At 67.6% G+C, this 57,671-nt stretch carries 43 protein-coding genes (1 of these 43 running past the window's edge); 25 read left to right on the top strand and 18 right to left on the bottom strand.

Annotated features, from left to right (window positions below; genetic code table 11):
• Window positions 1-1,353, bottom strand: the 5' end (the start) of a protein-coding gene (locus ACTJJK_RS13910; protein WP_440730505.1) for a TonB-dependent receptor. 1,650 nt of this gene lie to the left of the window's left edge; only the first 1,353 of its 3,003 coding nucleotides appear in the window; its start codon is at window positions 1,351-1,353; the stop codon falls past the left edge of the window.
• 436 nt (window positions 1,354-1,789) lie between these two features.
• Between ACTJJK_RS13910 and ACTJJK_RS13905 the strand changes: the two genes are divergently transcribed.
• A complete protein-coding gene (locus tag ACTJJK_RS13905; RefSeq protein ID WP_440730504.1) occupies window positions 1,790-2,488 on the top strand; it encodes a FadR/GntR family transcriptional regulator in 699 nt (232 codons plus the stop codon).
• 81 nt (window positions 2,489-2,569) lie between these two features.
• Here the strand turns inward: ACTJJK_RS13905 and ACTJJK_RS13900 are convergent, their stop codons facing one another.
• Window positions 2,570-3,322, bottom strand: a complete 753-nt coding sequence (locus ACTJJK_RS13900) for an SDR family NAD(P)-dependent oxidoreductase (RefSeq protein ID WP_440730503.1) — start codon at window positions 3,320-3,322, stop codon at window positions 2,570-2,572.
• On the bottom strand, window positions 3,316-4,461 hold the full coding sequence (gene dgoD / locus ACTJJK_RS13895; RefSeq protein WP_031371944.1) for a galactonate dehydratase: 1,146 nt from the start codon (window positions 4,459-4,461) through the stop codon (window positions 3,316-3,318). Before dgoD ends, ACTJJK_RS13900 begins: the two co-directional genes overlap by 7 nt.
• 171 nt (window positions 4,462-4,632) lie before the next feature.
• Here dgoD and ACTJJK_RS13890 point away from each other — a divergent pair, with 171 nt between their 5' ends.
• From ACTJJK_RS13890 to ACTJJK_RS13880, 3 genes are all read left to right on the top strand, one after another.
• Window positions 4,633-5,277, top strand: coding sequence for a 2-dehydro-3-deoxy-6-phosphogalactonate aldolase (locus ACTJJK_RS13890; protein ID WP_223620738.1), 645 nt, complete (start codon window positions 4,633-4,635; stop codon window positions 5,275-5,277).
• Entirely contained in the window at window positions 5,274-6,869 is a 1,596-nt protein-coding gene (locus ACTJJK_RS13885; protein ID WP_440730502.1) for a sodium:solute symporter family transporter, read from the top strand. The genes ACTJJK_RS13890 and ACTJJK_RS13885 overlap by 4 nt, the downstream gene beginning before the upstream one ends.
• Window positions 6,870-7,137: 268 nt before the next feature.
• The gene (locus ACTJJK_RS13880; protein WP_031371941.1) at window positions 7,138-7,857 is read left to right on the top strand and encodes a FadR/GntR family transcriptional regulator; all 720 of its coding nucleotides are present in this window, start codon (window positions 7,138-7,140) and stop codon (window positions 7,855-7,857) included.
• Between the two features lie 138 nt (window positions 7,858-7,995).
• On the opposite strand, the gene ACTJJK_RS13875 is transcribed toward ACTJJK_RS13880, so the two are convergent.
• The 7 genes from ACTJJK_RS13875 to ACTJJK_RS13845 all read right to left on the bottom strand — a co-directional run bounded on the left by ACTJJK_RS13875 (window position 7,996) and on the right by ACTJJK_RS13845 (window position 14,297).
• Window positions 7,996-8,673 carry a 2-dehydro-3-deoxy-6-phosphogalactonate aldolase gene (locus ACTJJK_RS13875; protein WP_036148546.1) on the bottom strand — a complete coding sequence of 226 codons (678 nt, stop codon included), beginning with the start codon at window positions 8,671-8,673 and terminating at the stop codon, window positions 7,996-7,998.
• A complete protein-coding gene (locus ACTJJK_RS13870) occupies window positions 8,670-9,605 on the bottom strand; it encodes a 2-dehydro-3-deoxygalactonokinase (protein ID WP_051884916.1) in 936 nt (311 codons plus the stop codon). The genes ACTJJK_RS13875 and ACTJJK_RS13870 overlap by 4 nt, the downstream gene beginning before the upstream one ends.
• Window positions 9,595-11,073 carry an N-acyl-D-amino-acid deacylase family protein gene (locus ACTJJK_RS13865; RefSeq protein WP_440730501.1) on the bottom strand — a complete coding sequence of 493 codons (1,479 nt, stop codon included), beginning with the start codon at window positions 11,071-11,073 and terminating at the stop codon, window positions 9,595-9,597. Before ACTJJK_RS13865 ends, ACTJJK_RS13870 begins: the two co-directional genes overlap by 11 nt.
• On the bottom strand, window positions 11,070-11,927 hold the full coding sequence (locus ACTJJK_RS13860) for a MurR/RpiR family transcriptional regulator (RefSeq protein ID WP_200875822.1): 858 nt from the start codon (window positions 11,925-11,927) through the stop codon (window positions 11,070-11,072). The genes ACTJJK_RS13865 and ACTJJK_RS13860 overlap by 4 nt, the downstream gene beginning before the upstream one ends.
• Window positions 11,928-12,038: 111 nt before the next feature.
• The gene (locus tag ACTJJK_RS13855) at window positions 12,039-13,328 is read right to left on the bottom strand and encodes an amino acid deaminase (RefSeq protein WP_440730500.1); all 1,290 of its coding nucleotides are present in this window, start codon (window positions 13,326-13,328) and stop codon (window positions 12,039-12,041) included.
• Window positions 13,329-13,345: 17 nt separating this feature from the next.
• Window positions 13,346-14,122, bottom strand: a complete 777-nt coding sequence (locus tag ACTJJK_RS13850) for an SDR family oxidoreductase (protein ID WP_031371935.1) — start codon at window positions 14,120-14,122, stop codon at window positions 13,346-13,348.
• Window positions 14,123-14,129: 7 nt separating this feature from the next.
• Window positions 14,130-14,297 carry a hypothetical protein gene (locus ACTJJK_RS13845; protein WP_161786109.1) on the bottom strand — a complete coding sequence of 56 codons (168 nt, stop codon included), beginning with the start codon at window positions 14,295-14,297 and terminating at the stop codon, window positions 14,130-14,132.
• A gap of 462 nt (window positions 14,298-14,759) precedes the next feature.
• On the opposite strand from ACTJJK_RS13845, the gene ACTJJK_RS13840 reads away from it, so the two are divergent.
• The 4 genes from ACTJJK_RS13840 (at window position 14,760) to ACTJJK_RS13825 (ending at window position 18,610) form a co-directional block, all read left to right on the top strand.
• The gene (locus tag ACTJJK_RS13840) at window positions 14,760-15,167 is read left to right on the top strand and encodes a RidA family protein (protein ID WP_031371933.1); all 408 of its coding nucleotides are present in this window, start codon (window positions 14,760-14,762) and stop codon (window positions 15,165-15,167) included.
• Window positions 15,168-15,388: 221 nt separating this feature from the next.
• Entirely contained in the window at window positions 15,389-16,744 is a 1,356-nt protein-coding gene (locus ACTJJK_RS13835; RefSeq protein ID WP_440730499.1) for a Gfo/Idh/MocA family protein, read from the top strand.
• 300 nt (window positions 16,745-17,044) lie between these two features.
• On the top strand, window positions 17,045-18,121 hold the full coding sequence (locus ACTJJK_RS13830; protein ID WP_440730498.1) for an arginase family protein: 1,077 nt from the start codon (window positions 17,045-17,047) through the stop codon (window positions 18,119-18,121).
• A 9-nt stretch (window positions 18,122-18,130) separates the two neighbouring features.
• Window positions 18,131-18,610 carry a RidA family protein gene (locus ACTJJK_RS13825; RefSeq protein WP_440730497.1) on the top strand — a complete coding sequence of 160 codons (480 nt, stop codon included), beginning with the start codon at window positions 18,131-18,133 and terminating at the stop codon, window positions 18,608-18,610.
• Between the two features lie 18 nt (window positions 18,611-18,628).
• Here the strand turns inward: ACTJJK_RS13825 and ACTJJK_RS13820 are convergent, their stop codons facing one another.
• Entirely contained in the window at window positions 18,629-19,363 is a 735-nt protein-coding gene (locus tag ACTJJK_RS13820) for a helix-turn-helix domain-containing protein (RefSeq protein WP_440730496.1), read from the bottom strand.
• Between the two features lie 110 nt (window positions 19,364-19,473).
• Between ACTJJK_RS13820 and ACTJJK_RS13815 the strand changes: the two genes are divergently transcribed.
• The 8 genes from ACTJJK_RS13815 (at window position 19,474) to ACTJJK_RS13780 (ending at window position 28,862) form a co-directional block, all read left to right on the top strand.
• Window positions 19,474-20,412, top strand: coding sequence for a 4-hydroxyproline epimerase (locus ACTJJK_RS13815; RefSeq protein ID WP_223620730.1), 939 nt, complete (start codon window positions 19,474-19,476; stop codon window positions 20,410-20,412).
• Window positions 20,413-20,417: 5 nt separating this feature from the next.
• Entirely contained in the window at window positions 20,418-21,533 is a 1,116-nt protein-coding gene (locus ACTJJK_RS13810; RefSeq protein ID WP_440730495.1) for an NAD(P)/FAD-dependent oxidoreductase, read from the top strand.
• A complete protein-coding gene (locus ACTJJK_RS13805; protein ID WP_223620728.1) occupies window positions 21,530-21,778 on the top strand; it encodes a 2Fe-2S iron-sulfur cluster-binding protein in 249 nt (82 codons plus the stop codon). Before ACTJJK_RS13810 ends, ACTJJK_RS13805 begins: the two co-directional genes overlap by 4 nt.
• Window positions 21,771-23,090, top strand: coding sequence for an FAD-dependent oxidoreductase (locus tag ACTJJK_RS13800; RefSeq protein WP_440730494.1), 1,320 nt, complete (start codon window positions 21,771-21,773; stop codon window positions 23,088-23,090). Before ACTJJK_RS13805 ends, ACTJJK_RS13800 begins: the two co-directional genes overlap by 8 nt.
• A complete protein-coding gene (locus ACTJJK_RS13795) occupies window positions 23,090-23,995 on the top strand; it encodes a dihydrodipicolinate synthase family protein (RefSeq protein ID WP_440730493.1) in 906 nt (301 codons plus the stop codon). The genes ACTJJK_RS13800 and ACTJJK_RS13795 overlap by 1 nt, the downstream gene beginning before the upstream one ends.
• Window position 23,996: 1 nt before the next feature.
• Window positions 23,997-25,583 carry an aldehyde dehydrogenase (NADP(+)) gene (locus tag ACTJJK_RS13790; protein WP_440730492.1) on the top strand — a complete coding sequence of 529 codons (1,587 nt, stop codon included), beginning with the start codon at window positions 23,997-23,999 and terminating at the stop codon, window positions 25,581-25,583.
• Window positions 25,580-26,782: a M24 family metallopeptidase gene (locus ACTJJK_RS13785; RefSeq protein ID WP_031371922.1), complete on the top strand. Its 1,203-nt coding sequence runs from the start codon at window positions 25,580-25,582 to the stop codon at window positions 26,780-26,782. The genes ACTJJK_RS13790 and ACTJJK_RS13785 overlap by 4 nt, the downstream gene beginning before the upstream one ends.
• Window positions 26,783-26,993: 211 nt before the next feature.
• Window positions 26,994-28,862 (top strand): DUF885 domain-containing protein, encoded by a 1,869-nt coding sequence (locus tag ACTJJK_RS13780; RefSeq protein WP_440730491.1) that lies wholly within the window; start codon window positions 26,994-26,996, stop codon window positions 28,860-28,862.
• A gap of 1,140 nt (window positions 28,863-30,002) precedes the next feature.
• On the opposite strand, the gene ACTJJK_RS13775 is transcribed toward ACTJJK_RS13780, so the two are convergent.
• From ACTJJK_RS13775 to ACTJJK_RS13760, 4 genes are all read right to left on the bottom strand, one after another.
• On the bottom strand, window positions 30,003-30,731 hold the full coding sequence (locus tag ACTJJK_RS13775; protein ID WP_440730520.1) for a L,D-transpeptidase family protein: 729 nt from the start codon (window positions 30,729-30,731) through the stop codon (window positions 30,003-30,005).
• 158 nt (window positions 30,732-30,889) lie between these two features.
• Window positions 30,890-31,738: a MurR/RpiR family transcriptional regulator gene (locus tag ACTJJK_RS13770; RefSeq protein ID WP_031373018.1), complete on the bottom strand. Its 849-nt coding sequence runs from the start codon at window positions 31,736-31,738 to the stop codon at window positions 30,890-30,892.
• A gap of 52 nt (window positions 31,739-31,790) precedes the next feature.
• Window positions 31,791-32,888, bottom strand: coding sequence for a dipeptide epimerase (locus tag ACTJJK_RS13765; RefSeq protein ID WP_031373019.1), 1,098 nt, complete (start codon window positions 32,886-32,888; stop codon window positions 31,791-31,793).
• Window positions 32,889-33,038: 150 nt separating this feature from the next.
• Entirely contained in the window at window positions 33,039-34,472 is a 1,434-nt protein-coding gene (locus tag ACTJJK_RS13760; RefSeq protein WP_051885187.1) for a C40 family peptidase, read from the bottom strand.
• A gap of 369 nt (window positions 34,473-34,841) precedes the next feature.
• Here ACTJJK_RS13760 and ACTJJK_RS13755 point away from each other — a divergent pair, with 369 nt between their 5' ends.
• The 4 genes from ACTJJK_RS13755 (at window position 34,842) to ACTJJK_RS13740 (ending at window position 41,662) form a co-directional block, all read left to right on the top strand.
• Entirely contained in the window at window positions 34,842-36,200 is a 1,359-nt protein-coding gene (locus ACTJJK_RS13755) for a transglutaminase-like domain-containing protein (RefSeq protein ID WP_440730519.1), read from the top strand.
• 42 nt (window positions 36,201-36,242) lie between these two features.
• Window positions 36,243-39,215 carry a TonB-dependent receptor gene (locus ACTJJK_RS13750; RefSeq protein ID WP_440730490.1) on the top strand — a complete coding sequence of 991 codons (2,973 nt, stop codon included), beginning with the start codon at window positions 36,243-36,245 and terminating at the stop codon, window positions 39,213-39,215.
• A gap of 106 nt (window positions 39,216-39,321) precedes the next feature.
• Entirely contained in the window at window positions 39,322-40,944 is a 1,623-nt protein-coding gene (locus tag ACTJJK_RS13745; protein WP_200875858.1) for a serine hydrolase, read from the top strand.
• 1 nt (window position 40,945) lies between these two features.
• A complete protein-coding gene (locus ACTJJK_RS13740; protein ID WP_235186324.1) occupies window positions 40,946-41,662 on the top strand; it encodes a M15 family metallopeptidase in 717 nt (238 codons plus the stop codon).
• A gap of 235 nt (window positions 41,663-41,897) precedes the next feature.
• On the opposite strand, the gene ACTJJK_RS13735 is transcribed toward ACTJJK_RS13740, so the two are convergent.
• Complete coding sequence (locus ACTJJK_RS13735) at window positions 41,898-43,007, bottom strand: serine hydrolase domain-containing protein (protein ID WP_031373025.1); 1,110 nt, start codon at window positions 43,005-43,007, stop codon at window positions 41,898-41,900.
• 413 nt (window positions 43,008-43,420) lie between these two features.
• Between ACTJJK_RS13735 and ACTJJK_RS13730 the strand changes: the two genes are divergently transcribed.
• The 3 genes from ACTJJK_RS13730 to ACTJJK_RS13720 all read left to right on the top strand — a co-directional run bounded on the left by ACTJJK_RS13730 (window position 43,421) and on the right by ACTJJK_RS13720 (window position 51,251).
• Window positions 43,421-43,888, top strand: a complete 468-nt coding sequence (locus ACTJJK_RS13730) for a MarR family winged helix-turn-helix transcriptional regulator (RefSeq protein WP_031373026.1) — start codon at window positions 43,421-43,423, stop codon at window positions 43,886-43,888.
• A 124-nt stretch (window positions 43,889-44,012) separates the two neighbouring features.
• Window positions 44,013-44,438, top strand: a complete 426-nt coding sequence (locus tag ACTJJK_RS13725) for an organic hydroperoxide resistance protein (RefSeq protein ID WP_031373027.1) — start codon at window positions 44,013-44,015, stop codon at window positions 44,436-44,438.
• A gap of 489 nt (window positions 44,439-44,927) precedes the next feature.
• On the top strand, window positions 44,928-51,251 hold the full coding sequence (locus tag ACTJJK_RS13720) for an autotransporter domain-containing protein (RefSeq protein WP_440730489.1): 6,324 nt from the start codon (window positions 44,928-44,930) through the stop codon (window positions 51,249-51,251).
• Between the two features lie 105 nt (window positions 51,252-51,356).
• Here ACTJJK_RS13720 and ACTJJK_RS13715 read toward each other — a convergent pair whose 3' ends face one another.
• Both ACTJJK_RS13715 and ACTJJK_RS13710 read right to left on the bottom strand, forming a co-directional pair.
• A complete protein-coding gene (locus ACTJJK_RS13715) occupies window positions 51,357-52,730 on the bottom strand; it encodes a PepSY-associated TM helix domain-containing protein (protein WP_440730488.1) in 1,374 nt (457 codons plus the stop codon).
• A gap of 1 nt (window position 52,731) precedes the next feature.
• Complete coding sequence (locus tag ACTJJK_RS13710; RefSeq protein WP_440730487.1) at window positions 52,732-54,900, bottom strand: TonB-dependent receptor; 2,169 nt, start codon at window positions 54,898-54,900, stop codon at window positions 52,732-52,734.
• Window positions 54,901-55,189: 289 nt separating this feature from the next.
• Here ACTJJK_RS13710 and ACTJJK_RS13705 point away from each other — a divergent pair, with 289 nt between their 5' ends.
• Both ACTJJK_RS13705 and ACTJJK_RS13700 read left to right on the top strand, forming a co-directional pair.
• On the top strand, window positions 55,190-55,594 hold the full coding sequence (locus ACTJJK_RS13705) for a DUF3224 domain-containing protein (protein WP_440730486.1): 405 nt from the start codon (window positions 55,190-55,192) through the stop codon (window positions 55,592-55,594).
• A gap of 303 nt (window positions 55,595-55,897) precedes the next feature.
• Entirely contained in the window at window positions 55,898-56,944 is a 1,047-nt protein-coding gene (locus ACTJJK_RS13700; RefSeq protein WP_031373032.1) for a lipid A deacylase LpxR family protein, read from the top strand.
• Window positions 56,945-57,671: the final 727 nt, after the last annotated feature.

Below are 57,671 nucleotides of genomic sequence, written 5' to 3'. Positions count from 1 at the left end.
GTTGACCGTCTTCTGGGTGGCGCTGTTGTACTCGTCGACATAGGGAATGTCCTCGGAGCCGTGGGCGCGATCGTTGATCTGGCCCAGGTAGCCGCCCATCAGCCGCAGTTGCAGGTCGTCGGTGATGTTCCAGTGGTAGTTGCCGATCAGCATCCGCTGGCGGGCCGGGGAATGCGAACTCTGCGAAAACGCGCCCCGTTCGGTGGTGTAGTTGCCTTTTAGCAAGTACGTGTCCGTATCCGACTCGTTCCAGTCGCGCGAACCGATCAGGTTGAAGGTCTGATCGTCGTTGATGTTCCAGGTCAGGTTCACCAACGCGTTCTTGTTGCTGCTGGTCGTGGTCGTTGCGCGGTTGATGGTGTAGCGGTAGCTCTTCCAGGGCGAGGTCTTGCCCAGCAGGACGAACGCGAAAAACTTGTCCTTGATCAGCGCGCCCGAGCCCCAGGCATACTGCGTCGCGCTCGAATCGCGGTGATTGTTGGACACGTACTTGTAGTAGGAGTCGTCGCCGCCGTAGATGTCCTTCTCGCGCGGGTTCAGCAGGCGCGACGTCGGCGGCGTCAGGTACAGCGAATAGCCCGCGCGAAAGCTGTTGCTGCCCTGGCGCACCGTCTGCGCCATGATGCCGCCGGTGGCGTTGGTCCATGAGGCGCCGAAGCTGCCCGCTAGCACTTCGGTGTCCTGGATGGCTTCCCGCGGCAGGCGGTTGGAGCCGAGCGAGGTTCGGTCGTTGGTCGTATCGAACTCGTTCAAGTAATAACGATTCTCGGCCGGCGAGGCGCCGCCGAGCTGCACCAGACCGGTGGTGTTGGAGTCGTGGCGTGCGTTCGAGCGCAACAGCGCGATGCGTTCGGGAGTCGCCGACGGAGGCAGGGGTAGGCCGTTGATGAGTTCGCGGCTGTAATGATTGGTCAGTTCCGGGGTCGACACATCGATCGGCGTGACTTCGGTCGCCATCGAGGTACCGGTCACGACGACGGTATCGAGCTCGGTGGCCGCGTTCTGCGCACTCGCCGCGGCGACGGCGGTGTCGCTGTTCGGCCGCACGCTGATCCGGTTCTCGGAAAGCAACTGCCCATCGCGGCTGATTTTTACCGTGTAGCCGCCGGGGTTGAGGCCGGAGGCGGTGTAGCGGCCGTTCGCATCGACTTTGAGTTCTCTGCGGAAGCCCGTTTCCGGGTTTTCGACCAACACGCTCACCTGGCCCTGCGTCGGCGCGTATCCGTACAGGCCGCCGGTGATCGATTGGGCCTGCGCGGTACCGGCGCAGGCCATCACGGCCATCAGGCTCCACGCGAGCCGGGACCGCTCGATCTGCACGCGCCGCTTGTTCGCTTGCTGCTGCAACTTCATTACGCCCTCCCCCTTGCTGACTGCTGATCGGATCTGGTTCTATTTATCATATATAAGTACTTATTATTTTTTGAGTCAAGTACCGCTTATCGATCCTTCGATCCGTCTGTCATTGAGTGAGTGTCGTGGCGCATTACGGCAGCACTGGAACGATTCGATGTTGCGCGGCAACATCCATGTCGTGCGTTCAAGGGACGGCACGAAGTACTGTTCGAGCGAGAATCGTCGGCGCTGTGGCGAGTGCAGATGCGATGCGTCGGTCGCCGAAAACGCGCGCTCGTTCGCATGATGCCGAGCGTTTCAGGTGTTCGATGCCATGGGGCGATGCCCGACGGATGCGCTGCCTTGCGTCGTCGACTAGTGTGTTAGATGTAACAATAGAAACTCATACGCGCGACGCCGCTGTTGCGCGACCGAATGCAAGGGATGTTCTCCGTTGAAGCCTGTTTCCATTCGCAACTTGCACAGCCAGGTGGTCCAGGAATTGGGCAGGCAGATCGTCGGCGGCACGCTGAAACCGGGCGAACTGCTGCCGCGCGAGGAAACCCTTGCAGAGCGCATGGCCATCAGTCGGACCGCGTTGCGCGAGTCCTTGAAGGTGCTTACCTCGAAAGGCCTGATCGAGACGCGGCAGAAGACCGGCACCCGCGTGCGCGAAAAGCAGTATTGGAACCAACTCGATGCCGATGTGCTGGCGTGGCGATGCGAGACGATGCCTGCCGACGACTTCGTCGAGAAGCTGTCGGAGATGCGCGAGATCATCGAGCCGGCCGCCGCTGCCGCCGCGGCGAAGCGGCGCGACCGGAAGCAACTGGCGCGAATCAAGAGTGCGTACGGCGCCATGGATGCGGCGCAGGATCTGAAAGCCTGGACCCAGGCCGATCTCGAGTTCCATCAAAGCGTGCTGGAAGCGACCAACAACGAGTTGATGGTGTCGCTGTTCTCGGTCGTCGAGACCGCGTTGGCGACCTACTTTTCCCTGTCGGCGAGCAAGGTGGTCGACTTCAAGTACTCGCTGCCGCGGCATTTCGCCGTGCTCGAAGCGATCCGGCTGCAACGGCCGGTCGCGGCGCGCGAGGCGATGCTCGGTATCGTCGTGGATTCGCGCGCGAACATCGGCCGCATCAAGCGCTGAGCGCTTTGCCGGCAAGATAGGGGCACTGCGCTGGAGTGCGCGAAATCGCGCTCGTATCGGCGATGAAGGGAGCGCGTCGCGTTACAGTCTCGCCAGACGCCCGCCGCTGACTTCCAGGCTCGCGCCGGTCACGAACCGCGCTTCGTCGCAGGCCAAAAACAGGACCGCCCCGGCGACGTCGTCCGGCGTGCCGATGTCTTCGGCGGAGATGACTTCGGCGCCCGATTGCAGATTCGGGTTGGACCATAACATCGGGGTGTCGATCGCGCCGGGCACCACCGCGTTCGCGCGCAGGCCCTTCGCGGCGCCCTCGATCGCGGCGCTGCGGGTCAGCGACAGCAGGGCGGCCTTGGCCGCGGCATACGGCGCCACCATCGGTGTCGTCATCGAGGCGTGCACGCTGGCGATATTGACCATCGCGCCGCCGGGCGCGGCATGACGCAGCCATTCGCGGGTGAAATGCACCGGCCCGAGCAGGTTGACGCCGAGCAGTCGCCGCCACTCGTCGCTGCTGAAGTCTTCCAGCGGCTTGAACAGCATCAGCCCGGCGGTGTTGACGACGATGTCGTGGCCGCCGAGGCGCTCGCGCACGGCGCCACAAGCGGCATCGACCTGGCCTTCATCGGATACGTCGCAGGACAGCACGACGACATGCGCCGCTCCGGCGGCGCGGCAGGCCTCGGTCGCTTCGCTGTGACGATCCTGGCGAAAGTCGATCAGGGCGAGGCTCGCGCCTTCCGCGGCGAAGCGCTTCGCGCACGCCAGGCCGATGCCCCCGAGGCCGCCGGTGATCAGCACGGTGCGGCCTTCGAAACGTCGTGCGGAACTCACCATTCGCGAATGCTCCCATCGGCGCCACGCCAGACCGGGTTGCGCCAAGTGTGCGGTATGCGCGCGGCCTCGCGCACCCTGGCCTCGTCGATCTCGATGCCCAGGCCCGGGCCGGAGGGCACATCGACATAGCCCGCACGGATGTCGAACACCTGCGGATTGCTCAGGTAGGTCAGCAAGTCGTACTCGGCGCTGTTGTAGTGAATGCCCAGCGACATTTCCTGAATCACGAAGTTGGGCGTGGCGGCGGCCAACTGCAGGCAGGCGGCGAGGGCCAGGGGGCCGAGCGGGCAGTGCGGTGCGATGGCGACATCGTAGGCTTCGGCCATGGCGGCGATGCGCCGGCATTCGGAAATTCCGCCGGCATGACTCAAGTCCGGTTGCAGGATATCGACCGCCGCCGCCTGCAGGAACGGCTTGAAGTCCCATCGGCTGTACAGCCGCTCGCCTATCGCGATCGGCAACTTGGTGAATTGCGCCAGTTGCGCGAGGGCCTCGGGATGCTCCGACAGGACGGGTTCTTCGATGAAGAGCGGGCTCAGCGGTTCCAATGCGCTGATCAGCGAGCGCACCATCGGCCTGTGCACGCGGCCGTGGAAATCCAGGCCGACGTCCAGCCCGAGCGCCCGCACCGCCGCAACGCGTTCGAGCACCGGGTCCAGGTCGCGCGGACGGGCCAGCCAGTCCAGGTCCTCGGTGGCATTCATCTTGACGGCGGTGAAGCCCTGTTGCTGGCGGACTCGGCTGGCCTGTTCGACCTCGCCGGGGCGATCGCCGCCGACCCAGGCATAGACGGCGATGCGGTCGCGCACCTTGCCTCCCAGCAGTTGCCACACGGGAAGCCCCAGACGCCTGGCCAACAAGTCCCACAGAGCGTGATCCAGGCCGGCCAGCGCCGACATCAGCACCGGCCCGCCGCGGTAGAAACCCAGGCGATAGGCGACCTGCCATATGTCTTCGATCCGATCCGCGTCGGCGCCGACGAAGCGATCGCGCAGCGCTTCATAAGCGCCATCGACGGCCTCGACATGCCCCTCCAGACTGGCTTCTCCCCAACCTACCGCGCCATCGGTCGTTTCGACACGCACGAACAGCCAGCGCGGCGGCACGCGGAAGGTTTCTATCCGGGCAATGAGGCTCATAGGCAGTCGGCGAAATGATGGCGATGGACAGGCTGCACTTTTATCATATATAAGTACTTTAAACCATCGTTCGGCAGGCGACAGAGGCGCCATGACACCGCCGGATGAGCCGGGGATGAGTATTCCCAGGCGCAGTACCCGCTCGACCATGCAGGCTGGAGCAGCGATCAGATGCCGTCCCAAAGTCACGCAACGCCGTTCGTCATAGCGATCCTGCGCGGAATTACCCCGGGCGAAGTGCTTCGCATCGCCGAGGCGCTCGTCGAGCGCGGCGTGGGCGGAATCGAGATTCCGCTCAACTCGCCCGATCCCTTCGTCAGCATCGGGCTGCTGCAGCGGGCTTTCGGTCGCGATTGCCTGTGCGGCGCCGGCACCGTGCTCGACCTGCGCCAGGTCGAGCAGTTGCACGAGACCGGAGGGCGCCTGCTGGTGGCGCCCAACACCGACGCCGCGGTCATACGGCGCGCCCTGGAACTGGGCATGGTGCCGATGCCGGGCGTGGGCACCGCCAGCGAGGCTTTCGACGCGATCGCTGCGGGAGCGACCCGGCTCAAACTGTTCCCGGCTTCGACCTATGGCCCCGCCCATTTGCGCGCGCTGCGAGCCGTGCTCCCGGCCGGGGTGAGCGTCTGCGCCGTCGGCGGCGTGGACGAGCACAACGCGGCGCATTGGCTTCGTGCCGGGGTCGATGGTTATGGCCTCGGAAACAGCCTGTATCGGCCCGGGATGACCGCGGCCGAGGTCGCCGCCCGTGCCGATGCCTTCATGGCGGTCATCGCGGCATACCGCAAAGACGCAAGCGCGGTGGATGCATGACATTGTCGACGCTCGATCTGGTCATCATCGGCGTCTACGCCGTCGCGATCTTCGGCCTGGCGCATTGGGTCGCGCGGGAGAAACACGGACGCAAGAAAAACAGCAACGACTACTTTCTCGCCTCGCGATCGCTACCGTGGTGGGCGATCGGGGCCTCTCTGATCGCCGCGAACATCTCCGCCGAGCAAATCATCGGCATGTCCGGTTCCGGGTATGCGCTGGGGCTCGCCATCGCATCCTACGAATGGATGGCGGCCGCGACCTTGCTGATCGTGGGCAAGTGGATACTGCCGATCTTTCTGCACAACCGCATCGTCACGATGCCGCAGTTCCTGGAGCAATGCTACGGGTCCGGCATCCGCAACCTCATGACGGTGTTCTGGCTCGCGTTGTACGTGTTCGTGAACCTGACCTCGATCGCCTGGCTCGGCTCGATCGCCGTGAACCAGATCGCCGGTATCGACCAGGGCACGGCGCTGTATCTGCTTGCCGCCTTCGCGCTGTTGTATCAGTTGTACGGCGGCTTGAAAGCGGTGGCGCTGACCGACATCGTGCAAGTGGCGCTGCTGGTGCTGGGGGGGCTGCTGGTGTCCGGACTGACCCTCGACAAGATCGGCGACGGGGCCGGCATCGGCGCCGGTTTCCGGGTGCTGGTCGAGCGCGCTCCCGATCATTTCCACATGATCCTGAAGCCGGACAATCCCTTCTATCGGGACCTGCCGGGGTTGTCGGTGCTGATAGGCGGGATGTGGCTGGCCAACTTGAGTTACTGGGGCTTCAATCAGTACATCATTCAACGCGCGCTGGCCGCGCGCGATCTGGATCAGGCGCAGAAAGGGGTGATATTCGCCGCGTTCCTGAAGCTGCTGATGCCCATCATCATCGTGCTGCCGGGCATCGCCGCGGTCGTGCTGGCCCCGGATCTGTCCAAGCCGGACGAGGCCTACCCGACGATGATGCGCCTGCTGCCGCCCGGAGTGCTCGGCCTGGTGTTCTCGGCATTGATCGCCGCCGTCATCTCCAGCATGGCCTCCAAGATCAATTCGATAGCGACCATCTTCACCCTCGACCTGTTCGACAAGTATGCGACGGGCGCTCGCCGCGGCTCCGATTCGGACGATGACCCCGTCCGCCAACGCCGCCTCGTCAGGGTCGGAAGAATCGTCGCGACGGTGGCGGTCGTCATCGCTGCGATGACCGCCCGCCCTCTGTTGGGCAAGTCGGATCAAGCGTTCCAGTTCATTCAGGAGTTCACCGGATTCTTCACGCCGGGCATCACCGTGATCTTCCTGCTGGGCTTGTTCTGGAAGCGCGCGAACGAAGCCGGCGCGATCGCCGCGGCGACAGGCTCGGTCGCGTTCTCTTATCTGTTCAAGATGGTATGGCCGTCGCTGCCGTTCCTGGATCGCATGAGCCTGGTGTTTCTGGTCACCGGACTGCTGGCGATGGCGGTGTCGCTGCTCGTCCCGTCGCGGGCCGGGGTGAACCTCATCGAGGTCGAGGGCGTCAGCTTCCGCACCAGCGCGGGCTTCAACATCGCGGCCCTGGCGGTGGTCGCGGTACTCGTGGCGCTCTATGCCACGTGGTGGTGAGTCGCGGTCGGTTCCTGCGGCGCCGCGCCGATTGCAGCGGATCGGCCGCGCTTGGGGCGCTTGCCCGGCCCTGTTTTGATCCCGCGCAGCGATGCCCGCTTGCCGGCTTGCGTGGCTATTGCCGCAGGCCTCCGCGATAATGCTCCGGCATGGCGGAAGGCTCCGAGTTTGCAGGCATGACAGGCCGCGGCCTTATCGGGTTGGCCGGGCCTCGCCTCTTCGATGGCACGCAGGCCCTGTCGCCAGAGCCATTACCGGAGCTGACCGTATGAATCGATTGCCTCGTTCCGCAAGCCTGACCAGGCGAATCGTCGAATCTCTGGGCGAGGCGATCGTGACCGGTCACTACGGTCCGGAGCAGGCATTCCCGACCGAGGCCGAACTGTGCGTGCAGCTTCGCGCCAGCCGCAGCATCGTGCGCGAGGCAGTCAAGATGCTCACGGCCAAGGGTTTGCTCAGTGCGCGGCCGAAGCGCGGCACCATCATCGAGCCCGAGACGAACTGGAACCTGCTCGATCCGGACGTCTTGCGCTGGTTGCTGGAGCGCAAGTTCTCCATCGGCCTGTTGCTCGAGTTCACTCAGGTGCGGCTTGCGGTCGAGCCGATGGCGGCGATGCTGGCGGCGCAACGCGGCGATGCCGAAGCCATCGCCCGGATCGAGGCCGCGATCGAGCGCATGCGCGCCGCCGAGCTGGGCGAAGGGGATGCGCTCGAATCGGACATCGCCTTCCATGTCGCGGTGCTGGAAGCCAGCGGCAACCGCTTCTATTCGCGCCTGCGCGACCTGGTCGATACCGCGTTGCGGATTTCGATCGGGGTCACCAATCGTTCCAAGGGCGTCGATCTGGCCAGCGTGGAGGACCACGCGCGCGTATACGAAGCGATCGCATCGGGCGATGGCGAGCGAGCCAAGTCGGCCATGCGGGGATTGCTCGACGAGGTGACGGCGTTGATCGAGTCGACGGCCGGCGGGTCGCAGCCCGACTGAACCTGCAGGGCGTTCGCCAAGGCGGTTGGCCCCCGGGCCATCGAGTCGGCCGCAGCCGGACTGTCGAGAAAACCCGGGTTGCCCATTTCTAGCCCGTCGTCAGCGGCCGGATGCTTGGGGGCGTGACCGGGCGATCGCTTACGAACGCAAGCCGCGCGGTGTCGGTACCGATTCCAGCCACGCTTCGTTGAAGGCCTGCGCGGTCGAGGCGACCTGCGGCGCGGTCGTGCCGGGCTTGTACAAGGTGCCGCCGATGCCGAAGCCGATCGCGCCGGCCTTGCGCCAGATCGCGAGCAGGTCGGTGTGGATGCCGCCGACCGGCAGCACCGCGGTGCCTGCGGGCAGCACCGCGCGCAGGGCGCTCAGCATCGCCGGGCCGAGTGCATCGGCCGGAAACAGCTTGAGCCCGTCGGCGCCGGCGTCGAGGGCGGCCAGGCATTCGCTCGGGGTCGCCGCGCCCGGCAGGGCGAACAAGCCGCAGGCCTTGGCGTAGCCGATCAGCGCCGGATCGGTGTGCGGGCAGACCATCAGGCGCGCGCCGATGCGGACCAGGGTGTCGACTTCGTCGGCGCGGCGCACGGTGCCGGCGCCGAGCAGGATCGCATCGCCGAAACGCCGTTGCAGGCGGGCGATGCTCTCGAACGCATCGGGCGAATTCAGCGGCACTTCGATGATGCGCCAGCCCGCATCCCACAGCGCTTCGCCGACCGGCAGGGCCTCGTCGGGGGTGATGCCGCGCAGGATCGCGACGAACGGCGACTGGACGAGCCAGGCCGGCAGCGTGCTCGGCAGGGGCAGGGACGTGGCGAGGGTCATACGAATCGGGCTGCCTTTGCGATGCGCCACAAGCCGCGGCAAAACGCGGTGTCGCCTTCGATGATGTAGTGGGGGATGCCGTAGCGGCGCAGCGCCAGGGCGTAGGTCGCGGCGAGCTTGGCGCCGCCGATCACCGCGACTTCGCCGCCGTCGCCGGGTTCGTTGTTGGCGGCCAGGCACTCGTAGCCGATCAACAGGCCGGACAGGAACGCCGGCAATTCCTCGACCGGCGCGGCGTCGCGGACGTTGCGTGCGCGCACGCCGAACAACTGGTGCAACCAGTCGGGACGTTCGCGCGCGGTGTCCAGGCCCTTGATGAAGCCGCGTTCCGACCAGGCCTCGGCCGGCAGGCCGCGCCCGAGCAGGCTGTGATGCAGCAACAGGGAATAAATCTCGCCGGTCGGATAGGTCGAAAACCCGACCACGCCGCCGCCGTCCAGGGTCAGCCATTTGCTGTGCGTGCCCGGTGCGGCTACGCGTCGCGTTCCGGGCGGCACGCCGAGCGCCTGGGTCTCTTCGCCGCGCATGACGTCGTCGAAGCCATCGCTGGCGCCGCTGACGCCGGGCACGATCGCGGCGCGGCGCTGCTTGAACGTCAGCGGCTGCAACGCCGAGGCGAGCGCATCGGCATGGGCGGGCAACGGCGCGTACGGCGCTTCCTGCCAACCGTTGCGCGCGCCGACCATGCCGGCCAGCAAGATCGGCGCGTCGCCGTCGTCGAGGTCGACGCTGAGCAGGTCGTCGAGCGCGGCGGCGAAGGCCTCGGGCGAATGCAGCGAGGCCATGCCGCGCGCGCTCTGGCGCGTGGCGATGATGCCGCCGAGCGCGTCGAAGGCGTGCACGCGCAGATGGGTGGAGCCCCAGTCGACGCCGATCAGGGCGATCGCGGTGCCGGTGTTGGGGGCGTTGCGGTGGAGCGATTCATCGAGCATGGCGTTCCTCCTCGCGGCGCAGGACGCGGCCGCGGCGTTCGCCGGTGGCGTGGGCATCGCGCAAGGCGCAGGCGCCGCCGACCCAGACCGCGCGGATGCCCGCGGCCGCTTGCTTGGGTTCGGCGAAAGTGGCGCGGTCGGCGATGGTGTCGGGATCGAACAGAACCAAATCGGCGGCGAGTCCGGGGGCGATGCGTCCGCGCCGTTTCAGGCCGAAGCTGTCGGCCGACAGCGAGGTCATGCGGCGCACCGCTTCGGGCAGATGGAACAGGCCCTGGTCGCGGCAGTAATGGCCGAGCACGCGCGGAAACGCGCCCCACAGGCGCGGATGCGGGTGGGCGTCGTGCGGCAGGCCGTCGGAACCGATCATGGTGCGGTCGTGGCTGAGCACGCGGCGGACGTCGTCCTCGCGCATCTGGAAATACACCGCGCCGGCCGGGTGCAGGCGGCGCGCGGCTTCTTTCTGGTCGACCCGCCAATCGGCGGCGATGTCGCCCAGGTCGCGACCGGCCTGTTCGGGGTGCGGCGTCGACCAGCTCACCAGGATCCGGATCAGCCCGTCGACGTAGTCCGGATCGAGCACGGTCGAGCCGGCGGTGTAGGGATAGGCGTCGAGGCCGACCCAATGGCGGCGGCGGCGTTCGTCGATGCGCGCCAGGGTCTCGACGGTGCGGCCCCAGTTCGCGGGGCCGGCGCATTTGTGATGCGACAGCACGACCGGGGTGTGCGCGGCTTCGCCGGCGTCGACGGCTTCGTCGATCGCTTCGAGCACACCGTCGTATTCGTCGCGCAGGTGCGAGGCGTAGACGCCGCCGTGGGCGCCGCTCTCGCGGACGAGTTCGATCACTTCGCTGTTCGGCGCGGCCCGGCTCGGCTGGTAGAACAGGCCGCTGGAGAAACCGATCGCGCCGGCCTGCATCGCCTCGCGCAAGCGCACGCGCATGCGTTCGATCTCGGCATCGTCGGCGGCGCGGCCGAGGTCGGCGACCTCGGCGATGCGCAGGGTCGAATGACCGACCATCGCCGCGACGTTGACCGCCGGGCGCGCCGCATCGACCGCTTCGAGGTAGTCGCGGAAGCGTTCGAAACGGAAATCGGCCTGGCCTCCGATCAACGACAGCGGCGCCGGCGGTTCGCGGTCGGCGCGCCATGGCGCCAGGCTGATCCCGCAATTGCCGGCGATCACCGTGGTCACGCCCTGGCTGAGCTTGTTGAACACGCCGGGGTCGTCGAGCACCGCGCGGTCGTCGTGGGTGTGGACGTCGATGAAGCCCGGTGCCAGTGCGAGCCCGTGTGCGTCCTCGCGCTTGCGTCCGTGCAGGCTGTGGGGCGCGCCGATCGCGGCGATGCGCTCGCCGTCGACGGCGACATCGGCGCGGTAGCCGGGGCCGCCGCTGCCGTCGAGCACCCAGGCGTCGGCGATGACCAGATCGAAGGTGGCTGCCGCCGGTGCGAATTTCGCGCTCATGAGCGGCCGGGAACCTGGGTGCGTTCGACTTCGGCCTTGGCCCGGCGCGCCTTCTCCAGCACGCCCGGTTCCTGGCGCAGCGCGACTGCGATCGCCAGCATGTCGATCACGGCCAACTGCATCAGCCGCGACACGCCGGGCGAGTATGGGGTCGCCGCGCTCGACGGCGGCAACAGCAGCGGCACGTCGGCGTCCCAACCCAGCGGCGCGCCGGCCTGGGTCAGGGCGATGATGCGCGCGCCGCGCTGCTTGGCGATGCGCACGCTGTCGTTGACCTCGGGGCTGCGGCCCGACAGAGAGATCGCGAACAGCACGTCGTTGGCGTCGAGCATGCCCGAGGCGAGCCGCTGCAGATGGCCGTCGCTGTGGGCGGTGGCGGCGATGTCCAGGCGCAGGAAGCGCAGGAAGGCGTCCTGCGCGACCACGCCCGAGCCCGAGCCGACGCCGATGCAGCACACGCGGCGAGCGCCGGCGATCAAGCCGGCGGCGGCGTCGAGCGCGGCCGGGTCGGTGCGCTCGCGTACATCGTGCAGGGCCGCGGAGATGCTGTCGCAGACCTTGTGCACCAGGGTCGCGGCGTCGTCGTCCTTGTCGATGGTGACGGTCTGGTAGGGCACGCCGACGGCCAGGCTGTGGGCGAGCTGGACCTTGAACTGGCGCAGGCCTTCGCAGCCGATCGCGCGGCAGAAGCGGGTCACGCTGGGCTCGGAAACATTGGCGCGTATCGCCAGCGCGCCGATGCTGGCGTGGATCGCGAAGTCCAGGTCGGCCAGCACGGTCTCGGCGACCTTGCGTTCGGCCGGACGCAAGGTGTCGAGCGCTCCGCGGATCTTGGGGATGAGGTTGTCGGACACGATGGGGTCGTTCCTCGGAAGATTGTCGATCGCGCCGATCATGCGGCGATTAGGGGGTATCGATCGCGTCGGTGGCGCGGCGAGCGGGTATCGATCGCGCCGATGGCGCGTTCAGAAGAAAGTATTGATGGCGCCGGTGACGCGATAACCGTCGTCGACCGTCAGCAGCACCTGCCATTTGTCGAACGTGGTGCAAGGGTGCGAAATGCCGGTGGCGACGAGATCGCCGACCTGCAGCGGATGATCGTGCGGCAGTTCGAGATAGGCATGCTGGTCGTTCATCTTGGCGATGCGCGCATCGCGCATGGGCGACGGCGCCGGCTCGCCGGGGCGGTGCCAGCACAGGGGCTTGGGCAGGTCGATGTCGTAGGACGCATCGCGCTTGCCGAGGGTGAGCAGGGCCAGACCCGGCTCCGGGCGCGACTGCACCGCCGCCCAGACTTCCAGCGCCGGCTGCAGGCCGTGGCGGAAGCTGGCGTCGTGGCGGGTGCGCATTTCCTGTTGCAGGCCGTGATAGAAGCCGTGGTCGGAGGTGAGGTAACACCCCGAGCGCAGCACGCGTCGCAGGGGGCGCGTGGTCGCGCCGACCGTGGCGAAGGCGTCGGCGACGAAATCGAAATACGCCGAGCCGCCGGCGCTGATCAAAATCTCCTCGCCGTCGAACAGGCCCTCGCCATCGCAGCGGCGGGTCAGCTCGACCAGCTCGGCGAGCAGGCCGCGCACGCGTGCCAGGTCGCTGTCGCGATCGGCGCCGACCCACAGGCCTTCGTAGCCTTCGATGCCGGCCAGGCGCAGCGCGGGGCTCGCGGCGACTTCGCGCGCGAGCGCCAGCGCGGCGTCGAGGCCGCGCACGCCGGTGCGGCCGCCTTCGGCGCCGAGCTCTACCAATACCGGCAATCGACGTTGAGGGGCGAGCCGCTGCATCACCTCGGCGAGGCGTCGGGCGCCGGCCGAGGAATCGACCAGGACCCAGGCCTCGAAACCGGGGTCGTCGCGCAGCAGCGCGGCCAGGCTTTCGATGTCGGCGATCGCGACCGGCTGATTGGCCAGCAGCACCCGGCGCACGCCGAACCGATGAGCGATGCGCAACTGCGGGATCGTCGCCAGGGTGATCGCCCAGGCGCCGGCATCGAGCTGGGCCTGGAACAACTGCGGGCTCATCGTGGTCTTGCCGTGCGGCGCGAGCAGGGCGCCGGCGCGTTCGACGAAATCGCGCATCCAGGCGATGTTGTGGGCGAGGGTGGACTCGCGCAGCACCGCGACCGGATACGACAGGCTGCCGTCGAGAACATGCAGGCCGAGCCCGCCGATCGCGTCCTGGCGCGTGGCCTGTTGCAACGGCAATCCCTTGACGCCGGGCAGCAACAGGTTCTGTCCGAGCTCGCGCAGTGCCGCGTTCATAGGTACGGCCCCAGTCATCAGTACGGCTCCAGGGTGAGTTCCGAAGCCATCACCCGGTTGCCGGCCATCAGGCCGCCGTCGACCGGCAGCACCGCGCCGCTGATCATGCGCGCCTGCGGCGAGGCGAGGAACCAGGCGGCTTCGGCGATGTCCTCGGGCGTGGCGAAGTCGCCGAGCGGGTACCACTTCTTCAAGTCCTCGAACACTTGCGGATGCTTGTCGGCGCGCGCCTGCCAGGCCTGGGTCTTGACCGTGCCCGGGCAGATCACGTTGGCGCGCAGGCCGAGCCGGCCGTATTCGATCGCGATCGATTTGGCGTAGCTGATCAAGCCGGCCTTGGCCGCGCTGTAGGCCGGATGGCCGAGTGCGGCGAGGCCGTTGACCGAGCCGATGAAGACGATGTTGCCGCGGGTACGTTTGAGCCCGTCGAGCGCCGCTTCCACCGTGCAGTAGCCGGCGTTCAAGTTCACATCGACGTCGCGCTGCCACGCGCCCGGCGCGGTGCCGGCCAGGCTCAGTCCTTCGGCGCTGCCGGCGTTGGCGATGACCGCGCCGATCGGGCCGTGCGCCTGGGTGACCGGCGCGAGTGCGGCGCGCAAGGCGTCGAGATCGGACAACTCGGACGCCGCGGTCAGCACCTGCCCGGGCGCGAAACTCGCGGCCAGCGCGGCCAGCGCATCGGCATCGCGATCGTGGGCGAGCACACGATCGCCGCCGACGACGAAACGGGTGAGCAATCCTCGGCCGATGCCGCCCGCGGCTCCGGTGATCAAGGTCAAACGGCTTTGGCTCATGGACGGATCATTCCTTCAATGGGGGCGCCCGCAGCGTCGGACCGAGCGCAACGAGGCGATCGGGAACCAGCGGGTGATGACGGTAGACCGGAATATCGCCGATAGCGGAGGTTTTGGGTGTGCCGAGCGAGGCGTCGGCACACTCTCTGCGCGAGGCGGGATCGTGCGAATCCATGTGTCCCCGTCGTGGCGGCCGCGCGGCGAAGGCGTGATCGTTGCGCAGGATTTCGGTCGCAGTTCGACGGTGAAACGGCGCAGGCACGGGCCCGATTGCGTGCCGGTCGCGTGCCGGTCGCGTAGCTCCGGCGCACGGCCGGACTCCCAGGAGCGGGGTGCGGCGAATGGATCACAGCGCGGTTCCCCTGGTCATCCGATCATTCCTGTAAATTTCAAACACAGATGGCTTGATGGGCAATGGAAATGTAGCAGAGGCCCTGATAAACCGCCATGGTGCAGTGCAAAATGCATCGTGAAAGTTTGTAAGATACTTTCACGTCGGCAACGGGAAGGCCTTGAATGTGCCATCCGACTCCGAGCGCCGCCGCCATGCTGCCCGCGATCTGCGAGTGGCGCGGCGGAGCACGCCGGTCGTCGTAGCTTCGCTCTTCCCGTTCCTCCCTATGCAGAGAGTCCATCCATGAGCGATTCCAATTCCATCGTCCGTTACGGCCTGGAGCCCAGCGGCGCCGGCGGCCAACAACTGCCGTTCTCGCCGGCGGTGCGTGCCGGCGACTTCGTCTACATCTCCGGCCAGGTCGCGATGAACGAGCGCGGCGAGATCGAACAGGGCGGCATCGAGGCGCAGACGCGCCGGACCATGGAGAACGTCAAGAAAGTGCTTGGCCTGGCCGGCTGCGACTTGAGCCACGTGGTCAAGATCACCGTCTGGCTCGACGACACCCGCGACTTCTGGAGCTTCAACCGCGTCTACCGCGAGTACTTCGGCGAGCAGCCGCCGGCGCGTTCGTGCGTGCGCTCGCAAATGATGGTCGATTGCAAGATCGAGATCGAAGCCATCGCGTATCACCCGCTGAGGGGCGCGTAGGGGCGAGGGGCGAGGGGCGAGGAGCGAGGAGCGAGGAGCGAGTAATAGCGAGGAGTGAGTAAAGAGGGCGAGCGGCGGATGCTGCCGCAGTTCGCGTGGTCTCGACTCGTTCCCAGTGCCTCACCTTTCACTTCTCACTCCTCGTTCCTCACTCCTCGTTCCTCACTCCTCACTCCTCACTCCTCACTCCTCACCCGCCCCCTACCCACCGAGGCACCTGCATGAACCGACGCGACTTCCTCGCTACTTCCGCGACCGCGGGCACCGTATTGGCCAGCACCGCGTTCACGCCGGCCTTCGCCCGCAAACGCTCGAAGTTGCGCCTGGGCCTGATCGGCACCGGCATGCGCGGCCAGGTGCTGCTCAAGGAACTGGTGCGTCGCGACGACGTCGAAGTCGTCGCGCTGTGCGACGTCGAGCCGATCATGCTCGGCCGCGCGCTGAAGATGATCGAGAAGGCCGGCCGGCCCAAGCCGACGACCTACGGCGAAGGCGGCGACAACGACGCCTACCGCAAGATGCTCGACAAGGGCGGCCTCGACGGCGTGATCATCGCCACGCCCTGGGAGTTCCATGCGCCGATGGCGATCGCGGCGATGCAGGCGCGCATCGCGGTCGCCTGCGAAGTGGTCGCCGGCATCACCCTCGACGACCATTGGCAGGTGTTGCGCACCCAGCAGAAGACCGGCACGCCCTACATGCTGCTGGAGAACGTGTGCTATCGCCGCGACGTGCTGGCGGTGCTGAACATGGTGCGGCAGGGCCTGTTCGGCGAGATCGTGCATCTGCAGGGCGGCTACCAGCACGACCTGCGCGCGGTGAAACTCAACAGCGGCAACCCCGAGCGCGCCACCGGCGGCGGTGTCGAGTTCGGTGCCAAGGGCTGGTCGGAGGCGCGTTGGCGCACCGAACATTCGGTCCAGCGCGACGGCGAGCTGTACCCGAGCCACGGCATCGGCCCCTGCGCGATGGTCGCCAACATCCATCGCGGCAATTGCTTCACCTACCTTAGCTCGTTCTCGAGCAAGGCGCGCGGCCTGCACGACTACATCGTCAAGCAGGCCGGCCCGGACCATCCGAACGCCAAGGTCAAGTTCAAGCTCGGCGACCTGGTCACTACCCAGATCGCCTGCGAGAACGGCGAGACCATCCTGCTGCAGCACGACACCTCGCTGCCGCGTCCGTACTCGCTCGGCTTCCGCGTGCAGGGCACCGATGGCCTGTGGATGGACATCAACGATTCGATCCACATCGAAGGCAAGACCACGCCGCACGAGTGGGACAAGGCCGAGGCCTGGCTGGAGAAGTACGACCATCCGCTGTGGCAGCGGTTCGCCGAGACCGCGGCCGGCGCCGGCCATGGCGGCATGGACTACTTCGTCGTGCATGCCTTCATCGAGGCGCTCAAGGCCGATGCGCCGATGCCGATCGACATCTACGACGCGGTCGCCTGGAGCGCGATCACCCCCTTGTCGGAGCAGTCCATCGCCGAGCACAAGACCGTGGAGTTCCCGGACTTCACCGAAGGCAAGTGGAAGAACCGCAAGCCGATCTTCGCCTTGAACGACCGCTACTGAGATCCTGCCTGGCCACGCAATACGCCGCTCGCCGTTGCTCCGGCGGGCGGTCGTCAAGCGAGGCATGGCATCGTCGCGTAACGCTCTCTCCGTTTCCGACCTCCACCCGGCGCAAGCCGGGTTTTTTTGCTGCGTTCCCGGTCGCAGCGCAGCAAGAGCAGGGGCGGCGGATCGGAAAGCTAAGACCACGGCCATGAATGGGCGGGCAGGCGACGCCGTATGTCTGTAACCTTTAAAACGGTGTTGACAGGTTCGATAGGGTGCGCATAACCTCTAAAAACACATTCAGAGGTTATTCGCATGCGCCTCGCGATCGGACCTGCCGTGCTCGGCGCGGCCTTGTCTTCGCTGCTGCCGGCCTGCGCGCAGCCTCCCGCCGCGACGCCTGCAGCCTTCAAGTCGGACCCAGCCGCCATCGTCGTCATCGATGCGCCCAGCAACCTGGGCTTGCGCCCGCCGGCGCCGGGTGTCGAGCCGGGCGTGCGTAAATTGCCCGAGGCCCTGCGCGCGACCGGCCTGTTGCAGCGCCTGCGTGCCCACGATGGCGGCCGCGTCGATGCGCCGCCTTATTCGCCCGCTGCCGATCCCGCGATCGGCTTTCGCAACGGCGCCGCCCTGCGCGACTACAGTCAGACCCTGGCCGACCGCCTGATCCCGCTGCTGGCCCAGGACCGGTTCGTGCTGGTGCTCGGCGGCGATTGCAGCGTGCTGATCGGCAGCGGTTTGGCCCTCAAGCAGCGCGGCCGCTACGGCCTGGCCTTCATCGATGCTCACGACGATTTTTCCTTCATCCGCGACCGCCGCCGTTACCACGGCTTGTTGACCGCGGCCGGTCTCGATCTCGGCCTGGCGACCGGGCATGGCCCGGCGGCGCTGTCCGACCTGCGCGGTCGCTCGCCTTATTTCCGCACCGGCGATGTCGTCCACCTCGGTCTGGTGGTGGCCGACCAGGACCGTATCGACTACGAGGTCGAGAGTTTCGAGCATTCCGGCATTCACGCCATCGACGCCGAGGCGATCCGCCGTCTCGGCGCCGAACGCGCCGGCCGCGAGGCGCGCGCGCGGCTGGAGGCGATGCCGACCGACGGTTACTGGATTCACCTCGATGCCGATGTGCTGGCCGAACGGGTGATGCCGGCGGTCGACTCGCCGAACCCCGGCGGCCTCGACTTCGATCAGTTGCGCGCCGTGCTCGCCCGATTGCTCGCCAGCCCGAAAGCGGTCGGTATGGAGCTGACGATCTTCGATCCCGACCTCGACCCCGACGGGCGCCTCGCGCGGCGCCTGGCCGACACCGTCGCGAGCGCGTTCGAAGACAGCGGCCGTTGGCCGCGGCAAGGCGCTGCAGCCACCGCATCGTCCGCGCCGGCACGCTGAGGCGTCACCGTGCAGCGACGCAGCTTCCTGCTGACCAGTGCCGCCGCGATGACCTGGCTGTCGGGCCCTGCCGCAGCACCGATGCCGGGACGCAAAGTCGTCGATGAAACCGCGGCGGGTTCGCCGACCGCGGCCGACGGCGAATCGATCCACGCCGCGCAACCGCACCCCATCACTGCCGCGACCCGGCTGCTGTTCGTCAGCGGCCAGATCCCGGTCGACGCGCACGGCGAGGCGCCGCAGGATTTTTCCGGACAATGCGTTCTCGCTTGGGTCAACCTGGAGACGCAGCTGCGCGCGGCCGACATGGACCTGCAGCACCTGGCGAAGCTGACCGTCTTCCTCGCCCGCGCCAGCGACCGCAAGCGAGAACGCGAGATTCGCCGCCGCCTGTTGGCCGGCCGTGCCGATCCCGCGATCAGCGTGGTAGTGACCGGTATCTACGACGAAGCCTGGCGCATCGAGATCGAGGCGACCGCGCTCGCCTGAACACGCCAGCGGCGTCGATCAGGCGTCTTCGCCGCCCGCGCTCCAACGACCGCTGCGCTGCAAGGCGCGGTACTCGCGCGGCGCCATGCCCACGGTGGCCTTGAACTGGCGCGCGAACGCGCTCTGGTCGGAGAAGCCGCAGGACTGGCCGACCTCGGCGATGCTCGCCTCTTCCTGCAGCAACCTCATTGCCGCTTCGATGCGGATCTTGGTCAGGGCCTGTTGCGGGGTCAGCTGGAACACGCGCTGGAAATGGCGTTCCAACTGCGCGACCGACAGCTTGGCCAGTTCGGCCAGCGCGGTCACGCGCAGCGCGCCGGCGAAATGCGCCTGCATGTGTTCGGTGACCCGGCGCAGGCGTTCGTAGGTCGGGTGATGGCCGTCGGGCGCGCCGAGGTCGCGCGACAGGCCGACCAGGCCTGTGCGGCCGTCGGCCAGAGGCAACGGGCGCTTGCCGGTCAGGCACCAGCCCGGTTGCCGGTTCGGGAACAAATGCACTTCGAGCTGGTTCTCGATGGTCTCGCCGTCGAGCACGCGCCGGTCCTGGATCGCATAGCGGCCGCCGAGGCGGGCCGGAAACAGCTCGGTGACGTCGCGGCCGATCACGTCCCCGCGCCGCTTCAGGCCGAGCCGGCGCACCAGGGTCAGGTTGGCGTGGCTGTAGCGGCCGGACGCGTCCTTGGCGAAGAACACCACGTCGGGCAGTGCGTCGCACAGGGTCTGCATGAGGTCGGCGGGAATCTGTAGGGACATGGGACCTGCTCCGGGCGGTTCCTCAACGATAGCCCGATTATGCCGAATTCCGCATCCATGACCGGCAAGGATTCCTAGACGCGCGAGGCCGACGACGCGAGCATGGCGGCATGCACAGCCTAGACATCATCGACTCCCACACCGGCGGCGAACCGACCCGGGTCGTGGTTGCCGGCTTCCCCGATCTGGGCGCCGGCAGCCTGGCCGACAAGCGCGAGCGCTTCCGTGCCGAATTCGACCACTGGCGCCAGGCCATCGCCTGCGAGCCGCGCGGTTCCGACACGGTGGTCGGCGCCTTGCTGCTGCCGCCGAGCGAGCCCGAAGCCGCCGCCGGAGTAATTTTCTTCAACAACGTCGGTTACCTGGGCATGTGCGGCCACGGCACCATCGGTCTGGTGCGCACCCTGCAGCATCTCGGCCGGATTCAGCCGGGCCGGCATCGCATCGAGACGCCGGTCGGCACCGTCGGTGCGGAGTTGCACGAGGACGGCCGGGTCTCGGTCGACAACGTCGAAAGCTGGCGCCATCTGGCCGGCGTGCGCGTGCAGGTGCCTGGCTACGGCGAGGTGGTCGGCGATGTCGCCTGGGGCGGCAACTGGTTCTTCATCGCCCGCGTCGCGCGGGTGATCTCGCTGCTGCACCAGCGCGAGCTCAGCGATTATTCCGAAGCGATCCGGCATGCGCTGGAAGCGGCCGGCGTGACCGGCGCCGACGGCGCGCCGATCGACCACATCGAACTGGAAACGCCGTCGACCACGCCCGGTGTCGACGCGCGCAACTTCGTCCTGTGCCCGGGGCTGGCCTACGACCGTTCGCCGTGCGGCACCGGCACCAGCGCCAAGCTGGCCTGCCTCGCCGCCGACGGCAAGCTCGCGGCGGATGCGGTGTGGCGCCAGGAGAGCGTGCTCGGCAGCGTGTTCGAAGGGCGCTATCGCCCGGGCCCGCGCGGCGTCCTGCCGACCATCACCGGCAGCGCCCACATCACCGCACACGCGCAGTTGTTGATCGACGAAGCCGACCCCTTCGCCTGGGGCATCGCGGCGAAGTGACCGGCATGAGCGCAGCGCCTTCCAACAGCTACGACCTGATCGTGGTCGGTGCCGGCATCGTCGGCAGCGCCTGCGCCGAGCGTGCCGTGCAAGAGGGGCTGCGGGTCGCCGTGGTCGAGCCCGGCCCGGTCGGCGGCGGTGCAACCGCGGCGGCGATGGGGCATCTGGTGGCGATGGACGACGACCCGGCCGAGTTGGCTTTGTCGCGGTATTCGCTGGCGCTGTGGGAACGCTTCGCCGATCTGCCCGAAGCCGAATTCAGCCGTTGCGGCACCTTGTGGGTCGCGCGCGAGGCGCGCGAGTTCGACGGCGTCGCCGCGAAGATCGCGCGCCTGGCCGTGTCCGGCGTTCGCGCGCAGCGAATCGGCGCCGACGAGTTATACCGACTCGAGCCCGGCCTCACCCCGGGGCTGTGCGGCGGCATGTTGGTCGCCGACGAGGCGGTGGTGTATCCGCCGCGCGTCGCCCAGCATCTGTTCGAGCGCGCCCTGCAGGCCGGCGCTACGGCGTTCCTGGGGCGTCGGGTCGTCGAGCTGAGCGCCAACGGTGCGCGCCTCGACGACGGCAGCGAATTGGTCGGTCCGGTCCTGGTCGCGACCGGTTGCGGCGTGCCCGAGCTATTGCCGCAGTTGCCGATGCGCGCACGCAAAGGGCATCTGGTCATCACCGAACGCTACCCCGGGCGGGTGCGCCATCAACTGCTCGAACTCGGCTATGCCGACAGCGCCCACGGCGATGCCGACAGCAGCGTCGCCTTCAACGTGCAGCCGCGTCCGACCGGGCAGATCCTGATCGGCTCCTCGCGCGAGTTCGGTGTCGAGGATCGCGCGGTGTCGCTGCCGATGCTGCGGCGCATGCTCGACCGCGCCTTCGCGTTCCTGCCGATGTTGCGCGAGTTGCAGGCGCTGCGGGTGTGGACCGGTTTCCGGCCGACCACGCCCGACGGCCGGCCCTACATCGGCGCGGTCGCCGACCGGCCGCGCACTTGGGTCGCGGCCGGCCACGAAGGGCTCGGCGTGACCACCGCGCTGGGCACGGCGCAGTTGTTGCTCGATCAGATGCTCGGCCGCGCGCCGGCGATCGATCCCGCGCCCTTCTTGCCGGAGCGCGCGTTGCGATGAAACGTCCGAGCGTGCAGTTGTCGATCGACGGCATCGCCGTCGAAGTGCCGGCCGGGGCCAACGTCGCCGCGGCCGTGGCCCAACTCGGTCTGCGTTTTCGCCGCTCGCGCAGCGGCGAGGCGCGTGCGCCGCTGTGCGGCATGGGCCTGTGTTTCGAATGCCGGGTCAGCATCGACGGCGTCGCCCATCAACGCGCCTGCGTAGTGGTGGCGCGCGACGGCATGCAGGTGCAGCGCGATGACTGAGCCCTGCGACGTGCTGGTGATAGGCGCCGGCCCGGCCGGGCTGGCAGCGGCCCGCGCCGCGGCGAGCCACGGCGTCAACGTCGTGCTGGTCGATCTGCAGGCGAACCCGGGCGGGCAGGTCTGGCGCCACGATGTGCGCAAATCGGCACCGACCGCCGCGCGCCTCGCAGTGGCGGAGATGCGCGCGCGCAGCAATCTGCACTGGCTGCCGCAGGCGCAGGTCGTCGCGACCGCGCCGGGCCGGGTGCTGATCGAAGAAGCCGGCCTGGTGCGCGAAATCGAATACGGCGCCCTGGTGCTGGCCACCGGCGCGCGCGAGTTGTTGCTGCCGTTCCCGGGCTGGACCTTGCCCGGCGTCACCGGCGCCGGCGCTTTGCAGGCACTGGTCAAGCAAGGCTGGCCGATCGCCGGCAAGCGCGTGCTCCTCGCCGGCAGCGGCCCGCTGCTGTTGGCCTCGGCCGCGACCTTGCGCCGACACGGCGCGCAGGTGCTGGCGATCTGCGAACAGGCGCCGGACGCGGCGCTGATGGCGTTCGCCTCGCAGTTGTGGCGCTGGCCGGGCAAGTTGCTGCAGGCCGCGGCGTTGCGCACGCGCCTGGCCGGCGTGGCCTATCGGCGCGCGAGCTGGGTGCGCGCCGTGCACGGCGACGAGCGGGTGCGCGAAGTCGAGATCGCAAGCGCGCGCGGAGTCGAACGCATCGCCTGCGACCAGGTCGCGGTCGGCTACGGCCTGGTGCCGAACACCGAACTCGCCGCGCAGCTGGGCTGCGCGCTCGAACTCGACGGTCGCCATCCGCGCGTGCGCGTCGACGAGCGGCTGATGACCAGCGTCGACGGCGTGTACGCAGCCGGCGAAGCCTGCGGCATCGGCGGCGTCGATGTCGCGCGTGTCGAAGGCGCGATGGCCGGTCACGCCGCCGCCGGCGCAGACGATGCCGCGCGTGCGCTGCGTCCGCGCCGTCGCCACGCACGCGCCTTCGCCGCTCTGTTGCCGCGTTACTTCGACCTGCGCGACGACGTGCGCAAGCTCGCCGAGCCGGCCACGCTGGTATGCCGCTGCGAGGACGTGGCGTTGGCGCAGTTGCAAGGATATTCCGACGCGCGCGCGGCCAAGCTGGCCACGCGTTGCGGCATGGGCAGTTGCCAGGGCCGCATCTGCGGCACGGCGCTGACCGAGTTGGGTCTGCTGGTGCCGGCGACGCGTGCGCATGCCGCGCGGCCGCCGGTTTTTCCCACCCGGCTGGCCAGTTTGGCCGCAGCCGGCTCTTGTTCCGATCGTACTTTCCTTACCGAATCCAAAGGGTCTGTCTAATGAGCAATGCTTCGTTCTGGCGTGGCGTCATCCCCGCGATCACCACCCCGTTCCGCGCCGACGGTGCGATCGATCACGCCTTCCTCGCCGAACACGCGCGCACCTTGATCGATGCCGGCTGCGTCGGCATCGTGCCGCTGGGTTCGCTCGGCGAAGCGGCGACGCTGAGCTTCGAGGACAAGCTGGCGATCCTGCGCACCCTGGTGCAGGCGCTCGACGGCCGCGCGCCGGTGATCCCCGGCATCGCCGCGCTGTCGACCGACGAAGCCGTGCGCCTGGCGCGCGAGGCCGCGGCGATCGGCTGCGCCGGCCTGATGGTGCTGCCGCCGTACGTGTATTCGAGCGACTGGCGCGAAATGAAGGCGCATGTGCGCGCGGTCATCGAAGCGACCCCGCTGCCGTGCATGCTCTATAACAATCCGATCGCCTACAAGACCGATTTCGTGCCCGAGCAGATCGCCGAACTCGCCGCCGAACTGCCGAACCTGCAGGCGGTTAAGGAATCCTCGACCGACGTGCGCCGCTTCGCCGCGATCCGTTCGCTGCTGGGCGAGCGTCTCGACCTGCTGGTCGGCATGGACGATGCGGTGGTCGAGGGCGTGGCGATGGGCGCGACCGGCTGGATCGCTGGCCTGGTCAACGCCTATCCGAAGGAATCGGTGCAGTTGTTCGAACTCGCCCGCGACGGCGGTGCGCGCGCCGCGGCCGATCTCTACGCCTGGTTCTTGCCGCTGTTGCGCCTGGACACCGTGCCTAAGTTCGTCCAACTGATCAAGCTGGTGCAGGAGCGCGTCGGCCTGGGCAGCGAACACGTGCGCGCGCCGCGCATGGCCCTGGTCGGCGCCGAGCGCGACGCCGCGCTCGCCGTGATCGAGCGCGCCATCGCCGCGCATCCGGGCCGCTGAGATGGGCGCGCGCGAACCGGTACTGATCGAAGGGCGCTGGCAGGCCTCGCGCGATGCCGGCGGCGATTTCCGCGCCTTCGATCCGACCCGCGGCACGCCGTTCGGACCGGCGTTCCCGGTGTCCGGCGCGGCCGACGCCGAGGCCGCGCTGGCCTCGGCCTGCGCCGTCGCCGACGAACTGGCCGCGGCCGATCCCGAACGCATCGCCGATTTCCTCGAGGCGTATGCGCTCGGCATCGAACACGACGGGCCGGACCTGGTCGCGCTCGCGCATCTGGAAACGGCGCTGCCGATCGAACCGCGTCTGGCCAAGGTCGAATTGCCGCGCACCACCGGGCAGTTGCGCCAGGCCGCGCGGGCGGTACGCGAGCGCTCGTGGACGCAGCCGACCATCGACACCGCGGCCGGTCTGCGCAGTCATCTCGCGCCGCTGCACAAACCGGTGCTGATCTTCGGGCCGAACAATTTCCCGTTCGCCTTCAACGCGGTGGCCGGCAGCGATTTCGCTTCGGCCATCGCCGCCCGCAACCCGGTCATCGCCAAAGTGCATCCCTCGCACCCGGCGACCAGCCAGCGTCTGGCCGAACTCGCCCACCGCGCCCTGGTCGAGGCCGGCTTGCCGGCCGCGGCCTTGCAAGTGCTGTATCACCTCGACCCCGCGCACGGGCTGGCCCTGGCCGGCGATGCGCGGCTCGGTGCGCTCGCCTTCACCGGCAGCCGCAACGCCGGCCTGGCGCTGAAGGCGCGGGCCGACGCGGCGGGCGTGCCGGCCTATCTGGAACTGTCCAGCGTCAATCCGGTGTTCTTGCTCGAAGGCGCGCTGCGCGAGCGCGGCGACGCGTTGGCGCAGGAGTTCTTCGCGTCCTGCACCATGGGCACCGGTCAGTTCTGCACCCATCCCGGCATCGTGGTGCTGCCGCGCGGCGCCGACGGCGATGGCTTCGTCGCCGCAGCCGCGGCTTCGTTCGCGCAGGCCCCGTCCGGGGTGATGTTCTCGCGCGGCGTGCTCGATCATCTGCAGCAAGGGCTCAGCGATTGGCGCGAGGCCGGCGCGGAACTCGTCGCCGGCGGCGCCGCGGCCGAAGGCGAGGGATATCGCGTGCAACCGGCGTTGCTCAGCGTCGATGCGGCGACCTTCCTGGCCGATCGGCGCTTGCAGAGCGAGGCCTTCGGGCCGGTGAGCCTGGTCGTGCGCGTCGACGGTATCGAACAGGCCGTGGCGATCTCGCAGGGGCTCGAAGGCAATCTGACCGGCACCATCTATGCCGGCGAACCCGACGCCGCCGACGAGGCCCGCCTGGCGGCGAGCCTGCGCCCGCGCGTCGGCCGCCTGATCGCCAGCCGCATGCCGACCGGCGTCGCAGTGAGTCCGGCCATGCACCATGGCGGGCCCTACCCGAGCACCGGCCATCCCGGCTTCACTGCGGTCGGGTTGCCGGCGGCGATTCGCCGCTTCGCCGCCTTGCATTGCTACGACCACGTGCGCGACGAATTGCTGCCGCTGGAGTTGCGCGACCGCAATCCAGGCGGCATCGCGCGTCAGGTCGACGGCCGCTGGACCTACGACGACCTTGGAGCTGCGCCTTGAATCAGATCGGTGGTTTGACCCTCGAGCAGGCGCGTGCCGGCCTGCAACCGTGGAGTGAGCGCGCACCGGCGATCGGCGCCCACGAGTACGCGCAACGCATCGAGCGTGCGCGCGAGCTGATGCGGCGCGAGGGCTGCGAGGCCTTGCTGATCACCGCCGGCACCTCGCTGCGTTATTTCACCGGGGTGCCCTGGGGCGCCAGCGAGCGCCTGGTGGCGATGCTGCTGACCCTCGACGGCGACCCGGCGGTGATCTGCCCGGGCTTCGAATCCGGCTCGCTTTCGCACGTGCTCAAGATCCCGGGCCAATTGCGCCTGTGGGAAGAACACGAAGACCCCTGCGCACTCGTCCTCGACACGATGCGCGCGCGCGGCGCCGCCCGGCTGGCGCTCGACCCGGGCGCGCCGTATGCGGTGTTCACCGCCTTGCGCGCGCTGGCGCCGACGCTCGACATCGTCGATGCGAGCGCCATCGTCGACGGTTGCAGGGCACGCAAGACCGAGGCCGAACTGGCGTTGATGAAGCAGGCCACGGCGATGACCCTGCAGGTGCACCGGCTCGCCGCCGGCCTGGCCGACGAGGGCGTGAGCACGGCGACCTTGCGCCGTTTCATCGACGAGGCGCATCGCGCGTTCGGTGCCGACAATGGTTCGACCTTCTGCATCGTCCAGTTCGGCGAAGCGACCGCGTACCCGCACGGCATTCCCGGCGAGCAGACCCTGCGCGAAGGCGAACTGGTGTTGATCGACACCGGCTGCGCGGTGCAGGGCTATCAGTCCGACATCACCCGCACCTACATCTGCGGCCGTGCCGGCGCCGAGCAAAAGCGGATCTGGGACCTCGAACTCGCCGCGCAACGGGCCGCGTTCGATGCGGTGCGCCCCGGCGTCAGCGGCGAAGCGGTCGATCAGGCCGCGCGCACGGTGCTCGAACGCGGTGGCCTGGGCCCGGACTATCGTCTGCCCGGCTTGCCGCACCGCACCGGGCACGGCTGCGGCATGAGCGTGCACGAGACGCCGTATCTGGTCCGCGGCAACCGGGTCGGGCTGGAGCCCGGCAACTGCTGCTCGAACGAGCCGATGATCGTGGTGCCCGGCCAGTTCGGGGTGCGGTTGGAGGATCACTTCTACGTGACCGAGAACGGCGCGGCCTGGTTCACCCCGCCGTCGCTGGCGATCGACCGGCCGTTCGCCGATTGAGTCGCCGGCGGCGTTGAGTCCGCTGGCGACCACCGGGCTTCCTCTGCACGGGCCGCCTGCCGCGCCGGTATCGGCGGTCCCCCCGGGCGGCCCGTTCAGAGGGGGAAGCCATGGCGCGGATCGGCATCGGCAGACACTTCAGGCACATCCGCGTTCGCGCGGATTGCCGCATGATGGCCCGCATCCGTCCGAATCCCGAACGAGTCCCGCGATGATTTCGATCCGAACTGCTCCGCCGCGCGCGCCCCTGGCCGCTCTGACTGCCGCCTTGTTGCTCGGCCTGAGCCTGGCGCCGGCTTTCGCCGCCGAACCGCCCGCCACCGCGGCGCCGTCCGCGTCCGCGGCCGATGAGGCGAGTGCGCGCGACAGCGAAGCCGGCGTGCGTTTCAAGGCGCTGTACACGCGCGAATGGAAATGGCGGCAGGCGCAGTTCGCCGGCGGCGACGACGAAGACGTGCAGGGCCAGGCCTCGAGCCGTCTGCCCAAGGTCGACCTCGCCACTCAGGCCGAGCGCGAGCGTTATTGGGCGCAGGTGCTGAAGGAACTCGACGCGATCGACAAGGCGCAGCTGCGCGGCGAAGACCCGGTCAACTACGAGGTGTTCCGCCAGCAGATCCAGAGCCTGCTCGCCAACCAGCGCCTGCGCGGTTGGGAGATGCCGTTCAACAGCGACAGCGCGTTCTGGACCAACCTGGGTTTCACCGCGCGCCGTCCGATCCGCGACGCCGAAGGCTATCGCCGTTACCTCGGCCAGCTGCGCGACATCCCGCGTTATTTCGACGAACAGATCGACAACATGCGCGCCGGTCTGGTGCGCGGCTACAGCGTGCCGCGCGTGACCCTGACCGGGCGCGACGCCTCGATCAAGGAAGTAGTCGACGCCAAGCTCGACGACAACCTGCTCTACACCCCGTTCAAGCAGATGCCGGCGAACATGCCCGCGGCCGAACAGGCCCGCTTGCGCGCCGAGGCGGCCAAGGCGATCGACGAGCAGGTGCTGCCGGCGTATCGCAAGCTGTTGGCCTTCATGCAGGACGAGTACATGAAGCAGGCCCGCACCACGCTGGCGGCCGAGGCCATGCCCGACGGCGAGGCGCTGTACCGGGCCAAGATCCGCGAATACACCACGCTCGATTTGCCGCCGGCGCAGATCCACAAGATCGGCCTGGAGGAAGTGGCGAAGATCCGCGCGCAGATGGACCAGACCATCGCCAAGACCGATTTCAAGGGCACGTTCCCGGAATTTCTGCATTACCTGCGCACCGATCCGAAGTTCTACCCGAAGACCGGCGACGAACTGCTGATGCGCGCCTCGTGGCTGGCCAAGCGCGTCGACGGCCAGATCGGCAACTACATCGGCCTGCTGCCCCGCCAGCGTTTCGCGATCCGGCCGGTGCCGTCGGACCTGGCGCCGTTCTACACCGCCGGCCGCGGCGGGCGCGACGTGTACCTGCTCAACACCTACGACCTGCCGTCGCGGCCGCTGTTCAACCTGGCCGCGCTGACCCTGCACGAATCCGCGCCGGGGCATTCGCTGCAGACCTCGCTCGCCGCCGAGCACGAAGGCCTGCCGGACTTCCGCCGCTACACCTACATCTCCGCCTACGGCGAAGGTTGGGCTTTGTACTCGGAGAAGCTCGGCATCGAGATGGGCCTGTACGACACGCCCTACGACTACTTCGGCTATCTGACCTACCAGATGTGGCGCGCGAGTCGGCTCGTGGTCGACACCGGCATCCACCACCTCGGCTGGAGCCGCGAACGCGCCCAGGCCTTCCTGCGCGACAACACCGCGCTCAGCGAACATGAAATCCAGACCGAGGTCGACCGCTACATCGGTTGGCCGGGCCAGGCGCTGTCGTACTACCTCGGCCAGATGAGCATCGAGCGCGCGCGTGCGAAGGCCGAACAGGCGCTCGGCCAGGACTTCGACATCCGTGCCTTCCACGATGCGATTCTCGCCCTGGGTTCGGTGCCGTTGCCGGTATTGGAGCAGCGTGCCGATCGTTTCATCGAGGAGAGTCGCGCGAAGGCGGCGCAGCGGACGAAGACCGCCGCCGCGGCGGCTGCGAAGCCTTGATCGGTCGTTGTATCGATTAGCGGCATGGGCACGTCGCTTCTCCTGTAGGAGCGGCGTGAGCCGCGATAGGAACGCGCAGAACCCGCACTGCCGTTGCCGCTGATCGAAATCTCGAAACTATCGCAGGGTAGGAGCGACGCGAGTCGCGACCGCGCGGTCTCCCGCTGCGGCGTTTGCTGCCGCAGACTCGTAAAGCAAAATCTAAAGCTTCCGTCCGCTGACGCGGCCGGGTTACTTTCTTTTGCTAAGCCCAAAAGAAAGGTAACCAAAGAAAAGGGCTCTCCTTGTAAGGGCACAGGCCACGAGTGCGATGCGGTCGCCGGGATTTTTCGATAGGACATCCTTGTCCTATCGCGGCATTCCATTTAACAGCCGGGCGCACGTCCTGTGCGCCGCCCTCCGGGTCTACGGTTGCATCGAAAGTTTGGAGCTGCGCCAAGCTTTCACCGCAACAGCAACAGCAACAGAAATCATCAGGTGGTGCTTGTGCTTTGGGGTAGGAGCGGCGCGAGCCGCGACCGCGCCATGGCGACAACGACGCGGCGATCTGGAGGCACGGTCGCGACTCACGTCGCTCCTACACGGGGTGGTGTCGTCGCATATAGCTGTGGCTGTGCGCCGCCGAGTACTCGCGAAGGCAATAGAAGGCCCGAAGGGCGGCGCGCAAGGATGCGCGCCGTTTTTCATCGGGACAGGGATGTCCCGTATGTAGATCCCTGCGTCGGCATCGAACGTGCGGGGCTGTGATTCAAAGCAAAGGCCACTTCTTTGATTACTTTTGACCGAAGGGAATCCAGACGGACTTTGGTTGCTTTAGACAAAAGAAAGTTACCCGCCGCTTTAGTGGCGGAAGCTTTAGGCGTTTGATCTTGATGTTGCTTGAGCGATACGCCGCGAGACCATTACCGCGCGGTCGCGGCTCGCGCCGCTCCTACCCCTGTTGGCACCGCCACAGCAGATTCACCGCGGCGTTTTAGCGACGGAAGCTCTAAGCGTTTGATCTTGATCTTGCTTGAAAGAAACGTGGCGAGACCGCAACAACGCGGTCGCGGCTCGCGCCGCCCTTACCCTTGGCGGCGCCGCTGCAGCAGATTCGCCGAGACGATGCCGCAATCGGTCTGCGACACGACAACGCTGCCCTCAACGCCCCGCCGGCTCCGGCAATCCCCAGGCCCGCCAATGTTGCGCGTACTGCGCCTGCGGCAACAGCACGAACACCGGCTGCGCTTCGGGCTTCAGCCACGCCAGCAAACGGTCCATCTCGCCCTCATCCATCGCGGTGCAGCCGGCGGTGGCTTCGCCGGGGGCTTTCCACAGGTGGGCGAAGATGCAACTGCCCGCACCGGCGACGCCGGCGCGGTTGTGTTCGATCACGAAACCCTGGCGATAGCGTTGATCGCCGCCGGCGTGCAGGTCGCGGCGCATCGGTTCGGTGGAGCCGGCGACCGCGGCCTCGCCGACGGTCTTGGCATCGACGATGCGGTTGTACAAGGGCGAGTCGCTGACGTCGATGCAGTAGTCCGACACCGTCATCGCGCTGTAGGGCAGGGCGGTGGCGGCACGGTCGGCGTAGCCGAAGGCGGTGCCGATGTGGAACAGGCCGGCGGGGGCGCGGCCGTCGCCTTCGCGCTTGACCGGGCCGTCTTGCTGCGCCGGATGCAGGCCAAGGCCCCAGGCCGAACCGGTGCGCCCGATCGTTACCTCGGCGGCATCGCCGACCGAGCGCCAATGGCCACCGACGCGCTCGAAGCGCTGTAGCCGACCCTGGTTGGCGTCCCAGCCGGCCGTAGTCACGACCACCAGTTGCCCGGCCTGACTGGTTTCGCCGCCGTGGCGGTCGCTGCCGGTCGTGGCGCAGCCGGCCAGCATCAGGGCCAGTCCCGCCGCGATGAGACCGGCGCAACGGCGCAGGCCCGAGGCGGGCTTGAGCCTGGCCCCGGGCCTGGCTGGGGATGCGGAGTCGCCCACGGACGACGGCAAACGGAAGGACCGGAGCATGGGCATTCCTCGCGGCGCATCGCGCGGCATCAGGTGTCGAGCATGTCCTGGATGCGTTCGGCGTTGCTGTCGAGCTGGCTGAGCCGGCCCTGGCCGCGTTCGCACAGCAGGATGAAGATCAGGTCGAGGAGGTGCTGCAGCGCCGATTGGTACAGCAGCGGCTCGACATGGGCGCGCTCGTCGTGGGCCGAGACCAGCAGGGAGAAATCGGCATGGGCGCGCAGCGGGTTGGGGGTGTGGCGGGTCACCGAAACGACCTTGCCGCCCGCTTCGCCGAAGGTGCGCGCCAGGTGGCACAGCGCGGTCTGCTTGCCGAGCTCGGAGAACACCAGCAGCAGGTCGTTCTGGTTCGCGGTGGCGGTGCTGGCGGTCATCAGCACCGGGTCGAAATGGTGGACGCTGAGGATGCCGATCATCGCCAGCTTCATCGCCAGGGCGCGGGCCGGGATGCCGTCCTCGCCCAGGCCGATGATGAACACCCGGCGCGCGTCCTGGATCAGCTCGGCGATGGCGTCGATGCGCTCGGCCGGGTTGATCAGCCGGGTTTCCTCCTCGGCGCGGGCCTTGCCGTGCCACAGGCGCTCGGCCAGGGCGGCATGCGGGTCGGCGTGGACCGATTCGACCGCGTGGGCGTCGTCGTGGCCGTGGCCGCGCGCGACCGCCTCGCCGATCGAGTACTTCAGGTCCGGATAGCCCTTGAAGCCGAGCTTCTGGCTGAACTTGACCACGCTCGACTGGCTGATGCCGAGCGCGTTGGCCAGCTGCTGCGAGGAATAGTCACGCAGCAGGTGCGCGTTCTCGAGCAGGTAATCGGCGATCCGGCGTTCGATCGCCGACATCTGGTCGCGTTCGGAGCGGATCTTGAGCAAGGGCGACATCGGCGGGTCCAGTCCTGTACGGCTAATCCTGTGGCGAAACCGGAGCCGCGGCTCAGACGTCGAGCGGTTCCAGGCCGCGGATCTCGCGGATGCCCAGACCCGGCGCGTCGGTCACCGTGATCTCCGATTCGTTGAAGATAACTCCCCCGTCGACCGGATTGAACGCGCACAGCGAGGGACCGTCCAGATCCACCTTGGTGATCACATTGGATTTGGCCACCGCCAGGTGGACCGCGGCGGCGACGCTGATGCTGGTCTCGATCATGCAGCCGATCATGCATTCGACCCCGTACATGGCGGCGATATCGGCGATCTGGATGGCCTTGGACAGGCCGCCGGTCTTCATCAGCTTGATGTTGATGATGTCGGCGGCGCGCATCCGGATCAGGTCGATGACCTCGGCCGGGCCGAACACGCTTTCGTCGGCCATGATCGGGGTGTGGACCCGATCCGTGACGTACTTCATACCGTCGAGGTCCTGGGCCTTGACCGGTTGCTCGACCAGTTCCAGGCGCACCCCGGCGTCTTCCAGGGTCTGCAGGGCATACACCGCCTGCTTGGCGGTCCAGCCCTGGTTGGCGTCCAGGCGCAGCAGGGCGCGGCCTTCGACCGCGGCATAGATCGCCTTGACCCGCTCGATGTCGACGCCGATGTCCTTGCCGACCTTGATCTTCAGCGACTCGAAGCCGCGGTCGACCGCGGCGATCGAGTCGGCGACCATCTTCTCGATGTAGTCCACGCTGATGGTGATGTCGGTGGTGATGACCGGGTCGCCGCCGCCGAGCATCTTGTACAGCGGGGCGCCGTAAAGCTGGCCCCACAGGTCGTAGACCGCGATCTCGACCGCGGCCTTGGCGCTGGAATTCTTCTCCAGCGCGCCCTGGATCAGGCCGGTGATGCGGTTGAGGTTGGCGATCTCCTCGCCGATCAGGCGCGGCGAGATGAACTTGCGGATCGCCTCGACGATCGAACCGTGGGTGTCGCCGGTGATCACCGCCGTCGCCGGCGCTTCGCCGTAGCCGATGTGGCCGGTATCGGTGTGGACGGTGACGACGATGTCCTCGACCACGTCGACCGTGCGCAGCGCGGTCTTGAACGGGGTCTTCAGCGGGACCCGCAGCATGCCGAATCGGATGTCGGTGATCTTCATGTGGTCGGTAAGGTCTTGGTTCGTTCGGCGTGTTCGGTGGTTGGGAGGGTGGCGGCGCTCGGCGACGCTACTTCGGATGGGGTCGACGGCGGTGTGAAGTCGGCGACCGTGGCTTGGGAGAGGATCGCTCTCCGGCGTGGATGGCCTCGCTCATGGACGAATACGTTGAATGCTGGTGATCCGGTCCACGGTCGGCTGCTCGCGGTTGAACAGCAGCGGCACCAGCGGCGTCACCGAGACGCCGTTGAGGTGCACGCGCGCCAGTTCGCCGGTGCGGTCGCGGAAGGTGATGCCGGTGGTGTCGTGGATCACGTAGGGCCAGCCGTCCTCGTGGCCGACCACCATCATCACGTGGCCGGGGATGTAGATCAGGTCGCCCACTTCCAGGGTCTTGAGGATCTTCAGGCGGTCCTCGTGGCCGACGTCGTCGGCCAGGTCGATGCGGTTGTAGGCCGGGCTGACCGCCTGGTCGCGAGTATTGCGCGGCAGCTGCACGCCGAAGCTGCGGTAGATCTCGGAAACGAAGCCGCTGCAGTCGCGGGTGTTGTAGGAATGCCCCCAGCCGTAGCGTTCGCCGAGGAACTTGAAGCCCTGGCGGACCAAGTTAGCCTGCGTCAGCGGCAAGTAGTCCGCGGCGGTGTCCGCGGTGCGCGGCAGCAGCGCCGGGGAAAACTGCAAACGCCCCGCGCCGTCGCGATACGGCAGCTCGATCACATGCGAGGCGTAGTGGTGTTGGCCGTTGACCGGGCGCTCGGCCGGCCAGTCGGCGAGCAGCGGCACGCGCACGCCCATCTCCAACTGCACGTCCGACACGCCGGGCTGTTCGGGCGCATGCACGGTGCGCGCGGTCGCGCCGGTGACGACCAGGTAGGGCGCCTTGCGGGTGTAGGCGAAGATCGGCTTGGCCTCGCCCTCGGCGATGCGGTCCTTCTCGACCCAGGCCGCGTACAGCTCGCTGACCACGAACCAGTACTGGCCGTCGAGGCTCTCGTGCACGATCGCCACCGGCGTGCCCGGGAACAGCGCGCTTTCCTGGTAGCGGTCGATGTCGGTGTCGCCGCGCGCGGTGAACACGCGCAGCCGGGTCGGGAAGGTGCGCAGGTCGGCGCGGCGCACGACCATGCCGTAGCGGGTGTCTTGTAGCGCCGGGATGGCGTCGAGGGCCAGGGCGTCGCCGAGTTGCTGCAAGGTCGGCGCCGGCACTTCCTCGCCGCGCTCGTCGTACAGGGTTTCCTCGCGCGCCTGCGACAGCGCCGCGATCCACTCGCGTACCTGCGCACGTCGCAGTTTTGCCGGCAGATGTTCGATATCGTGCACCGACGGGTCGAGCCGATGCAGGCGCTGGTTCTGCGCGTCGATCGCTTTGCGGTCGAGTATCGTCGTGTCGGGCTGGGTCTGCTGGCGTATCCAGTAGTCCGCGTTCAATTGCCCCTCCTCGATGCCGATCACGCCGGTCGCCGGCGTGCGCGCAGTCTCGCGTGCGAAGGCCGGCACCGCGCCCAAGGGCACGGCTGCCAACAACGCCGCGATCAACAGCGCGGCGCGGCCATGGGAATGCTGCGGGTGGCGAGTGTCGCTACGCATCGCTTCATGCTCCGGGCGCGCTGGGCCGATCCCGCGCGCCGTCACAGGCCCGATGCCGGTCGTCCGGCACCCACCCGGCTTCGACGAACGCGCGACGTCGGGTCGGTCCGCAGAATACATACTTCCTACAAAAAATAGATAGAGAATAATTTATTGACCGGGTCCGCCCTTCATGTTACACAGCCATGAATCGATGGCCCCCGCGTGGGTGACACCAGGTATGGATCCCGTGACTGACCTGCTGTTTATCGCTCCCCGCGCGAGGGCCATCGTCTTCTTCGCTGGGAGTTGGCGGGCGGCCGTGCTGGCCGCGGCGCTGGCCGTGGCCGCGCNGCGGCCACGGACGACGCCGGCGAACGCCTCGCCGCTATCGTGGCCCTGGTCGATACCGGTCATTTCGAAGGCGCCCGGGCCCGCATCGCCGAGGCCCTGGCCCGCCCCGGGACGACCGCGCCGCAACGCCAAGCGCTGGAGTTCGAGCGCGAGCGCATGCGTCGCATCCGCCTGGACTTCACCCTCGACGAAGCCCAGGCCCAGGCCAAGCTGCGCGAGCAGATCCCCGACCTGCGCGCCGACGAGTTCGCCGCCTGGGACCGCGCCGGCCTGCTCGAATACCTCATCATCGACGGCGACAAGCGCTATTTCCAACGTGCGCCGTCGAACCTGTTCCGGCTCAGCGAGCAAGCCCTGGCGCGACGCAAGCCCGGTGCCAAACCGCTGAGCCATGGGCCGATGGAAGTGCTCAACGCCCATCACGCCGAAGTACGCGATGCCGCGCTCAAGAGCGGGCTCGCCCATGCCGCGCCGCGGCGCGTGCGCGTAACCCAGTCGCTGACCGTCGAGGCCGATGCGGTGCCGGCCGGCAAGACCGTGCGCGCCTGGCTGCCGTATCCGCGCGCCTTGCCGCGGCAGCAGGAAGGCATCCGCTATCTCGCCAGCACGCCGGCCGGCCATCGCATCGCCCCGGAGTCGGCCCTGCAGCGCACGGTCTATCTGCAACAGACCGCGAAGGCCGGGCAGCCCACCAAGTTCCAGGTGCAGTACGAACTGACCGTCTATGGCCAGTACCGTGCGATCGATCCCGACAAGGTGGTGCCGGCACCGGTGAACCAAGACACCCGGCCTTATCTGGGCGAACGCGCGCCGCACATGGTCTACACCGACGCGCTGCGCAAGTTCTCGCGCGAAGTGGTCGGCGACGAAACCAATCCTTACCGCATCGCCAAGAAGCTCTACGCCGCGGTCGACCGCATTCCCTGGGCCGGCGCGCGCGAGTACTCGACGATCTCCAACATCAGCGACTACGCCCTGCACGCCGGCCATGCCGACTGCGGCCAGCAGACCTTGCTGCTGATGACCCTGCTGCGCCTCAACGGCATCCCGGCGCGCTGGCAGTCGGGCTGGGTCTACGGCGACGACGGCTACACCAACATGCACGACTGGGCCTGGATGTACCTGGCGCCCTACGGCTGGATGCCGGTCGACGTCACGACCGGCCGCCTCGATTCGTCCGACGCGCAGCTCGCCGATTTCTACTTCGGCGGCTTCGATGCCTATCGCATCGCGTACAACGACGACTACGGCCGCGACTTCGTCCCGGCCAAGACGCACGAACGCTCCGAAACCGTGGATTCGCAACGGGGCGAGGTCGAGTGGGAAGGGGGAAATCTCTACTTCGACCAATGGGACTACGACTACGAGACACAAGTGCTGCCCGCCAAGGCTTGAGCAGGCGGAGCGGCGTCCATCATTCTGGGGAGGAAGTGCGGTATGAACGGCAAGACCTTGCGTAAGTCCGGGCTGTGTATGGCGATGGGGATCTGCCTTGCTTCGATGGCGCTGCAGCCGGCGCTGGCGGCCAACACCGACGGCTCGCTCGCCGGCCGGGTGACCGCCGGCGCCGAGGTCACGGTGCGCAGCACCGAGACCGGCTTCACTCGCACCGTGAAGGCCGACGAGAGCGGCAACTACCGCTTCCCGTTCCTGCCGATCGGCACCTATCAGTTGCAGGCCAGCAAGGACGGCGCCGCGGTCGGCGAGCCGATCGAGGTGGTGGTGAGCCTGGGCAACGAGGCCAACATCAACCTCGGCGACGCGACCAATCTCGGCGCAGTGCAGGTGATCGGCTCGCGGGTGATCTCGCCGGTCGACGTGCGTTCGACCGAATCGGCGACCAATGTCACCCGCGAGGAGCTTTCGCGCCTGCCGGTCGAGCGCGACCCGCTGGCCGTGGCCTTGCTGGCACCAGGCCTGACCAAGGGAGACAACGACCTTGGTGGCATTTCCTTCGGCGGTTCCTCGGTGGCCGAGAATTCGGTGTACATCAATGGTCTGAATGTCACCGACTTCTACAACCGCGTGGGCTTTTCCTCGGTTCCTTTCGGGTTCTACAAAGAATTCCAGGTCAAGACCGGCGGCTATTCGGTCGAGTTCGGTCGTACTACCGGCGGCGTGATCAATGCCGTTACTCGTTCTGGTACCAACGAATTCCAGTACGGGGCGGAGTTCGTATGGGAACCCCGTTCGGGGCAATCCAAGGCCAAGGATCGATATGCCAACGGACGACGCTATCTGACCTACAGCTACGACGACTACGATCGTTCCAGCCTTAACGTCTTCGCCTCCGGCCCGATCGTGCGCGACAAGCTGTTCTTCTTCGCCATGTACGAGGCCCGAGATTACCAACCGAATAATACGGACGACCGCGGCACCACCTTGACCAAGGGCGACGCCGACAACGGTTTCTGGGGCACTAAGCTGGATTGGCAGATCAACGACAAGCATCTGCTCGAGTTTCTCGCTTTTTCCGATAAGGACGAGACGGTCAGCAAGATCTACGGCTTCAACGCCGACACTGGCAAACGATCGGCCAACACCGATACGACTTACTCGCACAGCGGCGGTAAGAACTGGGCTCTGACCTACACCGGCTATCTGACCGACGCGTTCTCGGCCAAAGCCATGTATGGCAAGAATGAGCGCAATCGCGCCACCAGCAGCCTCACCGACATCAACTGCAACCGAGTCGTGGACAGCCGCGATATCGATCTCGACATCCGTACCGGATGCACCAATAGTTCCCTGGTCGAAGAAGCCGTCGATGATCGCGAAGCCATGCGGCTCGACTTCGAATGGTCCTTGGGCAACCACCTGCTGCGTTTTGGCGTAGATCGAGAGAAGAACACTTCCGACTACCAGCGCTCATATCCGGGCGCCGGCGGCTTCCGCTACGACATCGGCCATCTGGAGCCCGGACGTCCGTTGCCGAATCCCGGCGGCGGTGTGGCGCCGCCGAGCGGCGACTATATTCGTGCACGGCGGCTCGAAGTGGACGGTACCTTCGAAACCATCAACAGCGCTTATTATGTCGAGGACAACTGGCAGATTACCCCGGACCTGATGCTCAATGCGGGCCTGCGCGTGGAGGCGTTCGATAATAAGGACAGCGAAGGCCGCAGTTACATCAAGATCGACGACATGCTGGCCCCCCGCCTGGGCTTCTCGTGGGATTTCAACGGCGATGGTCGCACCAAGGTCTTTGGCAATCTCGGGCGATATTTCCTGCCGGTCGCGAACGTCATCAACATCAAACAGGCCGGCGGATTCCTCGATGAACGCACCTACTACGCTTTTGGCGGTTACGAAGTTCGCAGCGAGGGTGGTCAGGACTATCTCTATCCAATCCTCGGGCCTCAGATCGGTCCCGTCGACAACTCGCAGGGCGACGGAAGCGTCGGCGACTTGCGTGGCGAGGTCGATGCCGACATGGACCCGGTCTATCAGGACGAGTTGATCCTGGGGTTTCAGACCATGTTGGGGGAGAAGTGGTCCTGGGGGCTGCGCGGCATCTATCGCAAGTTGCATAACGCCATCGACGATATGGAGATCACGTCCAATGGGCTCCTGTGCGATGGCGAGCCCGGCGAAGTCGGCTTCGTGATGGCCAACCCTGGCAAGACCTTGAAGGTCTATACCGACACCAATTGCGACGGCGTGAACGATGGTTATGTCGACATCGATACGTCCCGCGCGGGTTGGGCGATGTATGACGACGACGGCAATTACCTTGGCGATCGCGGCTGGGACAAACCCAAGCGTACGTATCGTGCGCTGGAGTTCGTGGTTGATCGAGCCTGGGACGATAAGTGGGAGTTTAATGCGTCATACACGTGGTCGCAGACCAAGGGCAATGCCGAGGGGCCCGTCACATCGGATTTCAATTTCGCCGATGCAGGTCGTACCGAGGCCTTCGACAATCCTTGGGTCAATTACGGCGCCTATGGTTATCTGCCGAATGATCGTCGTCACCAGATCAAGGCGCGTGGCACCTATGCGATCAACGATCACTGGCAGGTGGGCGCGACGTTAAGCGCTCAGTCCGGTCGGCCGATCAGCGCCATGGGTGTAGGAAATCCGTTCGACGGCACCATCTTCCACAGCTTCTTCATCTGTGTAGAAAACTGCGACGCAGCGGTTGCGTCCGAACGCGTCTATCAGCTGTATGGCCGCGGCAGCGCGGGACGTACGCCATGGACTTACGATGTTGGGGCCAGCTTGACCTACCAGCGTGCGTTCGGCAGGGCCAACTTCAAAGCTAAGTTGGCTGTCTATAACTTGTTTAATCAGCAGCGAACGATCGAAGTGGATGAAGAGGGGAGCGGCGATCCCGATGCCACTTTCCTGCGTCCGGTCGGTTTCCAGACGCCACGTTATAGTCAGTTGACGTTGTCCGTAAATTTCTAGTTGAAATTTCCCGGCAGATCTAATGGTGCGATAGATACATTCGCCTAGATTTGAAACCATGAAGCCCCGCAATGATGGGGCTTCCTCTTTCCCGCAGGACCGTCCGATGCGACACAGACCCCGTTCGCCGGTCCTGATTTTTATGCTTGCGCTGCTCGCGACGCCCCTGCCGGGCGCGGCGGCGGATCGCGTCGATGCGCCCGGCGCCGGTGACGCGAACCGGCGAGCGCTCGACCGCATTTTCGACGACGTCATGGGGCGTTACCGCCTGCCCGGGCTCGCGATCGGCGTAGTCGAAGACGGCGTGGTGACGTACGAGCGCACCGCCGGCGAGTTGGTGGCCGGCGAGGGCGCGGCGATCACGCCCGACAGCGTGTTCAAGATCGCCTCGAACACCAAGTCGATGACCACCGCCTTGCTGGCGCGTCTGGTCGATGCCGGCAAGCTGCGCTGGGACGACCCGGTGACCCGGCATCTGCCGGGTTTCCGCATGCACGAGGATTGGGTCACGCGCGAGATGCAGGTGCGCGATCTGTTGATCCACAACAGCGGCCTGCGCGCCGGCGCCGGCGACCTGATGCTGTGGCCGGAGCCGAACACCTTCACCCGTGGCGACATCCTGCACGGCCTGCGCTATCTCAAACCGGTGCACAGCTTCCGCTCGCGCTACGACTACGACAACCTGCTCTACATCGTCGCCGGCGAAGTGGCCGCCGCGGCCGGCGGCGCGCCTTATGAAACCCTGTTGCGGCGCGAAGTGTTCGCGCCCTTGGGCTTGTCGCGCTGCCGGATCGGCGATTGGAGCCGCGATGCGATTGGGGACGTCGCGCAACCGCACGTGCGTCGCGACGGCGGCAACGTCGCGGTGCGCCGCGACGGCGCGCAGATCGCGGCGACCACGATGGACCCGGCCGGCGGCGTGCGCTGCAGTCTGCGCGACATGACCGCCTGGATCGGTGCCTGGCTCGACCCCGGGCGCGCAGGCGTCGACGGCAAACCTTGGTTGTCGCCGCGGCAGCGTGAGGAGCTGTGGCGGCCGCAGATGGCGATGACGGTGTCGAAGCGGCAACGCGAATGGAGCCGGACCCATTTCGCCGCCTACGGCTACGGCTGGCGGCTCAGCGATGCCGACGGCCTGCTCAAGGTCTCGCACACCGGCACGCTGATGGGCATGTACTCGTTGGTGACCTTGCTGCCCGAGCGCCGTAGCGGTTTCGCCGTGTTGATCAACGGCGACGCCGGACAGGCGCGCAGCGTGCTCGACCAGGTCTTGAGCGAGCGCTACACCGCACCGGCGCGGGCCCGCCCGGTCGCCTATTACGCCGATACGCTGGAGCGCGAAGCGCAGGCGCCGGCGGCGAAGCGCGCGCCGGACACCTCGAAGCGCATGGCGATACCCGCTTCGGCGCTGCGCGACCGCCTGGGCGTCTATCGCGACCCTTGGTTCGGCGAGGCCTCGGTCTGCGCACGCGGCGACGGCGTCGAGTTCGCTGCGCGCAAGTCGCCCTTGCTCGCGGGTAAGATCGTCAGCGTCGGCGAGCGCCTGTTGCTCGACTGGACCGCGGACGAGGTCGATGCCGAGGCCTGGCTCGATTTCGCAGCCGCGGCCGACGGCGCCGTCACCCTGACACTGGCGAAGGTCGATCCCGATGCGGATTTCAGCTACGACTACGAAGACCTGGCGTTCGCGCGCGTCGGCGACTGCCCCATGGGCGAGGGCCGCCCTTGAGTTGAGCCTCGTTCTGGCGCTGAGCGCCTGCGCCGCCGCGCCGCCGCTCACGCCGCGGCCGAAGCCGCAGAGCGTCGCCCCGACGCTGTCGTCGGCGACCGATGCCGCCGCCGCGGGCATGGTCGAGATCCGCTCGCTGGTGCCGGACATCTCCCTCGACATCCGTTATGCCGGCGCCGACAACTTCGTCGGCCGCCCGGTGAAGGGATACGAGGCGGCCGGCTGCTATCTGCACGAACCCGTCGCCCAGGCTTTGGCCCGGGTCGAACGCAGCCTGCGCCCGCAGGGCTTGATGCTGCGGATCTACGATTGCTACCGGCCGGTGCGCGCGGTGCAGGACTTCGTCGCTTGGGCCGGCGACCTCGACGATCAGCGCAGCAAGCCGCAGTACTACCCGAACCTCGACAAGCGGGTCTTGCTCGGCGACTACATCTCGCCGACCTCGGGCCACAGCCGCGGCGCCACCGTCGACCTGAGCCTGCTGGAACTGCGCGAAGACCGCTTCGAGCCGATGGACATGGGTACGCCCTTCGACTTTTTCGACGAAACCGCGCACACCGCGTCGCCGAGCGTCAGCGTCCAGCAGCGCTCCAACCGCGAGCTGCTGCGCTCGGCGATGCGCCGCGAGGGGTTCGAGAACTATCCTCTGGAGTGGTGGCACTACACCTACAAGCCGGAGCCGACGCCGCAAACGGCGTTCGATTTTCCGGTGAGGTGAACGCAGGCCGGGACTTCGGCTTTCGGCGTTGCGCTTCGGCCTGGGCGTCCGCATTGCCTGTTTCCCCTCACCCCAACCCCTCTCCCGTAAACGGGAGAGGGGCCAAGAGCGGATGGCTTTGAGTCCCCTTTCCCGTTACGAGAGAGGGCTAAGAGCGGACGGCTGTGAGTCCCCTCTCCCGTTTACGGGAGAGGGTTAGGGTGAGGACGTAGTGCTGCGCGGCCTCAATCGAACCTCAACGCCCCGCGCCTGCGGCATCCGGCAAATACAGCTCGGCAATCCGCAAGGCCAGGCGATAGGGCTCGGGGTCGTTGCGATTGCTCAGCAACACCACGGTCAGGCGCCGCTGCGGGTAACGCACGATGACGTTGCGGAAGCCGATGCTTTCGCCGGAATGCCACAGAGTCTCGCCGGTGATGCGCCAACCGTAGCCATAGGCGACATCCGCCAAGTCGGTGGACGTATGCGGGCTGAAGGCCAGGCGTCGCGATGCGTCGCTGAGCAAGCGGTCGTCGTACAGGGCCGCGTCCCAGCGGGCCAGGTCGTCGATCGAGGAATAGATGCCGCCGTCGCCGAGCACCGCGCTAGTAGGGCTCTGGTCGGTGCGGGTCCAGCGGCGCTGCTCGAAGCTGTAGCCGTAGGCGCGGTGCGCGACTTCGGACAGGCCGCGCTCGTAGGCGACGGTGTGGCGCATGCCCAGCGGCAGGAAGATGCGTTCGCGCAGGAAGGCGGCGAAGCTCTTGCCCGAGGCTTTTTCGACCGTCAGCGCGAGCAGGGCGTAGCCGCTGTTGCTGTAGCGATAGTCCTGGCCGGGGATGAAGTAGGTGCGGTTCTGGCCTTCGAGGACGCGCAGCACGTCGCGGTCGTGCATCTGCCGATCGCGGTCGTCGAACTCCGGCGGCATGACGTCCTCGTAGTCGATCAGGCCCGAGGTGTGGCTGAGGATCTGGCGGAGGGTGATGGCATCGGCGGCCTTCGGCAGCGACGGCAGCCAACGTTTGATCGGGTCGTCCAGGCCGAGCTTGCCGTCCTGCGCGAGCAGCAACACCGCGGCGGCGGTGAACTGTTTGCTGATCGAGGCCAGGCGGTAGTTGGTCTGCGGCGTCGCGGCGGCGCCATCCTCGAGCACCGCCCGGCCGTAGCCGCGGCGCACCACGGCCTGACCGTCGCGCAGTACCAGCAAGGCGGCGCCGGGGCCGTCGCCGGCGTAGTCGCGCATCAAGGCGTCGACGCGGTCGGCCGTGGCCGGGTCGGCGTTCGCAGGATCGGTGGTGGAAGAAACCGGCGCGGCGGCGCAGCCGGCGATCAGGGCGGACAGCCCCAGCGTCAGGGTGATCGTTCGCATCGGCCGATAGTGCGGCAGGGTGGGGCGCGGCTGGAAGTGTCTTGGTTATGGTGGGGAGGGGGCGGCAAAGGCGGGCTCCGCCTTCCTTTGGCGGAGCCGAATACCCAGGGCTTTACCGAGGTATGACGCTGAAGTCTCTGGATTCCCGCTTTCGCGGGAATGACGGCTGGCGGTACGTCGCGAAACCGTCCTGCCGTCGTTACCGCGCAGCGGGCTCCGCTTTATTTCGGCGGAGCCGAATACCCACGGCTTCACTGAGGCATGACTCTTAAGTCTCTGGATCTCCGCCTTCGCGGAGATGACGGCTGCAGTAGCACCGCCCGGGATTCGATCCACCACTGGAACACTCCGGGACCGGATTCGGCGCCTGTCAGTGCTTGCTATTAAATAGCGCGCTATGTAAATTGAGCCCCATGAAGAAGCCCGCCGCCTCCGCCAAATCGCCGCAGCCGACCCTGCTGCTCGACGACCAGCTGTGCTTCGCCCTGTATTCCACCAGCCTGGCGCTCAACAAGGTCTATCGTAAGCTGCTCGCCAAGCTCGGCCTGACCTATCCGCAGTACTTGGTGATGATGGTGCTGTGGGAGCGCGACGAGGTGACGGTGTCGGAGATCGGCGAACGCCTGTTCCTCGATTCGGCCACCTTGACCCCGCTGCTGAAGCGGCTCGAAGCCGCCGGCCTGGTCACGCGTACCCGCGCCGCCAGCGACGAGCGCCAGGTCATCATCGAGTTGAGCAAGGCCGGGCGCGCGCTCAAGACCAAGGCCCAGGGCATTCCTCAGGGCGTGTCGTGCGCGGTCGAAGGTTGCTCCTACGAGCAACTGGCGCTGATCAAGCGGCAACTCGAAAGCCTGCGCGAAAGCCTGATCCGAAACGCTTGATCGATGCCGGCGGTCGCTCGCCGGAGGCATCGTTCGATTCTGTGAATAGTGTGCGATTAAATAGTCATCGATTCATTTCTGGCGGGCTTGCCGCCCGCCGTCACCACCCCACCGGAGCCTCACCATGTCCATCGAAAAAGTCCTCTACACCGCCCACGCTCACGTTACCGGCGGCCGCGACGGCCGCGCCGTCTCCTCCGACAACGCGCTCGACGCCAAGCTGACCACGCCGCGCGAACTCGGCGGCGCCGGCGGCGACGGCACCAACCCGGAGCAGTTGTTCGCCGCCGGTTATTCGGCCTGCTTCATGGGCGCGCTGAAGTTCGTCGCCGGCCGCGAGAAGATCGCGCTGCCCGCCGACGCGGCGATCGACGGCAGCGTCGGCATCGGCCAGATCCCGACCGGTTTCGGCATCGAAGTCGAACTGAAGATCTCCCTGCCGGGCCTGCCGCGCGAACAGGCGCAGGCGCTGGTCGACAAGGCCCACGTGGTCTGCCCGTACTCCAACGCCACCCGCGGCAACATCGACGTGACCTTGACCCTGGTCTGATCGGCGCGGCGATACCGCGTCGGCCCACGATGCGGCCGGTACGGGACTGCGAGCGATGACGAACGGCCCGGTTGCGCATGCAGCCGGGCCGTTTCCGTTCGAGCGCGGCACTGCGATGTTCGCGGCAATAGTCGATATCTTCCGCACGGCCTGTGCAGGCTGCACGGTGAGTTTCGGTGAGCTACATACAGCTGCCTGAATACGGGTGAGCGAACGTGAGTTCGCAATGCAGGCCGATCAATAAACTGCTACGCGATCGCACAGACTCGCCATGGCGTTTCGTTCTCTGCTGTCGCGAATCGAGGCACCCGCTGCACGTTGTCGATCGCCGCTGTCGTTCGTAACTGTCGAAACAGGATCTCGTCGTTGTCGGATGGCCGGGCCAGCGCCCGGCCTCGTCGTTGGCACGGGCGTGACGCCGTTGTAATCGAAGGTCCTCGTCCTTCGACCGTCCCCGTCGTGCCAGCTTTGGCTAACGGAGGAACGGTCATGCCCGCAGATGCGCGTCGTAGTCTTCGCCTACATCCCCTCAGCCGCGGCATCGCCCAGGCGATCCCGCTGCTGATCGCCCTGCAGATGTTCGCCGGGCAGGCCCGCGCTGCGTGCACGCCGGCCGTGCCGACCGACGGCGCCACGGTCAGCTGCACTGGCGTGCCGATCCTGCTTCCGCCGAATCCGAACAGCTTCCTCAGCAACGCCAACAACCTCGACGTCACCGTTCAGGCCGGCGCGATCATGAGCACGCTGCCGGGCGGCACCGCGATGACCTTCGGCGGCAACGGCCTGACCCTCAACAATCTTGGTGCGATCGACGCCAATGCCGCCGGCTCGCTGGTGCTGGCGCGCGCGCTCGCGGTCGGCAACCTGGTCGCGCCGGCCAGCGGCAATGTCGTCATCAACAACCAGGGATCGATCGAAGGCACCTTCGACGGCACCTTCGGCCTCGGCGGCACGGCGATGCTGGTGGCCAACACCGGCACCACCGCGATCACCAACAGCGGTTCGATCGGGATGAGCGCGTTGGGTCTGTTCGATCCGGTCAATTCGGTCGCAGTCGCCATCTACGGCGGCGGCAACGTCAACTTCACCAACACCGGCACGATCACCGGCCGGGTCGCGTTCTCCAGCCCCGGCAGCGGCGGCAATGTCTTCGTCAACGCCGGCACGATCAACGGCAGCGTCTCGCTCGGCACCACCCTCAGCAACGACACGTTCATCGCGGTCACCGGCTCCTCGCTCGGCAATCCGCTGATTCCCTTGCCGCCGGTGACCGTGCCGACGCCGTCGGTACCGCCGAGTTTCCTGACCTTCGCCGCGACCGGTACCGTCGATGCCGGCGTCGGCGGTCTCGACACCCTGGTGCTGCAGAACACCGTCGCCGGCCCGGGTTCGGGCAGCGGCGGCAGCGGTTCGATCTCGGCGCTGCAATACCTCAACTTCGAAAACCTGACCGTCAACAGCGGCACCTGGACCCTGAGCGGCGCCGTGGTCAGCGGCAGCGCGACCCTCAACGGTGGCCTGTCGTTGTTCGACAATGCGCTGTCGTTCGGTACCGGCACCCTGACCGCGAACGGCGGCGCGATTCAGGCCTCGCTGCCGGGGCTGACCCTGGCGCAGAACGTCGACCTCACCGGCGGCTTGATCGTGCAAGGCCCTAACAACCTGAACCTCGGCGGCACCGTCAGCGGCGCCGGCGGCCTGATCAAGAACGGCACCGGCACGCTGTCGCTGCTCGGCAGCAACAACTTCAGCGGCGGCCTCGCGCTCAACGCCGGCGGTCTCACTCTCGGCAGTGCCGGCTCGCTCGGCACCGGTTTGTTCCTGGTCGGCGGCCCGGCGACGCTCAACGCCGCCTTCACCGGCACCTTGACCAACCAGGTACAACTCAACGGTGCGCTGACCCTCAACGGCGCCGGTACGCTCACCCTCGCAGGCAACATCAATGGCGCCGGCAGTCTGACCCTCAACAGCGGCGCGCTGGCGCTGACCGGCAGCAACAACTACAGCGGCGGTACCGTGCTGCAGGCCGGTTCGATCGATGTCGGCAACAACAGCGCGCTCGGCACCGGCACCCTGACCGTCAACGGCGCCGGCTCGCTCACCGGCGCAGCCGGCGTGACCCTGACCAACAACCTGGTGCTCAACAACACCCTCAACTTCGGTGCCGGCGGCGGTGGCGGCGCGTTGACCCTCAACGGCACGATCAACGGTGCCGGCGGTCTCAGCCTCGCTGGCGCGCCCGGGCTCACCCTCAACGGCAGCAACAATTTTTCTGGCGGCTTCAATCTCGGCGATGGCGCACTGACGGTCGGCAGCAACACCGCTCTCGGCAGCGGCGCGGTGACCGTCAGCGGCGCCGGCACCCTGGACGCCAACACCGCGGTCAGCCTCGGCAACAACTTCAATCTCAATGCCGGGCTGGGCATCCTCGGCAGCAACGACCTCGCCCTCAACGGCAGCCTCGGCGGCCTCGGCGGCCTGACCAAGAGCGGCGCGGCGACCTTGAGCCTGGGCAACGCCAACGTCTTCGCCGGCGGCATCAACCTGCTCGGCGGCGGACTCAGTGTCGGCACCAACACCTCGCTCGGCCTCGGTACCTTGAGCGTCAACGGCGCGGCGAACTTCAGCTCCACCGCGGCGGTCAACCTCGGCAACGCAGTGGTGCTCAATGCCGACCTCGGCATCGGCGGCAGCAACGACATCGGTTTCGGCGGCCTGATTTCCGGCGCCGGCGGATTGAACTACGGCGGCAGCGCCACCTTGAGCCTCAACGGTGCCAATGCCTTCGGCGGCGGCGTCGATCTGTTCAGCGGCAGCCTCAGCGTCGGCAACAACCTCGCCCTCGGCACCGGCGCGCTCGACGTCAGCGGCAATGCCGGCTTGAGCGCCGGCGTGCCCGGCATCGCGCTCGGCAACGCGGTCAATCTCGCCACCGGCACCACCCTCGCCCTGAGCGGCGCCAATGCGCTCGCGCTCAACGGCACCATCGCCGGCGACGGCGGTCTGTCGATCAACGGCAGCGGCGCTTTCACCCTCGGCGGAAGCAACAGCTTCGGCGGCGGCGTGTCGCTCGCCGCAGGCAATCTCCTGCTCGGCGCCGATGCCTCGCTCGGCACCGGCACGCTCGACGTCGCCGGCAACGCCAGCCTCGCCAGCACCGGCGCGGCCTTGAACATCGGCAACGCGATCAACCTCGGTGCCGGGGCCGGGCTCACCCTCGGCGGCGCGGCCGACCTCGGTTTCGGCGGCACCATCGGCGGCGCCGGTTCGTTGATCAAGACCGGTGCCGGTGCAGTCTCGCTCAACGGCGCCAACAACTTCGGCGGCGGCTTCGACCTGCAGGCCGGCACCCTCAATCTCGGCACCGCTACCGCGCTCGGCAGCGGCGCGCTGTCGGTCAACGGCGCGGCCACGCTCAATGCCAGTACCGCGCTGAGCGTGAGCAATGCGATCAACCTCAACGCCGCACTGAGCATCGGCGGCGCCAACGATCTTGCCCTCGGCGGCACCATCGGCGGGGCCGGCGGCTTGAGTTTCAACGGCCCGGCCACGCTCACGCTGAGCGGCGCCAACGTCTTCAACGGCGGCGTCGCGCTCGGCGGCGGTACCCTCGCGGTCGGCTCCGACCTCGCGCTCGGCGGCGGCGCGCTCAACGTCGGCGGCAACGCCGGCCTGACCGCAAGCGCGCCCGACATCGCCTTGGCCAATGCGATCAATCTCGGCGCCGGTACGACGCTCGCCATCAGCGGTGCCAACGCGCTCTCGCTCAGCGGCAGCATCGGCGGCGCGGGCGGCCTGGCGATGAACGGCATCGGCACGCTCGAACTCGGTGGCGCCAACCTGTTCGGTGGCGGCGTTGCGCTTAATGCCGGCACGCTCGGCGTCGGCAACAACCTCGCGCTCGGCAGCGGTACGCTCAGCGTCGGTGGCGATGCCGAACTCACCGCGACCGCGCCTGCCATCGCCCTCGGCAATGCGATCACCTTGGCGGGCGGCGCGCAGTTGGGCATCGGCGGCACCAACGATCTCGCCCTCAACGGCAGCATCGGCGGCGCCGGCGGTCTGGCCTTCGACGGCAGCGGCACCCTGACGCTCGGCGCCGCCAACACCTTCGGCGGCGGTTTCGACCTCGACGCCGGCACGCTCGCGCTCGCCAATTCCACCGCGCTCGGCAGCGGCGCGCTCAGCGTCGGCGGCAACGCCAACCTCAGCGCAGCGATCGCCGGCATCGATCTGGCCAACACCGTCAACGTCGACGCCGGCACCGCACTCAGCGTGATCGGCAGCAACGGCCTGACCCTGAGCGGCACGGTCATGGGCAGCGGCACCCTGATCAAGGCCGGCAGCGCCGCGCTTACCCTCAGCGGCAACGTCTCCGGTTTCGCCGGCGGTCTGTCGGTGCAGGGCGGCACCCTCAACGTCAGCAATCCGATCACCGCCGGCTTCGCTTCAGCGGCCGGCACCAGCGCCAACTTCAGCGGCGGCGTCGACCAACTCAGTGCGACCGGCGCGATCGCCGGCGCGGTCGATCTCGGCGGCGGCGACGACCGTTTCTACAGCAGCCTGGCGAACCTCGCCGGCATCACCGGTTCGATCAACGCCGGCATCGGCAGCGACACCTTCGCGGTCGGCGGCAGCGGCGAGGGCAGCTTGCCCTGGGCTTCGTTGATCGGCTTCGAACAACTCAATCTCGCTGCCGGCGGCAGCCTGATCCTGCCCGCCGGCGGCACCGCCAACTTCGCCAACAGCGCCATCGCCGGCAACCTGGTGCTCAACGGCACGCTCGCCGGCAATGCCGCGGTCGCGGCGGGCGGCGCACTGATTGGGGACGGCGCGTTGACCGGTGCGTTGACGCTCGGCGGTACCCTCGCGCCTTCCGGCCTGGCCGGGGCGACGGGTGCGGCCGGCGGCAACGGATCGGTCGGCGCGTCGCTCAATGTCGCCAGCCTCACGGTCAATCCCGGCGCGACCCTGCAAGTGCGGCAGACCGGCGCCGGCGTCACCGACAGCGTGATCGTCGCGGGTACGGCGACCTTGAACGGCGGCCAGGTCGTGGCGATTCCGCAGGCCGGCAGCTACGCACCGGTTACCGACTATCGCATCGTCGATGCCGCGGCGATCAGCGGCGCTTTCACCGGCGTTTCGCAAACCGCCTTGCCCTTCCTCGATGCGACCCTGGTGACGATCGGCAACGACGTGTTCCTGCGCTTGAGCGAACACGATGTCGGCGGCAGCGGCATCCGCTTCAATCAGTTCCCCGGCCTCAGCGGCAATCAACAGGCGGTGGCCAACGCCTTGCAGACGATCGCAGACGCCAACAGCGGTCAGTTGCCGACCCTGATCGCGGCTGCGCGCGGCCTCACCGCGGCGCAGGCGCCGCGCGCCTTCGATACGCTCAGCGGCGAGACCTACGCCTCCATCGTCAGCGCCCAGCGCTACAACGCCGAGCAACTGCAACGCAGCGTCGCCCGCCAGCTCGACCGCGTGCGCGATGCCGGCGTCGAGGACGAGGAAACCCTGGGCACCTTGTGGGCGACCGCGTACGGCGGCCGCGCCGAGTTCGATGGCGAAGGCCTGGCCGGCATCGACAACTCGCTCGCCGGTTTCGCGATGGGCCTGGAAGGTTCGCCCGGCGCGAACTTCCGTTTCGGCGGCCACGTCGGCATGGCCCACTCGAAGATGGAGACCGACCGTCGCGACGACCGGGTCGAAGCCGATCTGTTCAATGTCGGCATCCAATGGTTGTATGCGCCGGGTGCGTTCTGGACCCAGGGCGCGGTCGGCTACAGCTACGCCAGCTACGACGCCGAACGCGAGATCGCGGTGGGCAGCTTCAACGCCCGCACCGATGCGCATTTCAGCGGCGACGGCGTGTACGGCATGCTCGAAGCCGGTTGGCGCTGGGATGGCGCGAGCCTGCGCATCGAGCCCTTGCTCGGCGTGTACTACAGCAAGCTCGAAGCGATCCGTTTCAGCGAGCGCGGTGGCGGCGACGCCAACCTGGTCGTGAGCAGCGACAGTTTCGACACCACCACCGCCGGCATCGGCGTGCGTTTCTCGGGCCTGCCCGGTCAGGGCGCGCGCAAGTGGCGGCCGACCGCGGACATCCGTTATCTGCACGACCTGCAGGACGACCGGCCGTTCGCGCGCAACGCTTTCGCCGGCGCGAGCGTGCCTGACTTCGCCGTCAACGGTTTCGCCGCCGAGCGCAATCGCTGGAACGTCGGCCTGGGCCTGTCCTACCAGCTCAGCCCGGTCAGCAGCGGCTTCATCGAGTACCGCGGCGACATCGGCAGCGACGATCGCGCGCATTCGCTCAACATGGGCCTGCGCCTGGGCTGGGGCGGTACCCCGGCGGTCGCGGTCGCGCGCGCGGCGCCGCGGGCCGATGCCCAGGCCGATGCGGGCGGCGGCGATCCGGCAGCGCCGGCTACGACGAGCTCGACTGCGAAGGCGGCTTCGTCGATGCCCGTCGTCGCGGCGTCGGCGCTCGCCAGCGGCGCGGCCGTGTCGGCACCTTCGAGCGCAGGTACGACTGCGCAAGCGGTTGCGGCGCCGGCGCGTCCCGGCTATTGCCCGATTCGGCCCGCTGTTGCCTCCAAAGCTTCGGGCTCGATCGCGAAGGCCAAGGCGCGCGCTGCGCGGCCGATCTCCAAGAACAAGCGTGTCGCCTCGCGCGGCACCGGCATCAAGGCGAAGCCGCGTCGCAGTGCGACGCGGGTCGCCGCCCAGACACCGCCTCCCGCCCCTCCGTCGGGTGCGGTGGCCCTGCCGTCGCACTGGTGCGACGAGGCTTCGGCCCGGGTCGACTAGACCGGACCGATGCATCAGCGTCCCCGGCAGGGGGCGCTACTGGCTCCGGTACGCTGGACCGGAGCCAGTAGTCGCTTTTATCGTCACCTTTGTACCGCGCAAGGATCAGCGCAACGCGGCCTGTAGACGCGGTAGGCGCGCGATCAGCCTACGGTCGAGTACGAACACGAGCAGCAACGAGGCGCCCAGCAAGGGGAACAGCAGGCCGCAGCCCATCGCGATGGCGACGACGGTCTTCGCCTGGGTCGGCGTCGGGGTGCGCGGCGCGCCGAGGCGGCCGCGTGGGCGCCTCCGCCACCACATCCACACGCCGCTGAGGCATAAGCCGACTACGCCCAGGCAGGGCAGCAGCATGACGAACTGGTTGGCGCGGCCGAAGTAGTTGCCCATGTGCAATTGCACGCCGACTTCGACCGCCTGCGCCGCCCAGCCGTAATCGGCGAAGCCGGTGTCGCCGGCGACGGTGCCGCGATAGCGGTCGATCTGCACGCTGCGCTGGCCTTGTGGCCGGTCCGGATAGACCACCGCCGAATAAACGCCGTCGGCGCTCTGCGGCAAGGACAGGCGGTAGTCGGCGACGAGTCCCTGCGCGGCGAGTGCGCGCACTGCGGCATCGATGCCGATGTCGCTCGCCTGCGCCGGCGAAATGCCGGCATGCCCACCGTGATGCGCGTGCGCGGAGACCGGCATCGGCGCGTCGCGCAGAGTCCATGGCGTTTCGCCGATGGCCTGCGCCATGGTCGGCGCGGCGCTGGACTTGGCCGGGCCGTGGTGGCGATGCTGTTCGGGATGACCGATGCCGAGCGACTGGGTGCCGGCGCGCAACAGATCGCCCCACACCCCGGCCCAGGGCAGGCCGGTCAGGATCAGGAATACAATCAGCGCCGAGGTCCACACCCCGGCCGCGCCATGCAGGCTGCGCCAGAAGCCGCGTCCGCGCGCGCGCAGATCGGGCCACAAAGCGCGATACCAGCCGGGTCCGGACGGCCACCACAGATACAGGCCGGTCGCGATCAACAGCAGTGCCCAGCACGCGGCCAGCTCGACGATGGCGTCGCCGACGCGGCCGAGCAGCAGCGAGCCGTGCACGGTGTCGACGAAACCGACCAGGGTGCGGGTATAGACGAAGGCGCCGTGGACGCGGGCGGTGCCGGCGTCGACGAACACCCGCAGCGGCTCGCCCTGCGCCGGCGTCACGAACACCTGCGCGGTGCGGCGCGGCTGCGAGGGCAAGTCGATGCGCGTCACCGTGCCCGGATACGCCGCCTGCACGGCTGCGATCAGGCGCGACGGCGGCAGCGCGGCGCGGCGTTCGGGCGCGAAGCGCAAATCGGCGTGGACCGCATCTTCGATCTCGTCGTTGAACAGATAGATCGAACCGGTGATCGCCAGGATCAGCAGCAAGGGCGCGACGAACAGGCCGGCATAGAAATGCCAGCGCCAGACCGCGCGATAGAGATCGTGACCGGCCGCGGCCATGTCAGAACGAGTGCGAATAGGTCAGCTCCAGCGTGCGCGGCGCGCCGAGGTAGACCTGGGTTGCGCTGTAGCCCGACCACTGCGCATAGAAGGCGTTGCCGAGATTGCGCAGGCGCAGGCTGTAGCGGCTGGCGGACGAAGGTTCCCAGGCGACCGAGGCATCGGCGACGGTATGCGAACGGACCCGATAGGCGTTGGCGTTGTCGGTGTAGAAATCGCCGACGTGGCGCAGGCCGAGGCCTAAGCTCAGGGGCAAGCCTTCGAGGCGATACCAAGCGTCGAGGCTGGCGCTGCGCTCGGGCACGTTCGAGGGGCGATTGCCGCTGCGGTCGATGCCGCCGGCTTCGAGCAGGCGGTCGAAACGCGCCGACAGCAAGGACGCGCTGGCGTCGATGCGCAGTCGCGAGGTGGCCTGCGCCGACAGCGAGAGCTCGACCCCGCGCGAGGACTGACGGCCGTTCTGCACGGTCAGCGCCGGCTGCAGCGGGTCGCGGGTCAGGATGTCGTCCTGGCGCAGGCGGTAGGCGGCCGCGGTCAGTTGCAGGCGATCATCGAGCAAGCGGGTGCGTAGGCCGATTTCGATCGAATCGCCTTCGCTGAGCTCGAAGGCGTTGTTACGCTGGTTGATGGTCAGGAACGAGCTGACCGGCAACACCGCGTTGCTGTATTGCGCATACAACTGGGTACCGGGGCGCAGATCGAACACGCTGCCGAGCCGCCACGAGGTCGGATTGAAGCGGCGGCGGAAACCGCTGCGCAGGCCGGTGTCGAGATCGAGACCATCGCGATCCAGCGAGATGCGCTCGTGGCGCAATCCGCCGACCAGCAGCCAGCGCGGGCTCAAGTTGATCGCGTCTTCGACGAATAAGGCGGCGACGTCGACGCGGGTGCTGAAAACGTTGCGGCCATTGCGGAAATTGGCGGCGGTGTCGGCCGGAAAGCGGCCTCGCTCGTGCGCGGCCAGGTCGACCGGTGCGGCGCGGCCGAAGCGGCGCAGGTTGAAGAAGTCGGTATCGCTGTATTCCAAGCCGGCGGCGAACACGTGCCGGCGCCCACCGAGGCGGCCGTCGTGACGCAGGCTGAGGCGCTCGTTCCAGACCCGCTGCTCGTGGTGGATGCGCGCGCTGCTGCGGTCGAGCAGGCCGCTGGCGGCGTTGTAGCTGAAGTCCTCGGTGTTGTCCCAGCGGCGCCGCGCGTCGTAGACACTGAGCTCGTTGTTGAGCGACCAATGCTCGTCGATGCGATAGTCCAGGCGCAAGCGCAGCCAGGTCGAATGCGCATCCATGCGGCCGTCGCCGACGTTGTAGTTGCGTGCGCGCGCGGCCCGGTCGATCGCCAGGCCGAAGGCATTGTCGACCAGCCCGCTCGGTGCGCTCGCCACCGAGCGCGGCACCAGCGGCGTGCCGAAGTAAGCCGTGTCGAAATCGTCGCGCTGATGGTCGAGGGCGAGGGTGGCCGACAAGCGCTCGTTCGGGCGCCACAGCAGCGAACCGCTGAACGCCAGCGCCGCCGAGTCGGTGTCGTCGACGTGGCCGCTCGAACGATTGGCGCTGAGCACCCCGCGAACCGCCAGGCGTTCGTTGAGCGGCAGGTTGCCGTCGAGGCCGAGGCGGGCGCTGCCGTGGCTGCCGTAGCCGAGCAGCAGTTCTCCGTTGCGCTCGTCGAGTTGCGCGCTCTTGGGCACGTAGTTGATCGCGCCGGCGAGCACGCCTTCGCCGTACAGCACCGAGGCCGGGCCTTTGAGTACTTCGATGCGCTCGAAGTTGAAACTGTCCCAGTTGCGCGAGGAGAAGCCCGAACTGGTCAGGCGCACGCCATCGAACAAGTAAGCAATCGCGCCGCTGGCGAAGCCTCGCATCGAGGCTACGCCGGGCTGCCCCGGCAGATTGCCGGCCATGACCCCGGGCATCGCACGCAGGGCTTCGACGCTGTCGCGCAGACCCCGCGCCTGGATGTCGTGACGATCCAGCACGTCGAGCGTCGCCGGGATTTCCTCTGGGTCCAGGCCGAGCCGGCTCGCGGTGGCGACCGAGCGCGCCGGCGCTGGCGCGGCGACCACGCGCACCGCATCGAGGTCGACCGCCGCGGCATCGGCGTGGGCGAGTTGGGGCGTGTGCGCCGCGGCGAAGCAAGCCAGGGCGAGGCGAAAGCGGCGGTGGTGAGGGGGCATCTGCGGGATCGGGACTCGGAACGGCGGAGGCGCGGCCGCACGGCAAGGTGGCGGCCACGGTCGCGGCGGATAGGGGGAGGCGGCGCTTGCAGCCGCCGGGCGCGCAGATGCTAGGCGAGGCAGTGGCGCAGCCGGCTGCGGCAAGTTGCCGCACTGCGCCTTCCGACCTGCGGTCGCGGCGCTCGCATCCGCTGCGATGCATTCCGACCTATGCTGGCGGCCCGCGCTGCAGGACTGGCGCGGTTCGCCCCGGCCTCGCGCCGCCCCGTTTGCCCGCCACGGTGACGCCATGACCCGAAAGATCGAAGGCCCCTTCGACGTGAAACTCAGCCCGGAGCCGGTGCACGACGCGGCCACGGGGAAATTCGGACGCATGGCGATCGACAAGCGCTTCCATGGCGAACTCGATGCGGCCAGCCGCGGCGAGATGCTCGCGGCGATGACCGAGGTCAAAGGCTCGGCCGGCTACGTCGCCCTGGAAAAAGTCGAGGGCCGCCTGGACGGGCGCAGCGGCAGCTTCCTGTTGTTGCACCGCGCCCTGATGGTGCGCGGCACGCCCGACCTCAGCATCGTGGTGGTGCCGGACTCGGGCACCGGCGAACTGCTCGGCCTGACCGGCTCGATGGGCATCGACATCCGCGAAGGCGGCGCGCACTTCTATCGCTTCGAGTACGCGCTGCCCGAAGTCGAATAGGCGAACGAGGGACGCTGGCTTTAATCGCCGTGCCGGCGCGCCGCCGGTCCGGCCGGCATACCGCGCAAAGACGCCCGCGCGCGTCTCAAGCACCATCGACGGGACAATCCATCGCGGCCCTGCGAACGCCGTCGCGGCGCTTCCGTGCGAACGTGTGCGCCGATCCTCCTGCCTCGCCGGCCCCGCAGAGCGGGCGCCGCGACGCTGCATGGATCGGCGCTTGCATGCGCATCGCACCGTCTCGTCGCCGCCCTTCGGGCCAGGTCGCTCCGTCCGCTTCGTTCGTCTCGATAGTCCTTCCCCATGCGCCAGACCGCTGTCCTGCTTTCCGCTCTGTTGTTCGCTTCCGGCGTGCACGCCGCCGGTCGCGAGGCCTGCACCAACGGCCACACCCGGCTTCCTCCCACGGTCAATCTGCGCCTCGACAACGATCTGTTCGGCGGCCAGGACCAGGGCTATAGCAACGGCATCCAGCTGACCCTGGTCTCGCCGAACCTGGCCGACTACACCGACGACCCCTGCATTCCGCGGCTCGCGCGTTGGGTCAACCGTCGCCTCGATGCGCTGCAGCCCGAAGGCTTCGAACAGCGCAACATGATCGCGACCTTCGCCCAGGGCATCTTCACCCCGACCGACTACACCCGCGGCGACCTGATCGAGGACGACCGGCCGTACGCAGCGGCCTTGCTGGTCGGCCTGGGCTATAACGCCCGCAACGGCGATTACCTGCAGACCACGCAGCTGCAGTTCGGCCTGGTTGGGCCGTCTGCGCTGGGCAAGCAAGTGCAGAACGAAGTGCACAAGATGCTCGGCGACGAGACCTTCCGCGGCTGGGACCACCAACTGCACGACGAACCGGTGTTCCGCATCGTCCACGAACGCATGCACCGCTATTCGGCCGGCGACGCCCACAACGGCCGTTGGGGCTGGGATGCGATCGGCCATTACGGCGGCAGCTTCGGCAACCTGGCGACCTTTGCCAACGCCGGCGCGGAACTGCGTTTCGGCCTGCGCTTGCCGGACGATTTCGGCAGCACCCCGTTGCGTCCGGCCGGCGAAAACACCGCGCCGACCCAGCACTACAACACCGGCAACCGCCGTTTCGGCGCGCACCTGTTCATGACCTTCGATGCGCGCTGGGTGTTGCGCGACATCACCCTGGACGGCAACACCTTCCGCGACAGCCACAGCGTCGACAAGCGGCCGTTAGTGGCCGATGTCGGCTACGGCTTGGCGGCGATGCGCGGGCGCTGGAAGTTCGCCTTGGCGCGGTATCACCGGACGCGGGAGTTCGAGGGGCAGAGGCAAACGCCCGTGTTCGGGAGTTTTACCGTGAGTCGGGCGTTTTGACTCACGGGATGCAGTTGCCTCCACTGTAGGAGCGGCGTGAGCCGCGACTACTGGACGCGTAGAAAGACCAACGCCCATGTCGTACATCGAAGCAGCGTGCCTTCGCAGGGTAGGAGCGGCGCGAGCCGCGACCGCGTCGTTTCCGCCTTGCGGCGCCTCCCTTGAGTTAGATCAAGATCAAGATCAAACGCCAAAAGCTTCCGCCACTAAAGCGGCGGGTTACTTTCTTTTGTCATAAGCAACAAAAGTCCGTCTGGATTCCCTTCGGTCAAAGGTAACCAAAGAAAAATGCTTTTCTTTGAATCACAAGCCCGCACGAGCGGTGCCTCCGCAGGGATTTTTCATACGGGACATCCCTGTCCCGATGAAAAACGGCCCGCATCCTTGCGGGCCGCCCTCCGGGTCTTCGATTGCCTTCGCGAGTGCTCGGCGACGCACAGCAACAGCAACAGCAAAATCTTTGCGGCAACGGCAACGGCAACGGCAACGGCAACCTGAGGGCCGCTCCGGCCCTGGCCGTTGTTTTTCTTGCCTGGCGCAGTCACGAGCTTGCGAGAACGTCTGGAGACCCGGAGGGCGGCGCACAGGACGTGCGCCGTTTTCCGATAAGACAGGGATGTCTTATCGGAAAATCCCGGCGACAGCACCGCACTCGTGGCCTGTGCCCTTGCAAGGAGAGCCCTTTTCTTTGGTTACCTTTCTTTTGGGCTTAGCAAAAGAAAGTAAC

It is taken from the genome of Lysobacter sp. 22409 (genome assembly GCF_052045105.1).
Classification (GTDB): Bacteria; Pseudomonadota; Gammaproteobacteria; order Xanthomonadales; family Xanthomonadaceae; genus Lysobacter; species Lysobacter antibioticus_B.
This window is presented reverse-complemented; position numbering and strand designations above follow the sequence as displayed.

Bases quoted from the DNA above. Each gene is read 5' to 3' on its own strand.
- ACTJJK_RS13900 (WP_440730503.1), bottom strand. From the start codon at position 3,322: ATGGTGAGTTCCGCACGACGTTTCGAAGGCCGCACCGTGCTGATCACC.
- dgoD (WP_031371944.1), bottom strand. From the start codon at position 4,461: ATGAGCCTCATTGCCCGGATAGAAACCTTCCGCGTGCCGCCGCGCTGG.
- ACTJJK_RS13890 (WP_223620738.1), top strand. From the start codon at position 4,633: ATGCCGTCCCAAAGTCACGCAACGCCGTTCGTCATAGCGATCCTGCGC.
- ACTJJK_RS13885 (WP_440730502.1), top strand. From the start codon at position 5,274: ATGACATTGTCGACGCTCGATCTGGTCATCATCGGCGTCTACGCCGTC.
- ACTJJK_RS13880 (WP_031371941.1), top strand. From the start codon at position 7,138: ATGAATCGATTGCCTCGTTCCGCAAGCCTGACCAGGCGAATCGTCGAA.
- ACTJJK_RS13875 (WP_036148546.1), bottom strand. From the start codon at position 8,673: ATGACCCTCGCCACGTCCCTGCCCCTGCCGAGCACGCTGCCGGCCTGG.
- ACTJJK_RS13870 (WP_051884916.1), bottom strand. From the start codon at position 9,605: ATGCTCGATGAATCGCTCCACCGCAACGCCCCCAACACCGGCACCGCG.
- ACTJJK_RS13865 (WP_440730501.1), bottom strand. From the start codon at position 11,073: ATGAGCGCGAAATTCGCACCGGCGGCAGCCACCTTCGATCTGGTCATC.
- ACTJJK_RS13855 (WP_440730500.1), bottom strand. From the start codon at position 13,328: ATGAACGCGGCACTGCGCGAGCTCGGACAGAACCTGTTGCTGCCCGGC.
- ACTJJK_RS13850 (WP_031371935.1), bottom strand. From the start codon at position 14,122: ATGAGCCAAAGCCGTTTGACCTTGATCACCGGAGCCGCGGGCGGCATC.
- ACTJJK_RS13845 (WP_161786109.1), bottom strand. From the start codon at position 14,297: ATGGATTCGCACGATCCCGCCTCGCGCAGAGAGTGTGCCGACGCCTCG.
- ACTJJK_RS13840 (WP_031371933.1), top strand. From the start codon at position 14,760: ATGAGCGATTCCAATTCCATCGTCCGTTACGGCCTGGAGCCCAGCGGC.
- ACTJJK_RS13835 (WP_440730499.1), top strand. From the start codon at position 15,389: ATGAACCGACGCGACTTCCTCGCTACTTCCGCGACCGCGGGCACCGTA.
- ACTJJK_RS13830 (WP_440730498.1), top strand. From the start codon at position 17,045: ATGCGCCTCGCGATCGGACCTGCCGTGCTCGGCGCGGCCTTGTCTTCG.
- ACTJJK_RS13820 (WP_440730496.1), bottom strand. From the start codon at position 19,363: ATGTCCCTACAGATTCCCGCCGACCTCATGCAGACCCTGTGCGACGCA.
- ACTJJK_RS13815 (WP_223620730.1), top strand. From the start codon at position 19,474: ATGCACAGCCTAGACATCATCGACTCCCACACCGGCGGCGAACCGACC.
- ACTJJK_RS13810 (WP_440730495.1), top strand. From the start codon at position 20,418: ATGAGCGCAGCGCCTTCCAACAGCTACGACCTGATCGTGGTCGGTGCC.
- ACTJJK_RS13805 (WP_223620728.1), top strand. From the start codon at position 21,530: ATGAAACGTCCGAGCGTGCAGTTGTCGATCGACGGCATCGCCGTCGAA.
- ACTJJK_RS13800 (WP_440730494.1), top strand. From the start codon at position 21,771: ATGACTGAGCCCTGCGACGTGCTGGTGATAGGCGCCGGCCCGGCCGGG.
- ACTJJK_RS13795 (WP_440730493.1), top strand. From the start codon at position 23,090: ATGAGCAATGCTTCGTTCTGGCGTGGCGTCATCCCCGCGATCACCACC.
- ACTJJK_RS13790 (WP_440730492.1), top strand. From the start codon at position 23,997: ATGGGCGCGCGCGAACCGGTACTGATCGAAGGGCGCTGGCAGGCCTCG.
- ACTJJK_RS13780 (WP_440730491.1), top strand. From the start codon at position 26,994: ATGATTTCGATCCGAACTGCTCCGCCGCGCGCGCCCCTGGCCGCTCTG.
- ACTJJK_RS13775 (WP_440730520.1), bottom strand. From the start codon at position 30,731: ATGCTGGCCGGCTGCGCCACGACCGGCAGCGACCGCCACGGCGGCGAA.
- ACTJJK_RS13770 (WP_031373018.1), bottom strand. From the start codon at position 31,738: ATGTCGCCCTTGCTCAAGATCCGCTCCGAACGCGACCAGATGTCGGCG.
- ACTJJK_RS13765 (WP_031373019.1), bottom strand. From the start codon at position 32,888: ATGAAGATCACCGACATCCGATTCGGCATGCTGCGGGTCCCGCTGAAG.
- ACTJJK_RS13760 (WP_051885187.1), bottom strand. From the start codon at position 34,472: ATGCGTAGCGACACTCGCCACCCGCAGCATTCCCATGGCCGCGCCGCG.
- ACTJJK_RS13750 (WP_440730490.1), top strand. From the start codon at position 36,243: ATGAACGGCAAGACCTTGCGTAAGTCCGGGCTGTGTATGGCGATGGGG.
- ACTJJK_RS13745 (WP_200875858.1), top strand. From the start codon at position 39,322: ATGCGACACAGACCCCGTTCGCCGGTCCTGATTTTTATGCTTGCGCTG.
- ACTJJK_RS13735 (WP_031373025.1), bottom strand. From the start codon at position 43,007: ATGCGAACGATCACCCTGACGCTGGGGCTGTCCGCCCTGATCGCCGGC.
- ACTJJK_RS13730 (WP_031373026.1), top strand. From the start codon at position 43,421: ATGAAGAAGCCCGCCGCCTCCGCCAAATCGCCGCAGCCGACCCTGCTG.
- ACTJJK_RS13725 (WP_031373027.1), top strand. From the start codon at position 44,013: ATGTCCATCGAAAAAGTCCTCTACACCGCCCACGCTCACGTTACCGGC.
- ACTJJK_RS13720 (WP_440730489.1), top strand. From the start codon at position 44,928: ATGCCCGCAGATGCGCGTCGTAGTCTTCGCCTACATCCCCTCAGCCGC.
- ACTJJK_RS13715 (WP_440730488.1), bottom strand. From the start codon at position 52,730: ATGGCCGCGGCCGGTCACGATCTCTATCGCGCGGTCTGGCGCTGGCAT.
- ACTJJK_RS13710 (WP_440730487.1), bottom strand. From the start codon at position 54,900: ATGCCCCCTCACCACCGCCGCTTTCGCCTCGCCCTGGCTTGCTTCGCC.
- ACTJJK_RS13705 (WP_440730486.1), top strand. From the start codon at position 55,190: ATGACCCGAAAGATCGAAGGCCCCTTCGACGTGAAACTCAGCCCGGAG.
- ACTJJK_RS13700 (WP_031373032.1), top strand. From the start codon at position 55,898: ATGCGCCAGACCGCTGTCCTGCTTTCCGCTCTGTTGTTCGCTTCCGGC.